Consider the following 40704-nt stretch of genomic DNA (forward strand, 5'->3'; position numbering starts at 1 on the left):
GTGCCTGCGGGTTGAGCGCGCAATCCTGAAAGTGCTTGCGACGGTATCAGGGCTGCTTTTAGGGGCATTGTTTATGGAGTGCATGCTGCAGGCATCGTAATTTGCCTGCCGCATATGGCAGGCTGCGAAACTCACGCATCGCCCCCGACCGCTGAGGAATGCCCTCAGCTTCCATATACAACTATCGGTCCGAAGGCTTGCCGCTTTGGCTTTCCAGCCGATAGCGATGTCCCGGATAAACCAGTCTTGCGGTAGAGACGACGCCGCGTGCCGACCATGTCCGTCTCCAGATCGTAAGGCAGGGTTCGGTCTTCAGGATCGTCAGGAGCTTGCATTCCCAGGCCTGCGGCATGACGGCTTCGACGACATGTTCCGAGCCGCTCAAGGGGGCAACGTCCGAGAGATAGGCATTCGGCGTCATGTTGCTAAAGTCCTGCAGCAGGTAGTCGGGGGCTGCTTGCGGATGGACGTGCCGATCCTCGATCTGCACCGGCACGCCGTTTTCGCTATGCACGATCAGCGAATGGAAAACCGGCGATCCTATGTCGAGCTCCAGCGCGTCGGCAACGTCGGGTGACGCGGCTTCCTGAGCCAACACGATCACCGTTGCCTGATGGGAATGGCCGCGTTCGGCGATCTCCTCGGCGATGTTGCGCACCTCGAACAGGGCCGATGCGCCCTTGCGTTCGGCAACGAAGGAGCCGACGCCCTGGATGCGGACCAGCTCGCCCTCGTTGGCAAGTTCGCGCAGGGCGCGATTGGCGGTCATCTTGCTGACGCCAAGCTCGGTAACCAGTTCGTTTTCGGAGGGGACGCGATGTTTGGGCGGCCACTCGCCGCTATGGATGCGATCGAGTATCATCTGCTTGACGCCGGCATAGAGAGGCGCGGCGTCGTTTTCCGCCAGTTCGCGTTTCATCTCGCCGGAACGCTTCATTGCCTATTCCCTTTGCACGGACTGAATCTGCCTCGAAAGCAACTTTCCCACTTGCATATCATAAATTATCTCATATGGTACCCTATACAACCTCGCAATCAATCCTAAAAATTATTGGGAAAGCGGGCAAGCCGGCGAAGATCGGTAGGAAGTGCTGCAAGGCCTGTTTCAACCTCAGAGGAGCTCTATGCGATGAAATTCAGTGCAATTCTCTTGTCGGGCGTCATGGCTGCCGCCGCCTTTGCGGCACCGGCCGTCGCCAAGGACTGGAAGACGGCGACGATTACCCTGGAAGGTGCCTACGCGCCGTGGAACATGACAAATGCCGACGGAACGCTCGGCGGCTTCGAGCCGGAGCTTGCCAAGGTTCTGTGCGAGCGCGCCAAGATTGACTGCAAGCTGGTCGCCTCCGACTGGGACGGCATGATCCCGGCGCTGAATGCCGGCAAGTTCGATGTGATCATGGACGCTCTGTCGATCACGGACGAGCGCAAGCAGGTCATCGGTTTCACCGTTCCCTACGCCGCGACGCCGGCCGCCTTCGCAGCCGCCAAGGATAGCCCGCTTGCCAAGGCCGCAGGCACCGGCACCACGATCAAGATGACTCCCGGCCAGACCGGCGTCAAAGAAATCGATGTGCTGAAGGAAGCTTTCAAGGGCAAGACGATCGGCATTCAAGCGGCCACCGTCTATGCCAAGTTCATCTATGACAATTTCGGTTCGGTCGCCACGATCCGCGAGTACAAGACCGGCGCCGACCGCGACCTCGACCTGCAGAATGGCCGCATCGATCTCGGCTTCGACGACGCGGTCTATTTCGCAAATGCCTTTGCCAGCGCCAACGACACGCTTGCCTTCACCGGCCCGGAAATCGCCGGCTCCATCTGGGGTGAGGGTGAAGGCCTTGGCATCCGCAAGGCAGATACCGACCTGCGCGACAAGTTCAACGAAGCGATCAAGTCGGCGCTTGCCGACGGTACCATCAAGAAGCTGTCGATGAAGTGGTTCAAGGTCGACGTCAGCCCGAATTGATGAGTCGGTCCTCGGGCCGTCATCATCTGTCTCCGGCTTTGCGGCCGGAGACCGTATGATATCCTGACGCCTGAAACTGCCACGGACAGGGATTGGATCTATGGCAACCTTGCAATTGCTGGGCTTCGGCTCGAACGGGTGGGGAGCGCTGCTGCTTGTCGCCGCCCTGATGACGCTCGCCGTCACGGCGACGGCCTTGGCCATCGGAGCCGTGCTGGGTGCGATCATCGCTTTCGCCAAGCTCTCCGGAAGCCTGGTGCTGAAGACGATCGGCAATATCTACACCACCATCTTCCGCGGCGTTCCCGAGCTTCTGATCATCTATCTGATCTATTTCGGCGGCTCGTCTGCGGTGACGTCGATCGGCAAGTGGCTGGGCTATGATGGCTTTCTTGGCCTGCCGTCCTTTGCCGCCGGTGCCCTTGCTGTCGGCATCATCTCCGGCGCCTATCAGGCCGAAGTGTTTCGCGGTGCCTATCTTGCCATCTCCAAGGGCGAGCTTGAGGCGGCGTCCGCGATCGGCATGCATCGCGGCCTGCGCCTGCGCCGCATCATCATTCCGCAGGTCTTCCGCTTCGCCATTCCCGGCCTCGGCAATGTCTGGCAGCTCAGTCTCAAGGATTCCGCTTTGATCTCGGTGACCGGCCTTGCGGAGCTGATGCGCACCAGTCAGGTGGCCGCCGGTTCTACGCGCCAGTATTTTCTCTTTTTCATCGCCGGCGGTGTGCTCTATCTGATCCTGACCAGCCTGTCGGATCGCATCTTCAACAAGGCCGAACGACGCGCCAATCGCAGCATGTCGGCTGCAACCATCGGCCAGGCTTGAGGAGGACGGCATGGATTTGGACTTCCTTTCAAGCACGATGGTCACCCTGCTCAAAGCAGTGCCGATGACGCTGCTGCTGTTCTTTCTGTCGATTTTTTTTGGAGGCCTTTTGGCGCTTGTCATCGTCGCCATGCGCGTCAGCGGCAATCCGATCCTGTCGGGCTTTGCCAAGGGCTATATTTTCGTGTTTCGCGGCTCTCCGCTGCTGATCCAGATGTTTTTGATCTTCTACGGCTTGGCGCAGTTCTCCGTCATCCGCTATTCGTTCCTGTGGCCCTTCCTGCGCGAGCCCGTCGTCTGTGCGATCCTGTCGTTGGCGCTTTGCACGGCGGGCTATTCGGCCGAGATCTTCCGCGGCGGCATCCGTGCCGTTTCGCCGAAGGAGATCGAGGCGGCACGTTCGATCGGCATGTCCGGCTTCCTGCTCGTTCGCCGCATCATCGCGCCGATCGCTTTCAGGCATGCGCTGCCTGCCTATTCGACCGAGATCGTGCTGATGATGAAGTCGACGGCGCTTGCGAGCCTCGTTACCGTCTGGGAGGTCACGGGAGTCGCCCAGCGCCTGATTTCGCAGACTTACCGCACGATGGAAGTCTTCATCTGTGCCGCGATCATCTATCTCGTGCTGAATTTCATCATTCTGCAGGCTACGGCCCTGCTGGAATATTCTCTCTCCCGCCATCGCCGCGCCATCCCGCCGGCGCTGAAGGCCTAAAGCTTACTGGAGCAGGCAAATCATGCCAGGTGTCACCCGACTTTCCGTCCGCAACATCCGCAAGAGCTTCGGTACGCACGAGGTCCTGCGCGGCATATCGCTCGATGCCCAGGACGGCGATGTGATTTCGCTGCTCGGCGCCTCCGGCTCGGGCAAATCGACCTTCCTTCGCTGTATCAATTTGCTTGAGATCGCCACGGATGGCGAGATCTGGGTGGATGGCGAGCAGATCCGGATGATTCATAAGAACGGCAAAAGCTACCCGGCGAGCCACAAGCAGGTGGATCATATCCGTTCCGAGCTCGGCATGGTCTTCCAGAGCTTCAATCTGTGGTCCCATATGACGATCCTGCAGAATGTGATCGAGGGGCCAATCCATGTTCTGAAGCGTTCCCGCGCCGAATGCATCGTCGAGGCCGAGGCACTTTTGGAAAAGGTCGGCATTGCCGACAAGCGCCACGCCTATCCCGCCCATCTCTCCGGCGGCCAGCAGCAGCGTGCGGCGATTGCCCGCGCTCTTGCCATGAAGCCGAAGGTCATGCTGTTCGACGAGCCGACCTCGGCGCTCGATCCGGAACTCGTCGGCGAAGTGCTGCGCGTCATGCGTTCGCTCGCGGAGGAAGGCATGACGATGCTGGTGGTGACCCACGAAATGAGCTTTGCCCGCAACGTCTCCAATCGCGTCGTCTTCATGAAGGAAGGGCTCGTCGAAAGCAGCGGCACGCCGGACGAAATGTTCGGCGGCGGAGCTTCACCGGCTTTCCGCCAGTTCATCGGCCATTTTGGAAACGGGCAATGACCGTCACCATCGACAAGCCATTGTCCTGGCGCGACGTTGCACGCGTCAGTGCCGGCGAGCTGCTTTCCCTCTCCGAGGCGGCATGGGAACGTGTTGCTCAGGCGTGCCGCATCGTCGAGCGCATCGTCGAAACGGGCGTGCGCGCCTACGGCGTCAACACCGGCGTTGGAGCCCTATCGGATACGGTGGTTGATCGCGCTTCGCAGAGCCGGCTCTCGCGCAATATCATCTTGAGCCATGCCTGCGGCGTCGGCCCGTTTCTGCCGGCGCGGGAGGTGCGTGCCATCATCGCGGCGCAGATTGCCAATTTCGCCCACGGCCATTCCGGCCTGCGACCCGAGATCGTCGCGCATCTGGCTGCGTTTCTCGAACATGACTGCATTCCTGAAGTGCCGTCCAAAGGCTCTGCCGGCTATCTCACGCACAATGCCCATACTGCGCTCGTCCTGATCGGCGAGGGCAGGGCCGTCGTGAAGGGCGTATCGATGAGCGGCGCTCAAGCGCTCGCAGCAATCGGCTTGAGCCCCCTCGTGCTCGGCGCCAAAGAAGGCCTGAGTCTCGTCAACGGCACGGCCTGCGCCACCGGATTGTCGGCGCTTGCAGTCTCCCGTGCCGAGCGTCTGCTCGATTGGGCCGATGCGATTGCCGCCTTGACGCTGGAAGCCGTCGGCTGCCAGATGGCGGCTTTCGACGAAAAGGTACTGGCGCTGCGCCCATCGGCGGGCATCGCCAAGGTCGGGCGCAGTCTGCGCAGCCGCCTGAATGGCAGCGGCCTTGTCGCTGCCGCCCTTGGGCGGCGGACACAGGATGCCCTGAGCCTGCGGTCGGTGCCGCACGCCCATGGCGCGGCGTGGGATGTCTTCGAACAGACCGCCCGCATCGTCGATCAGGAACTGGCTTCCGTGACGGATAATCCGGCCGTTTCGGGCACGCCCGAACAGCCGATGGTCTCTTCCGAAGCGCATGCCGTCGCTCCGGCTCTCGGACAGGCGGCCGACAGTCTGGCGGTCGCGATCGCCCAGATATCGGCGATGAGCGAGCGCCGGATGGATCGCCTCGTCAATCCATTGGTCAGCGGCCTGCCGCCTTTTCTTGCCAGCGATGCCGGCAGCCATTCCGGTTTCATGATCGCGCAATACACGGCTGCGGCGCTGAGCAACGACAACCGACGGCTCGCCGCTCCCGCATCGCTCGATGGCGGCCTGACCTCCGGCCTGCAGGAAGACTTCCTGGCCCATCCGACAGCCGCGGCCAACAAGCTGCTCGCGATTCTCGACAATGCAGAATATATCCTGGCGATCGAGCTCATGGCGGCCGCTCAGGCGCATGATTTCCTTGCTTCGAAGGGCAAGAGGGGGCCGGGAACGGAACGTATCCATGCTGCCGTCCGTTCCTGCGTGCCCCTTTATGGCGACGATCGTCCCTTGAATACGGATATGGAAGCCTTGCGGGCGATGATTGCCAAGGCTGCGCCACCTGCGGAACACGAAACTCCCTGCGGATCCGGCGCTTAAAGGGGGCAATGCGTTGCCGATCGCCTCTTCGCGTTCAAAAAGCACTTAAAGCGGCATGGGATCGCAAGCCTCCGGCCTGGAGCATGATGATCGGTTTCGGACGACATCATGCCCTACTCTATGTCTTCGACTCCAGAGCGGGTCAGATTTTAGGTCGTTTCGACCTATAGCCCTTCCGCTTTTCTTCGAATCACGGAAAGGCTCGATCCCTTTATTTTCAAGCAATTCCGGAGGGGAAACAGCTGCGCACTTTTCCCAGAATTGCTCTAAAATCGTCCGGCTCTAACCGACCGTCATGCGACGCAGCACGTTCGATCGGAAATAGAAGTGCTGAACGAGCGCACCCAGTATGTGAAGAACGACGACGGTCCACAATACCGCCTTGATGGGGCCGCCATGCAGGAAAGCCGCCGTGTCGACGCCGAGATAATAGGCAGCCATTCCCGAGAGCGGCATGGCGAATATCAACGCGTAAAGCAGGACATGCGTCACGTTGGCGACGTAATGCACGATCACCGGCTGGCCGTCCGGCATTGCGGGAGCTTCCGATGAAAATTTGAGTGCGATGCGCACGATGGCGAGCAGCAGGATCGCGATGCCGGCATAGGCGTGAATATTGGCGCTGGCGATGTCTGCCGACGTCGGCGTCTGGCCGTGGCGAACAAGACGCCGCCATGCATTCATCCCATCCGGGAACAAGAGATTGAAGAAGATGAGTATGGCCATGAGCCAGTGAAGGATGCGTTGCGGAACGGAATAGGCGGATTTTGCAGGCATCGTGCCTCCTTAGATTGGAATTGTTCTAAAGGTAGAGCATGATCCTAACGTGAACCTGAACGTGCAGGCCATTGCCTTGGAGATGAGCGTATTATGGATCGGAAGACCGAAGCCGATGCCTGCCAACAAGGATGTGAAGCGCTATGGCGTAGCGGTTCATGCCAAGCCGGGTAATTTCATCCGTCTTGCTGCCTGTCGGCTCGGGTGTCGGAGTCAGCCGATTCGATCCGCATAAGGATAAGCGGCGGCTTCGCTCATGAGGCCGCCGCATGGATTGGTTTACTTGCCGGCTTCCTTGGCCGCGTTTTCGATTACCGCGGCGACCTTTTCCGGCTGCGAAGCGAAGACGGCATGACTTGCCTTGATTTCGGTCACCTCGCTTCCGGCGCGTTTAGCCATGCTGCGTTCGAGTTCCGGATTGATGGAGCGGTCGTCACTGGCAACGACCGCCCAGCTTTTCTTCACCTTCCAGGCGGGATCGCCGACCTTGGCCGTAAAGGCAGCCTTGGAGGCGAAAACCTGCGACTTTCCGAGGAAGTCGGCCTCGTCCCTCGGCAGATCGGCGGCAAAGTCCGCTGCGAAAGTGGCGGGGTCGATATAAAGATACTGGCCGTCCTTCGTTTCGCGGATGTTCATGCTGCCCGCCGGCTTGGAGCTGGCAAGGCCGATCAGGCTTTCGCCCTTGTCGGGCTGGAACGCGGCGACATAGACGAGACCAGCCACATCCGGCCGGTTGCCCGCTTCCGTGATGACCATGCCGCCATAGCTGTGGCCGACAAGCAGGCTCGGTCCGTTCTGGAGATCGAGCACGCGGTTCGTAGCAGCGAGATCGTCGGCAAGCGAGGTAATCGGCTCTTGCACCACAGTGACGTTGAAACCATCCTTTTCAAGGATATCGGCAGTCTTGCGCCATCCCGAACCGTCGGCAAGGGCGCCGCGGACGATGACGATGTTCCTGATTTCGGCTGCCTGGGCAGCATAGGCAAAAGTGCTTGCAGCAAGGCTAAGGGCGGCGATGGAGAGAAAACGGGTCTTCATGGGTGTAACTCCTGTCAGTTGAGGTTCATGCGCGGGGTGAAGAGGGAATTTCAGCCGAAGGTGAAGGCGTAAGCCTGCACCCCGGGATCGAGGAAACGGATCTCGAAGTTGCGTGCGGTGACGTCACTGGACTGGCGGACGAGCTGGTAGAGCTTGGTTGTCGTCACGGTGCCATTGCCGTCGGCGTCGATATCGGAGCCGTGGTTGGCGCCGGGCGCCTTTCCGTCCACGGTCACCTGGAAGCGGACCGGCTTTCCGTCTGCCGAGGGGCCAAGCACCAGGTGCAGGTCGCGGGCGCTGAAGCGGTAAGTGATGCCGCCGCCTGCCTTGTTGAGCGTTGCCTGTTCCGGGCCGACCGTCCAGGTGCCTGCCAGACCCCATTGGTTGAGGCCGGGATTGGCAACGGAATAATCGGCGGCCGTGTCTGCCTTCACGCCTTCGGGGGAGACGAAACCCGTAGCCTGGCTATAGCCGACATAGGTTTCGCCGGAGCGGATATGGCCGAGGTCCGGGCTTGCTTCCGCACCCTTTGCATCAGGAACAACGAGGCTGCTTTCAGCCATATCGCTGCCGGCTTCGCGCAGGAGGTCCTGGATGGCCTGTTCCGTCTGGCGATAATTGCCTTCACCGAAATGCCGGTAGCGGACCTGTCCCTTGGCATCGATCAGATAATGGGCGGGCCAGTAGTTGTTCTCGAAGGCACCCCAGATGCGATAATCGTTATCGATCGCGACCGGATAGTTAATCTGGAAGTCGGCGATCGCCTTCTTGACGTTGTCGACATTTTTCTCGAAGGCGAATTCCGGATCATGGACGCCGATGACGACAAGGCCCTGATCCTTATATTTTTCCGCCCAGGCACGCACATAGGGAATGGTGCGGATGCAGTTGATGCAGGAATAGGTCCAGAAGTCGACGAGGACGACCTTGCCGCGAAGCTCGGCAGACGTCAGCGGCTGCGAATTCAGCCAGGTAACGGCGCCGTCGAGCGAAGGGGCTGAGCCTTCGATCGGAAGGTTGCTGTGGAACGGGCGCGTGGCGTCGGTTGCGACCTTCATGGCGCTGCTGCTGGCAACCTCCGTCTGCGGGGCTGAGCTTTTGGGGTGCAGCTTTTCCAGCAGGGCCTGTTCGAAGGAGCCGGTGCTTGCGTAGGAGAGGCGGGCAAGCAGGCCCGTATCGAGGCCAAATGCGATCGCTGCAACGCCGGCGAGAACGGCGACACCTGCGAACTGCCGGATGCGTTCGCTGACACCGAGGGACTGCTTCATGCGGGCAAAGATCTTGCCGCCGGCAAAGAGGGCGACGGCAAGCGAGGTCGCAGCCCCGGCGCCATAGGCAAGCAGCAGGAATGTCGTCTGCAGATTGGCGCCTTTCAAGGCAGCACCTGTCAGGACAAGACCGAGGATCGGGCCGGCGCAGGGCGCCCAGAGCAGGCCCGTTGCAATGCCGAGCACGAAGGAGCTTCGGACGCTTGCAGTCGTGCGCTGAGCACCGGCGGCATTCAGGAGATTGTTGCCGAGATCGACGACAGGTCGCGAAAGTGCGGTTGCGATGCGCGGCGAAATCAGGCTCAGGCCGAAGAGTCCAAGCAGCACGATCGCTGCAAGACGTCCATATTCATTGGCGCGGATCGCCCAGGCACCGCCGACCGCAGCCAGCGTCGCGACAGCAGCAAAGGTGAGCGCCATGCCCGCCAGCATGGGCAGCGTGCTTCGGACGAAGGGCTGTCCGGCGCGGGCAAAGACGAAGGGGAGGATCGGCAGGATGCACGGACTGAGGATCGTCAGCGCACCGCCGAGATAGGCAATGATGAGAAGCGTCATCGTCTTGTTCCTTTAGAAGCGATTGACCAGCTGCGAACGGCGAGGGGCCGTGCTCAGCAGTGACGCTATCTGCCAGTGACGACGTATCTCGAATGTGTCAGGCGGGATGGGAGAATGTACCGAAACGTCGACGTTCTGGGCTTCGATACATTGCGATACAAACCGGCCGGTTTGGGCGCGATTTCGCAGGTGGCGCAGCTGCCCGATGCGATAGGAGAAAAGGGACCCCCGGATTGTATCAGACTGTATCTGCAGGGCCTGAGGCTACAAAGGAATTCAAAAGGCCGCTGTTTGCGACACATCGGCGATACATGCGGCTGGCTTTCTTAAGCTCATGATCCAATCCACAGGAGAGACAGATGTTCGACGAAATCAACCACAGCCGCCGACGCTTCTTCGGCATTGCCGCAATCGCTGTCGCAGCCGCCGAGTTCGGCTTGCCTGCCATCGCAGGTGCTGAGGAAGCCAAGGCTTCTGCATCGACCCTGCCCGCCGTCAAGGCCGGTGGCCATACTTCCTTCGACGCGTTGAAGCAGGTGAAGGCTGGCGTGCTCAACGTCGGTTACGCAGAAGCCGGCCCCGCCAACGGTCCGGTCGTGCTGCTGCTTCACGGCTGGCCTTACGACATCTACAGCTTCGTGGATGTCGCGCCGCTTTTGGCGGGGGCCGGTTACCGGGTCATCATTCCCTATCTTCGCGGCTACGGCACCACCACCTTCCTTTCGAAGGACACGCCGCGCAACGGCCAGCAGGCAGCGCTCGCCGCCGACATGATCGACCTTCTCGATGCGCTGAAGATCGATAAGGTCGTGGTTGCCGGCTACGATTGGGGCGGACGTACCGCCGATATCATGGCGGCACTTTGGCCCGAGCGCTGCAAGGCGCTGGTTTCAGTCAGCGGCTATCTCATCGGCAGCCAGAAGGTCAACCGCAAGCCGCTGCCGCCGAAGGCGGAGCTTGCCTGGTGGTACCAGTTCTATTTCGCCACCGAGCGCGGCCGTCTCGGCTACCAGGAAAACCGCCAGGATTTCGCAAAGCTGATTTGGCATACCGCCTCGCCGCAATGGGCCTTTGACGACGCCACTTTCGATCGGTCGGCTGCCGCATTCGACAATCCCGACCATGTCGATATCGTCATCCACAATTACCGCTGGCGCCTCGGTCTCGTCGAAGGCGAAGCAAAGTTCGATGCCTATGAAAAGAAGCTCGCCGCCGGGCCGGTGATTTCGATCCCGACGATCACCATGGAGGGCGACGCCAACGGCGCGCCGCATCCGGAGCCTTCGGCCTATCGCGGCAAGTTCTCGGGCAAGTACGAGCATCGCACGATCACAGGCGGTATCGGTCACAATCTGCCGCAGGAAGCGCCGCAGGCTTTCGCCCAGGCTGTGATAGATGTTGATCGCTTCTAGTTCGGCGATAGTGTGCCAGAAGGCGCCGGCGCAAGCGGGCGCCTTCTGGCATTGCCGCATCGATGGGATGAAATATTCGTAGCTTGATGGTTACGATGATGGGTGGGAAATCGAAATGGATCATGTCGACCATATCCTGATCGTGGATGACGATCGGGAAATCCGTGAGCTGGTGTCGAGTTATCTGAAGAAGAACGGGCTGCGGGCGACGACGGCTGCCGATGGCCGCCAGATGCGCAGTTTTCTCGAGGCCAATTCGGTCGATCTGATCGTCCTCGACGTGATGATGCCGGGTGATGACGGCCTGGTGCTGTGTCGCGAGCTTCGTTCCGGAAAACACAAGGCGACACCCATCCTCATGCTGACGGCGCGCAGCGACGAAATGGACCGCGTTCTCGGGCTGGAAATGGGCGCCGACGATTATCTGGCGAAGCCTTTTGCCGCCCGCGAGCTGCTCGCCCGCATCAAGGCCGTCCTCAGGCGCACGCGCATGCTGCCCCCCAATCTGCAGATCAGCGAAGCCGGTCAATTGCTGGTCTTCGGAGACTGGCGGCTCGACACGGTCGGGCGTCATTTGCTCGACAAGGACGGAACGGAAATCACGCTCAGCGGCGCGGAATACCGCCTGCTGCGCGTCTTCATCGATCACCCGCAGCGGGTGCTCAATCGCGACCAGCTCCTGAACCTGACGCAGGGCCGCGACGCCGATCTTTTCGATCGCTCCATCGACCTGCTCGTCAGCCGTCTCCGCCAGCGGCTGGGGGATGACGCGCGGGAGCCGATGTACATCAAGACGGTTCGCAGCGAAGGCTATGTCTTCTCCGTGCCTGTAGAAATTGCGGAGCTTCGCCCATGACCATGGCCGACCTTCCAGGTCGCCGGTCATGGTGGCCGAGCACCTTGCGCGCCCGCATCTCGCTGATCCTGCTGGCCGGGCTCGCGATCGCCTACGGCCTGTCCTTCAGCGTGCTCTATATCGAGCGCTACATGTCGGCAAAGGCGGTCATGCTCGGCACGCTGGAGAGCGATGTTGCAACGTCGATCGCGGTGCTCGATCGGTTGCCGGCCGATGAGAGGGCAAATTTCGTCGATTGGCTCAGCCGCGGCAATTACAATTTCGAACTGGGGACGGGCCTGCCTGGTGTGCCGGATACCTCTGCCCATGGTGCGGAGATCGCCGCCAAGATTGAGGATGCGGTCGGCCACCGCTTTCCCATCCACATGGAAGCAATACCCGGCCCGATCTCGCGACTGCAGGCACATCTCAATCTGAGCGATGGCAGTCCGCTGACGATCGATGTCACGCCCAAGGGCGTCATGCCGATCGCGGCGTGGCTGCCCTATGTCTTCGTCGTCCAGATGCTGTTGATCGTCCTTTGTACCTGGTTTGCCGTGCGACAGACGACGCGTCCGCTCGCCGAGCTTGCTGCTGCGGCCGATGCGCTCGATCCCAACAACAAGAGCCCGGCCTTGAGCGACCGGGGGCCGAGCGAAGTGGCGCATGCGGCCAGGGCCTTCAACGCCATGCGGGACCGAATCGCGCATTATCTCGAAGAGCGTGTGCAGATCCTTGCCGCGATCTCGCATGATCTGCAGACGCCGATCACGCGCATGCGTCTGCGCGCCGATATTGCCGACGATTCGCCCGAGAAGAGCAAGCTCTTACAGGATCTCGGCGAGATCGAGCGTCTGGTACAGGATGGGATCGCCTATGCGCGCAGCGCCCATGGCAATGGCGAGAAGAGTGCACGCATAGATCTGGCCTCTTTCATTGAAAGCATCAGCTACGATTATCAGGACACCGGCAAATCGGTCGAGATTCTCGGCCTGGTTCAGGGTACGGCGACGACGAAGCCGCATGCGCTTCGCCGCATCCTCACCAACTTCATCGACAACGCCTTGAAGTTTGCCGGCGCGGCGGAAATCGCCGTGGAGCGGCGGGACACGGGCCAGGTTGCGATCACCGTTCTGGATCGCGGTCCTGGTATTCCGCAGGATCAAATCGAGGCGGCGATGCAGCCCTTCTTCCGGCTGGAGCAGTCGCGTAACCGCAACACCGGCGGCACCGGGCTCGGCCTCGCAATTGCCCAGCAGCTCGCCCGGACGCTCGGCGGCTCCGTCAGGCTCTATAACCGCGAAGGCGGTGGCCTGGCGGCTGAGGTCGTCATTTCCTGAACGGTCAGAAGATTTTCGAGCGATTTGTAAGCATTTGTATCCGGCTCGTTTGAGCCTACGTTTTGTAACACTTCCGGCGAATCCGGAAACATGCCGGATACGTCGATCCGTCAAAAACAACTCCGTCAACAGACGTTGCCCCACACCACAACACGGAGCGGGCAACGCAACAAAGGAGTGTTCCATGACCAAGATCGACAAGGTTCTCTACACGGGCAAGACCCACACCATCGGCGGCCGGGACGGTTTCGCACGCAGCGACGACAACCGGCTGGATGTCAAGCTTTCGCCTCCCGGCAGCGCCCATGTCGGCACCAACCCCGAACAGCTCTTCGCAGCCGGCTGGTCGGCTTGCTTCATCGGTGCCATGGGCCTGGCTGCGGGCAAGCGCAAGATCAAGCTGCCGGCCGATCTTGCTGTCAATGCTGAAGTGGATCTGGGCATGACGGAAGGTGCTTACTTCCTGCAGGCGCGCCTCACCGTCAGCATGCCCGGCATCGAGCCGGAACTCGCACGCACGCTGGTCGAGGAAGCGCACCAGACCTGCCCTTATTCGAAGGCCACTCGCGGCAACATCGATGTCGAGCTGAAGCTCGCCTGAGAATCACCCGCGCATCGACATTGCGCGCCGCTTCGAAAGGTGCGGCGCGCCGAATCGTTAATTTTTATCGCTTTGAACATCGAGCAAGGCAGCCTTTACTTTGCGCCTGGAGGATCATATGCGTCCCATCATTCTTCTCGTTGTAGGGGCTGCGATTTTCGCCGCTCCATGCGTCTACGACCCCGGCTCGAACGAGCCTTCGGCGCTTGCGAGCATCGCCGTTTTATGGGGCGGTTCTGGCTCCAATGGAGCCCCGTATTAACCGTTTGTTAACCATATCGACGGTACACAGGATCAACGATTTATTCACACAGATGACCAAAGTGCTAACAGACGCTCGTTCGATCCGTATCAAGGGCCGCTCTTTTCTTGCGGTCATGCTTTCGCCGGATCTTCCGCTGGACCAGTGGTTGATCAGGCTTGACGACCTTGCAGCCCGTTCGGCCGGCTTCTTCCTGGGGCGGCCGGTCGTGCTCGATATCACCGACTTGCCGATCGACAAGGCGCAGCTCAAGGAGCTGATATCAGAGCTTTCGGCTCGCAACGTCAGCATCATGGGCATCGAGGGCGGTCGCCCGTCGATCGCCGGGCCTGGCATGCCGCCGATCCTGAAGGGCGGGCGTCCGGCTGCCGATTTCGAAGTCAACGAGACCGAGCCGGTCGTGGAGCGCCGCAACAGCGAACCGAAGCCGGCGGCGCCGGAAATTCGCGCTGTCACGCAGTCGCTGATCATCCGCGAGCCGGTGCGTTCGGGCCAATCGGTGATCTTTCCGGAAGGCGATGTCACCGTCATCGGTTCGGTTGCCTCCGGCGCGGAGGTCATCGCCGGCGGATCGGTCCATATCTATGGCGCCCTGCGCGGCCGCGCCATGGCGGGCTCGATCGGCAACGCCTCGGCGCGAATCTTTTGCCGCAAGCTCGAGGCCGAGCTTTTGGCGATCGATGGCATCTACAAAATGGCGGAAGACATATCACCCGGCCTTAAAGGGCAGGCCGTCCAGCTCTGGCTGGATGGCGAAACGATCATGGCCGAAAAACTAATCTGAGCCGAAGCCGGCCAAAACAGGAGAGCGAGATGGGCAAGGTAATCGTCGTCACATCAGGCAAGGGCGGAGTTGGGAAGACGACTTCGACGGCCGCATTGGGGGCGGCTCTGGCACAGAGAAACGAAAAGGTCGTCGTGGTCGATTTCGACGTCGGCCTGCGCAATCTCGATCTGGTCATGGGAGCGGAACGCCGCGTCGTCTATGACCTCGTCAACGTCATTCACGGCGATGCCAAGCTGCCGCAGGCGCTGATCCGCGACAAGCGGCTGGAGACGCTCTTCCTCCTGCCGGCTTCGCAGACGCGCGACAAGGACAATCTGACGCCCGAGGGTGTCGAGCGCGTCATCAACGAGCTCAAGAATTATTTCGACTGGGTGATCTGCGACAGTCCGGCGGGCATCGAGCGCGGCGCCACCCTTGCCATGCGCCATGCCGACGTTGCCGTCGTCGTCACCAATCCGGAAGTCTCCTCGGTGCGCGATTCCGACCGTATCATCGGCCTGCTCGACTCCAAGACGCTGAAGGCGGAGCGCGGCGAGCGCATGGAAAAGCATCTGCTGCTGACCCGCTTCGACGCGAGCCGCGCCGAACGCGGCGACATGCTGAAGGTCGACGATGTGCTGGAAATCCTCTCCATTCCGCTGCTCGGCATCATTCCGGAAAGCACCGACGTCCTGCGCGCCTCCAACCTCGGCTCTCCGGTTACGCTTGCCGATGCGCGCTGCGCGCCGGCGCTCGCCTATTTCGAAGCTGCGCGCCGTCTTGCCGGCGAGCAGCTGCCGATCACCATCCCCGGCGAAAAGCGGGGTATCTTCGGCAAAATCTTCGCAAGGAGGGCCGCATGAGCATTTTCGGACTGTTCCGCAAGCAGAGATCTGCACCGATGGCGCGCGAGCGTCTGCAGATCCTCCTTGCCCACGAGCGCGCCTCCGTCGGCTCGGATCTCGTATCCGTGCTGAGGGAGGAAATCCTCGCCGTCATCGCCAAGCACGTCCAGGTCGATCGTGACAAGGTGCAAGTGAAGATGGATCGCGACAAGGACGTCTCCATGCTGGAGATCGATGTCGAAATCCCGCGCGATGCAGCCTTGAAGGCCGCCTGACGAAGGTTCGGGCACTGACATGTGTGCGAATGATGCCGCTTGGTGTTCCCTTGTGGCGAAACTTCGAGGTTTTTCGAAGTTTGCCCTTGCAAAAGGCGCGATTCGCGATTATTTGCACGCTATCACCTGTATCGATGGCCTGCCGCGCTGACATTTCTGTGTCGAGCCGGTGTTCGCTGTCCGGGTTAAAAAAGCAAGGGCGCTCCCCAGAAATGGGTAGAGCGCCCTTTGCTTTTGTCGCATTTGCCGCGCTTTTCTTGTTCGCTGCGATATGCCAGTTTGCGTTTATCATGCGGGAGGCGGCTGGTTTGGGCGGATTGAATCGTCGACGGAGCACGGTGTTCAGATGGCTGCTTGCCGGTATCTTCCTCGCGGCGTGCGCAATCGGGGCTCAAGCGGCTGACAAGACGATCTACCTGACGTTTGACGATGGCCCGCTGCCGGGAACGAAGAACATTCTTTCAGTGTTGCGTGAGGAAAACGTTCCCGCCGCCATGTTCATGGTCGGCCTGCATGCGGAGACAAGTCCCTCCGGCCGCGATCTTGTCGCCGAAGCCAAGGCGATGCCATTGGTAACGGTCGGCAATCACAGCTACAGCCACGCCAATAATCGCTACAGACTATATTACTCCAATACGCAGGCTGTGGTGGACGACATGCTGCATGCCAACGAGGTGCTGGGACTGAAGCCGATCGTCAATGCGCGGCTGCCGGGCAGGGACGTCTTTCGGCTTCCGGCGGTATCGAGAGAGGATCTCTCCATCAATGTCGCGCAATGGGAACGGGAGTGGCTGGACTATGAACTCGTCGCCGAAGCGGGCTTCCATCTCTACGGCTGGGATTTCGAATGGGTTCACGGCGGCGACGGCAAGCCGGTTCAATCGGTCGACCATCTGGTCAGCGAGATCGATCATCTCTTCCAGTACGGTCGCTTCACGCAGCGCGGCAAGATGATCCTGCTGATGCACGACGAAATGTTTCAGGACCGGTTCAACGGGCGTGAGAACCTGCAGGCTCTGATCGGCAAGCTTCGTGGGCGCGGCTATGCTTTCGGCGATATCAGGGACTACGCACCGTCGAACCCCTGACACGCCTCAATTTGTTTAAGCCTGTCTCGCCGCGGCCCCGGCTGCAACCGTCAGGATGAAGTCGTCGAGCTCCTGTTCCAGGCTTTCGATAGGCAGGCCGACGAATCGGCCCTCGAGGCTGATGCTGACGACGCCATGCACCGCGCCGAACAGTGTTCTCGCGCGGATGGCGCGCGCCGTCTCCGGCATGTTCGGCTGCAATTCCGCGAGAGGCTCGGCAATGACGCCCATCAGGAACATATGCTCTTCGAGATGCCATTCGGGGCTCGGGCGGTCATCTGGCGGACGATGGTCGAAAAGCGCCTTCCATAGATTGCGATGGGTGACTGCAAAGCGCAGGTAACCGCGCGCGAGATTGCGCAGCCGATCCGTGGGCGTGCGATCCCTGACCTCGGCCAGTGTCAGGGATTTCTCCAGCGCTTTCAGCGTCGCCGAGTTGACGTGAATGACGAGATCGTCGAGATCGGCAAAGACCGTATAGAGACCGCCAAGAGCGCAGCCGACATCCTGCGTGACATCGCGAGCCCTCAGGTTGGAAAGCCCGTCGGCAGCGATGCGATTGCGTGCCGCCTCGATCAGCCGCAGCTTCAGATCCTCGCGCTTTTCCAGGGTTTTTCTCGCCATTTCATTTCCAATCCAATTTTTTTGAACATTGTTCAAACTTTTTTCTTGAACGATGTTCATAGTTCTGGCATATGTCAGTTTGTGAACATCGTTCATAAACGGGAGATGGCAAATGTTCAATTCAATTCTGACGCTCATCCGTGGCAGAGCCCATGATGCGGAGCAGGCGTTCATCGATCGCAATGCCGTGCCTCTGCTTGCACAGCAGATCCGCGACGCGGCCCTCGGTATCCAGTCGGCACGGCGGGCGGTGGCGATTGCCGTTGCTCAAAATGAGCAGGAAAAGAGCCATTACTCTGGGATACTCGCTCGTATCGCCGATCTGGAAACGCGTGCCGTCGCCGCCCTTCAAAAGGGAAGCGACGAGCTTGCCCGGGAAGCGGCAGAGGCGATCGCCCAGCTCGAAGCCGAGCGCGATGCTTCCGAAAAGGCGCAGGCGCAGTTCACCCAGGCGATCGGCAAGCTCAAGGCAACGGTTCGCGCATCGGAAGCGCGGCTTCAGGAATTGCAGCGCGGCGAACGTTTGGCGCGAGCTACCCAGCAGACACAGAAGCTCAATGCCGCCTGCGACGACAATTCCGCTCTGGCAACGCTCGATGATGCCGAAGAGACGCTTACCCGACTTCAGGCCTACCAGAGCCGCTGCGAGATTGCAGCCTCTGTCATGAAGGAAATGGACGCCGCAAGCCGGCAGGCAAGCATTATCGAAAAGCTCGCCCATGCCGGCTGCGGTGCCCCGCTCGGCCCTTCTGCCGACGACGTGCTCGCCCGCCTTCGCCAACACATGAATTCAGCAGCCTGAAACACAATACATCGAACAGATAAGAGAGGATACGATCATGAACGACAGCTTCCAGAAACATTCCCAGGCCTGGGTCAGCTTTTCCTACATCTCTTTTGCCGCCGCCGCATTCATGCTGCTCGTCGGCCTTTACATGATGCCGATCGATCTGTGGGGCAAAGGCTATCTCGCCATGGGCATCCTGATGCTGGTGCAGACGACGGTCAACGTCACCAAGACGGTTCGTGACAATACGGAGGCTGACAAGCTCATCCGCAAAGTAGAGGATGCACGTACGGAGAAGCTTCTGGTTAAGTTCAATCGCGACGGTCAAGACTAATCTTTATTAACGACGTCGCAGAGTTGTATCCGTACTCAACCTTTGCGTAACAACTTTGTGGCGTCCTGTAGGCCAAATGAGGGAAACGCCATGCAAAAGCACCTGATGAGATCGAGGAAGTTCGCGCCGCTGTTCTGGACGCAGTTCCTCACTGCCTTCAATGATAATTTCTTAAAGCAGACTCTGGTTTTCGTCATTCTCGCGCAGATGGCGACAAAAGGTGCAGCCCTGGTCACACTTGCCGGCGGCATCTTCATCGTCCCGTTCCTGCTCTTGTCGGCGATTGCCGGTGAGCTCGCCGACAAATACGACAAGGCCAAGATGGCCGAGCTTCTGAAGCGCTGCGAGCTCTTGGTGGCGGCGATCTCGGTGGTCGGCATCGCCTTCTCCTCGATCTGGATATTGATGCTTGCCCTTTTCGGCTTCGGCGTCATTTCTTCGCTTTTCGGACCAATCAAATACGGCATGCTGCCCGACCACCTGGCAAGCCGGGATCTTCCCAAGGCCAATGCCTGGATCGAGGGCGGCACCTTCATCGCCATCTTGACCGGCACCATGGTCGCAGCCGTCGCCTTCCGCGAGGGCGAAAATGTCTGGATCTTCGGGCCGATGATGATGGGGCTTTCCATCCTATGCTGGTTTGCCGCCCGCATGATTCCCTCGACCGGCTCCAAGGCGCCCGATCTCGTCGTCGACACCAATGTCGTGCGTTCCAGCTACAGGCTGGTCAACGAGCTTCGCGCCGATAGCCGCATCTGGCGTGCCTCGCTGATGAACTGCTGGTTCTGGTTCGTCGGTGCCTTCATCATGTCGATGTTGCCGGTCATGGTCACCGATATTCTCGGCGGTTCGGAAATCGTCGTTCCCGCCTATCTGGCGATCTTTGCCATCTCGGTCGCCATCGGCTCGGCCATTGCCGGATGGATGGCGGCCGGCCGCATCGTGCTTTTGCCGGCGCCCGTCGGCATGCTGATCGTCGCGCTCTTCGGTCTCGATCTCGCCTGGAACCTGTGGGGCCTGCAGTCGGCAAGCCATGCCGAAACCATTCTCGGCTTCTTTGCCGGGCCGAAGACCATCCGCGTTGCCATCGATCTCGCCGGCATGGCGATCGGCGGTGCCTTCCTTGCCGTTCCCACCTTCGCCGCCATGCAGAGCTGGGCGAATGAAGACCGCCGCGCCCGCGTCATCGGCGCTGCGAATGTGCTCTCGGCTCTCTTTATCGCCGTCGGCCTAGCCCTTGTGGCTGTCCTGCAGGCCGTCGGCCTGTCGGTTCCCGTCGTCATCCTCAGTATCTCCGCGCTGAACGTCGCGGTTGCCTGGGCGATGCTGAAAAACCTGCCGACCAATGCCTTCCGCGATCTCATCTCCATCATCTTCCGCGCCTTCATGCGACTTGAGGTCGAAGGCCTGGAAAATATCCGCAAGGCAGGCCCCGCGCCGATCATCGCACTCAACCATGTGAGCCTGCTTGACGGTGCGCTCGCACTTGCCATCACCGAAGAAGAACCCGTCTTTGCGATCGACTATGCCTTCGCGAGGAAATGGTGGGTGCGGCCGCTTTTGACGATGTGCAAGTTCCTGCCGCTCGATCCGACCAAGCCGATGGCGACGCGCTCGCTGATCAAGGTCGTCCAGGAAGGCAGTCCGGTCGGCATCTTCCCCGAGGGTCGCCTGACCGTGACGGGTACGCTGATGAAGGTCTACGACGGTGCCGCCATGGTCGCCGACAAGACGGGAGCTATGATCGTGCCCGTCCGTATCGACGGTTTGGAAAAGAGCTATGCCTCCTATTTGACGTCGAGCCATGTCCGCCGCCGCCTTTTCCCCAAGGTCAAGGTGACGATCCTCGAACCGGTCAAGCTCGACGTTCCCGCGGAACTCAAGGGCAGGAAGCGCCGCATCGCGGCCGGTGCCGCGCTCTATCAGATCATGTCGGCGCTGATGTTCCGCACTGCCGACACGGACAACACTGTGCTTGGCCGCGTCATCGAAAGCGCCCACGAATATGGTGGCAAGAAACTGGCCGTCGAGGATCCGATCGCCGGCAAGCTCTCCTATGCCAAGCTTCTGACCGGCGCTGCGGTGCTCGGCGCGAAGTTCAAGAAGATGTTCCCGAACGAGAAGACGCTCGGTGTCATGCTGCCGAACGCCAATGGTACGGCTGCTACCGTGCTCGGTGTCATGTCGGCGGGCAAGGTGCCGGCCATGCTGAACTTCACGGCGGGGGCGGCGAACATCCTGTCCGCCTGCCGGACGGCCGAAGTCAAGCATGTGCTCTGCTCGCGTGCCTTCATTACGCAGGCCAAGCTTGGCCCGGTGGTCGAGGAGCTTGAAAAGCATGTGGCTTTCGTCTGGCTGGATGAGCTGCGCACGCAGGTCACCTTTCTCGACAAGATGCTCGGTCTCATGCGCAAGTATCGGCCGCTGGTCAGGCGCAGCGCCGACGATCCGGCCGTCATCCTCTTTACCTCCGGTTCGGAAGGGGCGCCGAAGGGCGTGGTGCTGACGAACCGCAATATCCTGTCGAACGCAGCCCAAGCGGCCTCGCGCATCGACTTCCACCCCGGCGACAAGGTGTTCAACATCCTGCCGATGTTTCACTCCTTCGGCCTGACGGCGGGCACGATCCTGCCGCTGGTCTCGGGCGTGCCGGTATTCTTCTATCCGTCGCCGCTGCATTATCGCATCGTGCCGGAGCTGATCTACGTCTCGAACGCAACCATCGTCTTCGGCACGGATACCTTCCTGAACGGCTATGCGCGCACCGCCCATCCTTATGACCTGAGGTCGATCCGCTACATCTTCTCGGGCGCCGAGCCGGTCAAGGCATCGACCCGCGAGGTCTATATGGAGAAATTCGGCTTGCGCATCCTGGAGGGCTACGGCGTCACCGAGGCAGCCCCCGTGATTTCGCTGAACACGCCGATGTACAACCGCACCGGAACGGTCGGCAAGATCATGCCGGGCATGGAATGGAGGCTCGAGCCCGTTCCCGGCATCGACGAGGGCGGCCGGCTTCACATCCGCGGCGCCAACGTCATGGCCGGCTACCTGCGCGCCGACAACCCCGGCGTCCTCGAGGCGTTGCCCGAGGGGTGGCATGACACCGGCGACATCGTAACCATCGACGAGGACGGCTTCGTCAAGATCCGCGGCCGCGCCAAGCGCTTTGCCAAGATCGGCGGCGAGATGATCTCGCTTGCCGCGGTGGAGACCCTTGCCGCGCAGCTTTGGCCGGGTGCTCTCACCGTCGTTTCGGCCGTGCCCGATCCGAAAAAGGGCGAGCGTCTGGTGCTCCTGACCGATGCGCCGGGTGCGACCCGAAGCGATTTCCTGGCATTCGCCAAATCGAAGGGCGCCACCGAAATGATGGTTCCGGCAGAGGTAACAGTCGGCAAGGTGCCGGTTCTCGGCTCCGGCAAGGTCGATTTCGTGACGGCCCGCGCGATGGCTCTTGAAGGTCAGTCGCAGTCCGAGGCAGCGTAAGCTCTCGTCATTCGGCGGTAAGCGGTCGGCGGCAAATTACCGGCCGTTTTTGCCAGTGATGCGTTTGCGGATTGTCTCGGAAAATATGTTGAAGAACGATCTCAAAGTCGCGCCTTTCCTGCCGGGCAAGCAGGTCCGTAGTGATGATTCTTTCGCCAGGTCGGAACATTCGGGCTATTGACGCTGTGCAAGATCTGAACAGCAATGGCGACCGGCAGGATCAATCCTGATCGGGATAGATTTTCGAATTTTGCAGCATATGTGCCGAAGTGGGGCAATGACTTGTGGAATTTAAGCTTATGTTTTCCAATTTCCTTTCGGCCTATGGATTACCGGTCTGAAAGTCGATTTGTTGGCCTGGCTGTCGTACTCACCCCTGACGACAGCCGGGAGTCTCGGAAGCGGCCCACAGTCGCGGCCGGGACTCTCGTCAGAAATGGAGGGCTCCATAGTCGCGATGAGGCCGGAGGCAGACCCGAGAAGGGGCAGGGCTGATCCGAAAGCCGGCGGATACGGATGCCAAATTGCCGCCCGGTCGCCTTGCCGGATGCGCGCTTTGATTGTAGCTTTCTCCTAAGGTCACCGAGCGAAGGGTGGAGATTGCATGGTCATCACACAGAGCGCCTCATCTTTTTTGCCCGATCGCGAAACCTTGCAGGCCATGGGCTTCGATCCGGGGCTTCGACGCAAGTTTGAAGCCGGAATAGAAGCGGGCTTGCTGCGCGATCTGCATGTCGTGCTTGCCGCCCGTTCCGACAACATTTGCCTGGAGTATTATGCTGCCGGCCCCGACGAGAATTGGGGAGCTCCGCTCGGCGACGTCGTTTTTGATGCGGACACGCTGCACGATCTCCGTTCGGTTACCAAGAGCGTGGTGGGTCTCCTCTACGGTATTGCGCTCGACAGGGAATTGGTGCCGCCGCCGGACGCTCCTCTCTATGAGCAATTCCCGGAATACGGCGATCTGGCCAGGGATGCTGCGCGCGCCAAGATCACCGTGGGCCACGCCCTGACGATGACGATGGGAATGGAGTGGGACGAGAAACGTCCCTATACCGACCCGCTGAACAGCGAAATCGCCATGGAGAATGCGCCGGATCGCTATCGATTCGCCCTGGACCGTCCGATGGTTGCCGAGCCTGGAACGCGCTGGATTTATTCCGGTGGCAGCGTCGCGTTGGCCGGGGCCATCATCGAGCGCGGCAGCGGCAAGCGCTTGTCCGATTTCGCGCGGGAAGTTCTCTTCGAGCCGCTCGATATTGCGAGGTTCCATTGGTCGGCCGGGCATGACGGCGTCGCGTCGGCTGCATCCGGGCTGCGCCTCACGGCTCCGGATTTGCTGAAGATCGGCATGCTTCTTCTTCAAAAGGGCGTGTGGAACGGCCGAAGGATCGTGTCCGAAGATTGGATCCGTCAATCGTTTACGCGGGCGATTCCGACCGAGGACGGTTTGGGTTATGGCCGGCTGTGGTTTTGCGGAGATGCGCCGGTGCCGGCGTTTGACCGTCCGAGCCCGTGGTATGCAGGTTTCGGAAATGGTGGGCAAAGACTTTGGCTGATGCCCCATGCTGGAATCGCCGCCGTTATCTACTCCGGCAAGTATAATTCATGGGACGCCTGGATTACGCCCACCCGCGTCTGGCGCGAGATCATTCTTGCCAACTTCCTGAAAGCGTGAAGATGGCGCCTTCAGGATATGCTGAGGGAGGGCCGCAAGGCCTCGATCCGCCGGCCGCATGCGGCCCGATCTTCAAGACCGGGCCGCGCACATCGCTGAAGGGCGGCTTAGCGATAACGCCAGCCACCATGCCACCACGTGCGATGTACCCAATAGCGATGCCCATCCCAGTAACCGCGGCCGGGATAGAAGATGCCATAGGCGGGAACCGCGGGCACGACGACAACAGGCCGTCCGTTCGGGCGGCAATAGCCATAGGGTCCGCGATGCCAGCCGATGCCGCATCCGTCGCGGGCTTCGGCCGGCGAGATGGCTGCAAAGCAAGCGGTCGCGGCAAAAGCCAGCAAAATGATCTTTTTCATGATGTCCTCACTCGTACTTGAAGAGCTTTGAGCTGTTGTCCCTTCAGCACTTAAACGGCCGCGTTCGGCAAATCCGTCGCTGCACATCGATCATTTTGCATTCAGCTGAAAAAAGGCGGGCATTTGCAGCGCACGAGCCTGCTGCCGCAAATAACAGTGCTATGGCGCAGCTCGAGGTCTGCGCGTGACGCAGGACCGGGATCGAGTTTCAAGAGTTTGCGAGGCGGGACTGCGGAGAGCACGCCTTTGCTGCGGGTGCCACTTTCCTGCCGATCATCGGTATGCGCCGTATCAAGGCGCGCAGAATGGCCTGGATCGATTTGTATTGCTCTGCCGGGCGCAGGCGGCCGCTGGAATCATACGTGAAGAGGAGATGCCGCCGGGCAAACGCATGCGCCAGCCACAGCGCAAAGGCGACGCCCACGCCCCAGCCCATCAGCGTGTCGCTCGCCCAATGGGCGCCGACCCATTGACGCGACAGGCAGATCAAGACGCCTACGGGAATGAACAAAGGACGAAGGCGGGGAAAGACAAGGGCAAGCGACATCGCCATGGCTCCGGCGGTTGCTGAATGTCCGGAGGGAAAGGAGGCAAAGTCGGCGTGAAAGGCAAAGGGTCGGAAGGTGAACGCGCCGTCCGTCTGCAGGAGTTCCGGTCGGGCACGGCCGATGATGTTCTTGGCGAGCGAATCGACAATACCGCCGCCGGCGACCGCCAGGAAAACGAATGCCGCTCCGGTGGCGATGAGATCCGCACTCCGGCGCATCGATTTGCGCAACTTTTGCGCAGGCGCGAAGATCGCAAATATCAGCAGCGCACCGCTGAATGAGAGCACCAACAGTCCCGTGCCGAGACTGCTGATCCATTTCGCCGTCCCGCGCAACTGCTGCGGAAACGACTTCATCCAAACGCCCAAGGGATAATCGGCCGTCCACATCACGAGCAATGACAGGGCAAGGAAGATGGCGATGAGGACGATCGGACGCTCGAGAAATGCCCGATTTGCAGGAGGTAGGGCGGCCGGAGTGGTGAAGAAACGGCGAAGGCCGCTGGCCATACGCCTGCGGCCGGTGTGGGCCGAACGCGCCAGCATTTCTTTCATGACCTCTCGGCCTCGCTGCCATGCTTGCATAGCCGATTTTCCGTTGCTGTCGATACAGCTGTCCGTGGAGCCGGCTTCACCAATCGCCTTCCGCTCCGTTTCCCTGGGAAAAGCTGCTACAGCAACACGCTGACAGCCGCCTGAAAGATCGTGATTGGCGTGTCAGGTCGCGCTTACGCGGACAGCGAGCCGAAATGTTCCACATCTATCGGCCGGATTCGTTTCGAAATGTGCCGGCATGGCTGAGAGAGATGCGTGACACTGAAAAAGGCTTTGCCGTCAATGTGTTCGCCACCGAATTCGGCGCCTTCGAGCGAAGGCTGCAGGGAGGATTGCTTCGCCGGCGTTTTTTAGCGACAATTGCGGCAGCGTTCGGTGGGAGGAGCCAAATGCAGGAATATTCCGCGCATGCGGATCAGGTGTATGCGTCGGCGCAATCGGCGGCGGCGAGTTCTTCGGTCGTTGCCTCCTGGCGGCGATGCATGGTCATGCATCGTCTGGCGCCGGAGGACAAGCGTCTGCCGCTGCGCCTCACCGGTCACGAATTTGAAACGGCGCTTGGCCGATCGGAGCGGCTGGTTGCCGAAGCGGCCAGTGAACTGGATCGTCTCTTTCTCGCGGTCGGCAGGGCTGGTTGCTGCCTGCTTCTGACCGATCGTGACGGCATTGCGCTCGAGCGCCGCGGCGCCGCGGGTGACGACAAGGAATTCCGCGATCTCGGCCTATGGATCGGTTCCGTCTGGACCGAGGCGAGCATCGGCACCAACGGCATAGGCACGGCGCTGGCCGACGAGCGGGCCGTGGCGATCTTCCGCGACCAGCACTTCTTCTGTTCCAACATCAATCTCAGCTGCACCACGGCGCCGATCCGCGACCATCGCGGCCAGCTCGCAGGCGCGCTCGATATTTCGAGCTGCCGCGACGATGTGAACGACGGGACCCTGGCGATCCTGTCGCAGACGGTGCGCGATGCCGCGATACGCATCGAGCTCAATCTTTTCCGCAGCGCTTTTGCCGGTGCCCGCTTCGTGATGGTGCCGACGGAGACGGCTTCCACATCCGCACTGCTCGCCGTCGACCGCAATGACCTCGTGCTTGGAGCGACGCGGGCGGCCCGCCTTGCGCTGAAGCTCGACGACCAGCGCATCGCTGCGGGAATTCCTGCTTCCGATATCTTGCGTGAGCAGGGAGCCGGGAATGAGGATCTCCTGGAGGCCGAACGCGCCGCCCTGCTCAGGGCTCTTTCGCGCGCCAACGGCAATGTTTCCCAGGCGGCCGCAGCGCTCGGCATGAGCCGTTCGACGCTGCATCGGAAGATGAACCGGCTCAATCTGCACTAACGCGCCGTCAAATCGCATTCGACCCGGCAGCTGTCGCAGAGTTGCGACACTGTGCGCTGCAGCATGGCAAGCCGCCTCTATCGCCTGCCGCCATATGCACTCAGACTTCTCTTATCGGTTCGCTTAATTGAACCTGCCGACCAAGGGAGGATGGCATGCTGCATCAGAAGATCGTCGAATCTCCGTTTAAACTCAAATATGGCAACTATATCGGCGGCAAGTGGCGCGAGCCGATCGGCGGCAAGTACTTCGACAATCTGACGCCGATCACCGGCGGCAAGATCTGCGAAATACCGCGCTCCGACGAGAAGGACATCAACGCCGCGCTCGATGCCGCGCATGCCGCGAAGGACAAATGGGGGCGGACGTCCACCACCGAGCGTTCCAATATCCTGATGAAGATCGCCCAGCGCATGGAGGACAAGCTGGAAGTGCTGGCGCAGGCGGAAAGCTGGGACAACGGCAAGCCGATCCGCGAAACCATGGCGGCCGACATTCCGCTCGCCATCGATCACTTCCGCTATTTCGCATCCTGCATTCGCGCCCAGGAAGGTTCGATCGGCGAGATCGACCACGACACCGTCGCCTATCATTTCCATGAGCCGCTCGGCGTCGTCGGGCAGATCATTCCCTGGAACTTTCCGATCCTGATGGCGGCCTGGAAGCTGGCACCTGCGCTTGCCGCGGGCAATTGCGTCGTCATCAAGCCGGCGGAACAGACGCCGGCCTCGCTGCTGGTCTGGGCCGAACTCGTCGGCGATCTTCTGCCGCCGGGCGTGCTCAATATCGTCAACGGTTTCGGCCTGGAGGCCGGCAAGCCGCTGGCGACCAGCCCGCGCATCGCCAAGATCGCCTTTACCGGCGAAACGACGACGGGCCGGCTGATCATGCAGTATGCCAGCCAGAACCTTATCCCCGTCACACTCGAACTCGGCGGCAAGTCGCCGAACATCTTCTTTGCCGATGTTGCGGCCGAAGACGACGATTTCTTCGACAAGGCGCTCGAGGGTTTTGCGATGTTCGCCCTCAACCAGGGCGAGGTCTGCACATGCCCGAGCCGCGCGTTGATCCAGGAATCGGTCTATGACCGCTTCATGGAGCGGGCCGTCAAACGTGTCGAAGCCATCAAGCAGGGCAATCCGCTCGATTCCGCGACCATGATCGGTGCCCAGGCATCGAGCGAGCAGATGGAGAAGATCCTCTCCTATCTCGATATCGGCCGGCAGGAAGGAGCCGAAGTGCTGACGGGCGGCGGTCGCGCCGAGCTCGGCGGCGAACTGTCGAGCGGCTATTACGTCAAGCCGACCATCTTCAAGGGTCACAACAAGATGCGTGTCTTCCAGGAGGAAATCTTCGGCCCGGTCGTATCGGTCACGACCTTCAAGGACGAGAAGGACGCGCTCGAAATCGCCAATGATACGCTCTACGGCCTTGGCGCCGGGGTGTGGACCCGCGACGGCAATCGTGCCTATCGCTTCGGCCGCGAGATCCAGGCCGGCCGCGTGTGGACGAATTGCTATCACGCCTATCCCGCCCATGCCGCCTTCGGCGGCTACAAGCAATCGGGCATCGGGCGCGAGACGCACAAGATGATGCTCGATCATTATCAGCAGACCAAGAACATGCTGGTGAGCTACAGTCCCAAAGCGCTCGGCTTCTTCTGAGTTCTCCCAAGGAAGCCGGCGAGGCTCCCGGCGGCGGCCGGGAGCCTTCAAGCATTTTCAGGCGGTGATGGAGGATCGTCATGGGCGACAATGGATCGGAGCCTCGGGTGCTGGCGACCGACAGGGCGCTCGAGCTTATCCGTGAGATTCAGAAGGATCATCCCGATATTCTGTTTCATCAGTCGGGCGGCTGCTGCGATGGCTCTTCGCCGATGTGCTATCCGGCAAACGAGTTCATGATCGGCGACAGCGACGTCAAACTCGGCGAGATCGGCGGCGTGCCGGTCTATATCAGCGCCAGTCAGTTCGAGGCCTGGAAGCATACGCAGCTCATCATCGATGTCGTACCCGGTCGCGGCGGCATGTTCTCGCTCGACAATGGGCGGGAGAAGCGGTTTCTGACCCGCTCGCGCCTCTTCGGCGGCGGCGAGGCTTGTGCTGTCCCAAATCTCAGCCGCTCGCCGGTGCAGTAAGCAGGATCATAAATGGGATGTAGTATTCGCCTAATACCCGCGATCCCGGGTACTTTGATAGGGTGTCGCCGTTGGTTTTGAGGGAGGATGACGATGCCAGCAGCGAAGATATTGATGATCACCGGTGATTTCACCGAGGATTACGAGACCATGGTGCCGTTCCAGACGCTGCTTGCCTGCGGCTATATGGTCCATGCCGTCTGCCCCGGCAAGAATGCCGGCGAGACGGTGGCAACCGCCATCCACGATTTCGAAGGCGATCAGACCTATTCCGAGAAGCGCGGCCATAATTTCGCATTGAATGCGACATTTTCCAGTATCCGCGCCGAGGATTACGATGCGCTCGTCATTCCGGGCGGCCGTGCGCCGGAATATCTGCGCCTCAATCCCGACGTGATCAAGTCGGTCAAGCATTTCTTCGAGGCGGGCAAGCCTGTTGCCGCTATCTGCCATGGTGCGCAATTGCTGGCGGCTGCCGGTGTTCTCAAGGGACGGACCTGCTCGGCCTATCCCGCCTGCCGCCCCGAGGTGGAGCTTGCCGGCGGCATCTATGCCGACATTGCCATCAACGACGCGGTTGCCGACGGCAATCTCGTCACGGCACCAGCCTGGCCCGCGCATCCGTCTTGGCTACGTCAGTTCATGGCAGTACTCGATGCTGCCGCCTTGTCGGAAGAAAACGCCGCCTGAGACCAAAAAGGGGAGACGCGCATGTGCGAATTGTTCGTCAAGGCCGATGCTGGGCTCTGGGAAAGCACCACGCGTTCCCTGCGCATCGATGGCATGGTGACCAGTGTCAGACTGGAAAACTTCTTCTGGTCGAAGCTGGAGGAAATCGCACGGCGCGACGGCATGAACGTGGTGCAGCTCATTACCAAGCTGCACCATGAATCGATCGATGCCGGCCACGATCTCGGCAATTTCACATCGTTCCTGCGGGTCTGCTGCGCGCGCTATCTCGATCTGCAGCTTGCCGGCGATATTTCGAGCGATCTTTCCCAGCCGATCGCCGGTGTCGATGCTCCCGCCATCCTTGGCCGCGAGCGCCTGAAGTATCATTGATCGGCAAACGGGCGTCGCTCATGGAGGCTGCTTTTGCATCCTGCTACGCTCGATAGTCTATCGGCAATAAGTCGAGCTGCCGTCTCCGCCGCCGTCTCCATATAGCTTGGATCGCGATGGAGCAGCACAACGGCAAACGCGCCGTCGAGGAGCAGCATGATCCGGCGCGCGAGCGGCAGGGCATCATTGCCGGCTCCTGCCTCCGTGAAGATCGATCCGAGCCAGCCTTCGACCCGCTTCTTATGGGCGCGCGCCGCAACCAGGGCTGGGTGGCCGGGAAGGTTGATAAGTTCGACCGAGGTGCGCAGAAAGCCGCAGCCCTTCCATTTGGCATTGCGTGCCGATTGCGCCAAATGGCGAAAAATACCGGCAACCTTCTCGGCGATATCGCCCTCCGTTTCCTCGAACCAGCGTTTGAAGAGAGCAAGGTTCGGCTCGTCGCGCGCCTGGAGATGGGCGGCGATCAGGTCATCCTTGCTGCGGAAATGATAGTAGAGCGTGCGCTTGGTGACGCCGGCCTTTTCGGCGATGGCATCGACGCTGACCGTACGGATACCGTCGCGATGAAAAAGCTTTCCGGCGGCCTGAAGAATGCGTTCGCGTGTCGGCGGGGAACGGTCTCTCATAGCCCAATGTATACCGGGTAGTGAATATACACAACGCAGCGGCTGCTCCATCGTGGCGACCATGAGCGAACAGCCAATTCCGTCATCGCCGAAGCCGGGCGGCCTGCCCATTTCCATTCCTTGTCCGGATGGCGTTGTGCTCGGCGGCCATCTCTGGCTGGCGGAAACGCCTTGGCCAGAGGGCAGCGTGATCGTCAATCCGGCGACGGGCGTTCTGGCGCGCTACTATCATCGCTATGCGCATTTTCTGGCGAGGCATGGGTTCGATGTCCTAACCTTCGACTATCGCGGCATCGGCCAGTCGCGCCCGCCTGAGCTGCGAGGCGCGGGCTATCGCTGGCGCGATTGGGGGGAGCGGGATTTCGAGGCCGTGCTTCGGCTGATGAGCGGGCATCGGCGTCACGGACCGCTGATGGTGGTCGGTCATAGCGTTGGCGGCTTCCTGCCGGGGCTGGCCGAACATGCTCCGATGATCGACAGGATGCTGACCGTCGGAGCACAATATGCCTGGTGGGGTGACTATATGCCGAGCAGGCGTGCTGCCCTGTTTTTCAAATGGCATGTCGTCATGCCCGCAGTAACCGCGCTCTGCGGCTATTTTCCGGGCCGCCGGCTTGGCTGGCTGGAGGATCTGCCGAAGGGTGTGGCAAACGAATGGAGCTTTCGCCGCTCCCGGTTCGAGCGCAGCCATCCCAAGGACGAGAGAAAGGAAGTGCTGCGCCGAATGGCTGCGGTCGAGGCGCCGATCCTGGCAATTGCCGTTTCGGATGATGAACTCGGCACGGCGCCAGCGGTCCGGCGCACGCTGAACTATTATGCGGGCGCCCAATCCGTCGTGGTGCAACTGTACCCTGTTGACCTCGGCCGCGACAGGATCGGTCATTTCGGCCTGTTTCACGACAGCCATGCCGCCGGCTTCTGGATCGACACGCTGTCGTGGCTTCGCGACGGCCGCAATCCCTGGCCGGCATCGGTGCTGGACCGGCAAAGCTGAGTGCTCTCCTCGGGGCCGCCGTTTTGCGCCAACCTCATGTTGCATGGGGTGATCGTCTGCGATAGACGCCACTTATCGATCATGAGCGAGATGAAAGCCAGGCGTTCGCCGGCTTTGGAATACTCGGAAAAATTGCAGGACGGAGTTTGGCATGACCAGTCAAAATGACGAATATATCTATGACGAAGTGACCGGCGAATGGCGCCCTGCCGCGGAAATGGCGGCTGCGGCTGCCTCCACCGAGCGTGTCGTTCTCGATGCAAGCGGCAACGTCCTTGCCGACGGCGACTCCGTCACCCTCATCAAGGATCTGAAAGTGAAAGGCGCCAACCAGACATTGAAGCAGGGGACGGTTATCAAGTCGATTCGACTGACCGACAATCCGGAAGAGGTCGATTGCCGTTACGACGGGATCAAGGGATTGGTGCTGCGCACCGAATTCATACGCAAACGGTCTTAACCCTTCAACGTCCTGGCTCTTCGAACCGAGCGTGACCATAGTCCCGCAGGTATCGCCGAGAGGAAAACAGGCTACATTCATTGATAGTGGGCAATGAAGGCGGAGCGGGGCTGAGTGTGCCATGAGCCCAGAGCATGATGCCGAAGTGTGTGATCGGTTTTCGGACAACATCACGCTTTATTTCGTTGATTCGAGGATTCAGATTTTGGTCGGTTCGCCTAAATCATCCGGCTCCAACCGAGCTGCGCCTTGTCGTGTCCTGTTATTTATTATTTGATAATGCGTGAGATATGTTTGTCGTGATCGCCGCACGATTGAGGCAATCGGCGAACGCTCGGAAGCATTGACCGCGAACTCGCTTCCCTGAGGGGATTGCGCGAGAGCCTGCCGGAACCATCCGCATCGCCACGTTGGAGCATGCCGCCGCCACCATTCTCTGGCAGGCTCCGGAAAGGTTCCAGCCTTGCATCGTAGCCGATTGCTTCGATGCAGGCGTCCGGCTCGGCGAGACTTGATCGCTGCCGTTCGTGAGCGGCAGCGCGGACAAAGCGCACCGAAAAGATCGCAAAGGATGATCCGTTAGCGACCGGCCCATTATCCGTATTCAGGAATTGTAAAATCACGAAACCACACTTAATTCCTTTGTTTGACGATCTTAGATTTGAGATAAGATATATGATGGCTTGAGCCGGCCGGGGGACAATCTATGCATCTTGACAGCTATGCGGCACTCGGCCGTTCGGACCTGTGTGTCAGTCCGCTTGCGCTTGGCACAATGACCTTCGATGCCGCCCGGCCTTCCTCTGAAAACAGGCCCGAGGCGATCATGGATCGTTATCTCGATCTCGGTGGAAATTATCTGGATACGGGCAGCGGAGATATGAAAGCGGGCGGCCAGACGGTTGTCGGCAGCTACTTCGCGCACCATCCGGTCAAACGCGACCGGTTCGTTATCGCCGCCAAGTTCGGTGGTGATCGTCATAGCCAGGAATTTGGCCGAAAGGCCATCATGGCAAATGTCGAACGGGCTCTGCGGCGGCTGCGCACCGATTATCTTGATCTGTACTGGCTGAACAATTGGGACATACAGGCGCCTCTGGAAGAGATACTTGCCGCGCTCCACGATCTCATTCGATCGGGGAAGCTGCGCTATTTCGGCATTGCGGATGCGCCTGCGTGGAAGGTGGCGCACGCGCATCTGCTCACCCAATCCAACGGCTGGGCTCCGTTCATCGGTCTGCAGATCGAATATTCCCTGGCGGCACGGCTGTTCGAGATCGAGCTCATCCCTATGGCGCGCGGGCTGGGGCTCGGTGTCGTCGCGCATTCGCCGTTGAGCGGGGGGCTTATCAGCGGACAGTATAAGCGCGCCGGCGCGGCGACGAAAGCGGGCCATACGGCACAACTGGCACAAAGGCCCGACGAACAGGATCTGGAAATCGTCGACGCCTTGTTCCGCGTTGCCGATGAGCTCGGCACGACGACCGCCCGCGTAGCCCTTGCCTGGGCCATCGCGCGCCTGGGAGTTTCGTCAACGGTTATCGGCATTCACACTCTCGAGCAGCTCGATGAGAATATCGGCGCGCTCCAGGTCGAGCTTTCGGCGCAACAGACGGCGACCCTCGACGCGCTGACCATCCCGAACCCTTCGGTCGTCCTGCCGTCGCTTCTGCAGAATGTCGCCCCCCTGAGCTGCGTTGACTGAGCCGTAGCCTTGGGCCGTTTGCGGTATCGCTCGTTCAGCAAAAAATGCGCGAGACGCCGTTATCTATCACTTTCATTAATGTGGACATCTTAGGATGGTGGCTCGGCTGAGCAACCGATGGTCTTTGATGTCCGAAACTGAAAAGCAACGTTATATTCCGGCACTTGACGGTTGGCGCGGAATGGCCATCCTCTTGGTGCTGGCTGGGCATTTCGGTGGTGATCGCTATCTCGCGGTCTTGGATCGGCGGGAGTGGATTTGTTTTTCGTTCTCTCCGGGCGTCTCATGGCCGACATCCTCTTTGTCAGGAACGTGCCCCTTGGAGCGTTCTTCTTCCGGTGGTTCAGTCGAGTCTATCCGACCTTGTTAATATTCGTGTCGGTAAGTGCGGCCGTTTTCTCGCTGACACCGCTGGCACCTGGCGTCGTGGGAGTGCTATCCGCGCTCTCCTTCACGGTGAACTACGTCATAACCGAGAGCGGTACCTTCATCCCGATATTTGATCATATCTGGTCATTATGCGTGGAGGAGCACAGCTACGTCTTGCTTGGCCTGTTCGCCCTTTTGCTTCGTGGCGCGGATAGCAGGTTTATTGGGCTTCTTGTTCTGGCGCTCGGTTTTGCCGCGCTGGCCATCGGCACCCGGCAATACGATGTTTACGAACAGAATCCATTCACCGTTTTCTGGCCGACGCATGTAGCAGCGGCGCCGATACTAATTTCCGCTGCGTTCGCGCTGTTATTCAGCCAACATCGCTCTCCATGGGCTTTGGAATGGCTGGTGCCCTTGGCGTTTTTCTGCGGCCTCGCAATGCGCCTGTTTGCCGATGCCGCTTGGATGTTCTTCGGCCTCAAGACCTTGTTGCTGGCAATTGCCGTGTGCACGATCGAGAGCGTCAAGCACTTCTCGAGAATATTGTTTGAAGGGGATATCATCCGGCAAATCGGGCGGATGTCATTTTCGATCTATCTGTGGCAGCAGCCATTTTACATTCTTGCCCGGCAGGGTCACCTGCCCCAGCTCCCTGCGCTGGCTCTGGCAGTATGCTTCGGGCTGCTGAGCTACTATCTGATCGAGCAGCCGACCCGTACGCGATTGAACGCCTGGCTGGAAAGAGGCAACCGAGAACGGGCCGTTTTAAAAATGGGCTGAACGGGCGCGACCGGCTTCGGCCGCGCCCAATAGCTTTTAGCATCAAGCGATGTCGAACCGGTCAGCGTTCATGACCTTGGTCCAGGCCGAGACGAAGTCCTGGACGAACTTCTGCCCGGCATCGGCCTGACCGTAGACTTCGGCGATGGCGCGCAGTTGCGAGTTGGAACCGAAGACGAGATCGGCGCGCGTTGCCGTCCATTTCACGTCGCCCGTTGCGCGGTCGCGTCCCTCGAAGACGTCCTTCGCATCCGATACGGCCTTCCACTCCGTGCCCATGTCGAGCAAGTTGACGAAGAAATCGTTGGTCAGTGTTTCCGGACGCTTGGTGAAGACGCCGTGCTGGCTCTGGCCGACATTGGCGTTCAGCACACGCAGGCCGCCGATGAGGGCGGTCATTTCCGGCGCCGTCAGCGTCAAAAGCTGCGCCTTGTCGATCAGCAGCTCTTCCGTGGACACGGTGTAGGCCTGCCGCTGGTAGTTGCGGAAGCCATCGACGATCGGCTCGAGGACGGCAAAGGCATCGACATCGGTCTGCTCCTGCGTCGCATCGGTACGGCCCGGAGCAAACGGTACGACCACGTCGTGGCCGGCCTGCCTGGCTGCCTGTTCGATGGCGACCGAGCCACTAAGCACGATCAGGTCGGCAAGCGATACTTTCTTGCCGCCGGTCTGGGCGTCGTTGAACGCCTTCTGGATGCCTTCGAGCGTCTGCAGCACGGAAGCGAGCTGGGCCGGCTGGTTGGCTTCCCAGTCCTTCTGCGGGGCAAGGCGGATGCGTGCGCCGTTCGCACCACCGCGCTTGTCGGAGCCGCGGAAGGTGGAGGCCGAAGCCCAGGCGGTCGAGACCAGCTGCGGGATGGTCAGACCGGAGGCCGCGATCTGGCCCTTGAGTGCGGCAACATCATCGGCATCGATCTGAGCATAGTCTGCATCCGGGACCGGATCCTGCCAGATAAGCTCTTCGCTCGGCACTTCCGGGCCAAGATAACGGGCGCGCGGTCCCATGTCGCGGTGGGTCAGCTTGAACCAGGCGCGGGCAAAGGCATCGGCGAACTCGTCCGGATTTTCGAAGAAGCGACGGGAGATCTTCTCATAGGCCGGATCGAAGCGCAGGGCGAGGTCCGTGGTCAGCATGGACGGAGCATGACGCTTGGACTTGTCGTGCGCATCCGGGATCGAGCCGGCGCCGGCGCCATGCTTCGGCACCCACTGATGCGCGCCGGCCGGGCTCTTCGTCAGCTCCCATTCGTAGCCGAAAAGATTCCAGAAGAAGTTGTTGCTCCACTTGGTCGGCGTCGAGGTCCAGGTGACTTCGAGGCCGCTGCCGATCGCATCGCCGCCCTTGCCGCTGCGGAAGCTGCTCTTCCAGCCGAGACCCTGTTCCTCGATGCCGGCGGCTTCCGGCTCCGGGCCGACATGGGCTGCGTCGCCTGCGCCATGCGTCTTGCCGAAGGTGTGACCGCCGGCGATCAGCGCCACGGTTTCTTCGTCGTTCATCGCCATGCGGGCGAAGGTTTCGCGGATGTCGCGCGCGGCGGCGATCGGATCGGGATTGCCGTTAGGGCCTTCCGGATTGACATAGATGAGGCCCATCTGGACGGCTGCGAGCGGATTTTCCAGATTGCGGTCGCCGGTGTAGCGCTTGTCGCCGAGCCAGGTCTCTTCCGTGCCCCAGTAGATGTCTTCTTCCGGCTCCCAGATGTCCTCGCGGCCGCCGCCGAAGCCGAAGGTTTTGAAGCCCATGGATTCCAGCGCGACGTTGCCCGTCAGGATCATGAGGTCGGCCCAGGAGATGCTGTTGCCGTATTTCTGCTTGATCGGCCACAGCAGGCGGCGGGCCTTGTCGAGGTTGACGTTGTCCGGCCAGCTGTTGAGCGGCGCGAAACGCTGCGTACCGGAGGAGGCGCCGCCGCGGCCGTCGCCGGTGCGGTAGGTGCCGGCGCTGTGCCAGGCCATGCGGATGAAGAGCGGACCGTAGTGGCCGAAGTCGGCCGGCCACCAGTCCTGCGAATCCGTCATCAGCGCGACGAGGTCCTTCTTCACGGCCGCAAGATCGAGCTTCTTGAACTCTTCGGCGTAGTTGAACGTCTTGCCCATCGGGTTCGACAGCGCCGAGTTCTGGTGCAGAACCTTTAGGTTGAGCTGGTTCGGCCACCAGTCCCGGTTCGAGCGGGCCGAAACATTCGTATTTCCATGCGGAAACGGACACTTGCCTGCGTTTTCGACTTTAGTATCCATAGTTCTCTCCCTTACGATGACTTGGTTTGTGGCAACCCGGCGAGGATATCTTGGATCCTCCCGCAAAACGGTCCGGCTTGATGATAGGCATGGCGGCGACATGTCAGACGCATGAAATCTCTCGTAGTTCTGGCCTCGCACGAACGTATCTGCCGAAGCCGGGCTTTGCTGGCCCCAATGACTTCGGGCAGTCCGAGCATCGATGAACTGAACGCAGTCAATGCTCCCAATGTGAGCTTCGTATGACAGGCGGCCGCATCTCATCTTTGCCGCGGCACTATAGCCAAGACAATCGATTAATTTAAGTTGGATTTCCTGATTGGTGCGATAAGGTGAGCTTATGACAAATCTGACGCTCAAACAGCTTCGCTATTTCGAGGCGCTCGCCAGGCAAGGCCATTTCGGACGTGCCGCCGACATATGCGCGATCTCTCAGCCTGCCTTGTCGATGCAGATCAAGGAATTGGAGGAGCAGCTCGGCACCGACCTGTTCGAAAGAGGCGCGCGCCAGGTCCGGTTGACCAATTTCGGGGAAGCGTTCGCCATCCGTGTCCGCGACATCCTGCGCTCCGTCGATGAGCTGGGAGACCTTGCCCGCGCATCGCATAACCAGCCCGTGGGCCGGCTGCGGATCGGCGTCATTCCGACGGTTGCGCCTTACCTGCTGCCGAGCATCATAGGCAATCTCTCTCGCATATATGACGGGCTTGATATCCATGTCCGCGAGACCCTGACGTCGAAACTGGTCGAGGAGTTGCAGGAGGGGAGGCTGGATACGGCCATCGTCGCCCTGCCGATCTCCGAGCCATCCCTGATGGAAGTACCGCTGTTTGCGGAAAATTTCGTGCTGGTGCGGCCGAGCGAGGACGAAGGCAAGCCGGTGCCGAACCGGGAAGCGCTCCGCGAAATGCGGCTGCTGCTGCTGGAAGAAGGGCACTGCTTCCGCGACCAGGCGCTCTCCTTCTGCAACATACAGTCGGCGCTTCCGCGTGAGCTCATGGACGGCAGCTCGCTATCGACGCTGGTGCAGATGGTCAGCGCCGGTATCGGCGTCACACTGATACCGGAGATGGCCGTGGCAGTTGAGACCCGTTCCGCCTCGGTCTCGACGGTGCGCTTCCAAAGTCCCCAGCCATCCAGGACGATCGGCATGATCTGGCGCAGGACGAGCCCTTTGGCCAGGCAGCTCGAGCAAATTTCCGAAGTGGTCCGGGACGCAGCTGACGCAATGCGCGAGCAGCATGATTCGATCTGGCGGGCGCAGGATCTGGATTTTAATGGACGCCTGCAGCAGCCAACAGCCTATCGAAGTTCTCCTGGTGGAAGGTCTGAAGGTCAAACAACCGGCTGACTCCATTGAGCCAAAGGCGATGTCCAATTGCCTTGTTTGCCGATGTAATGCATGAAGACGAACGGCAGCGCGGGCTTCGGTCCTACCTCATCGAAATTATGGTGAGCTCGCAAAAAAACTGGATCACTAGAGTATGTCGATAAGTCTTTTGCTGAGCAGCGCTTCACTCAGAGCTGCGAGTTTCATCGTAACGATTTATGGCGATGTGGTGGAGCCGAGAGGCGGTGCGATCTGGATAGGGAACCTCATAGAAGTCTGCGCAGAGCTGGGCATCAGCGAAACTCTTGTCCGCACCGCGGTTTCCAGATTGGTAGCTGCCGGCCAGCTGACAGGCGAGCGGGAGGGGCGTCGCAGCTACTATCGTCTGACGGAGGCTGCTCAAACCGATTTCGCCGCAGCTGCGCGCCTATTGTTCGGTCCTGCCGATCAATCTCAATGGCGCTTCGTCTATCTGGGTGGGCAATCGATTGAGACCGATGTGCGGCTCCTGGAGCATTCCGGCTATACGCGGTTGGGCGTGCGCTTGATGATCGGAGTACGAACCCATCCGCAATTGTCCGAAGGCAGTGTTGTTTTCACGGCGGATGCTGCCGGCGCCAACTTCGGCCTCCGGGGGCTCGCGGCCGAATACTGGGACCTGTCGAAATACGCCAAAGCTTATCACGAATTCCTCGAGCGGTTCGGGCAATTCTATGAGGCACTTGAATCGGGAGAAAAGCTCACCGCGATCGAGCATCTCGCCGCCCGTCTTTTTCTTGTCCATCAATACCGTATCATTGTGCTGCGCGATCCTCAGCTTCCAGCGGCGGCGCTGCCGGATGATTGGCCGCATGCCGAAGTACGCCGCCTGTTCGCCTCTCTCTACACTCGGTTGTCGGCTAAGGCGGATGACTTCGTCGCCAGGAAATTCCGGACGGCAGACGGACCGCTTCCAGGTCAAACAGCAGCCACCAAACATCGAATGACCGAGCTTCTCGCCATCATATGACGGCCCGTCGCCTTGCAAAAAAGCGAACGAAAGCCTGTCAGCCGAAATGTCACAAAAAATCGGAAATATAGTGTTGAAACGTGACATTAAAATTGGTATTAATTAACCGATCGGTCGGCGAATTGTCCTTCGAGGAGGACCGGGAGAAATTCGTGCCGGAAGCTTGTGTCTGCTGTGGCCTACCGGCGTCATCGCCAGGGCGGTCGCCGTGCCTTGTGGGCGATGTATCTCGGCGTCGGTGAAGGTGTCGCACTTATTCTCGAACGAGCCTGACACGATCGACAGGAGGAAGATCAATGTATGCGCAAATGGTGAAAACCGACGGCACCTGCATCCGTTCCCTCGACGAGATGGAGCCTGAGGAGCGCGCCTTTCAGGAACGCGTCGATGCCGGTCAGAAGATCGAGCCGAAGGAATGGATGCCGGAAGGCTATCGCAAGACGCTGATCCGCCAGATCAGCCAGCACGCCCATTCCGAAATCGTCGGCCAGCTTCCGGAGGGGAACTGGATTACCCGTGCTCCTACGCTGGAGCGCAAGGCGATCCTGCTTGCCAAGGTGCAGGACGAAGCCGGCCACGGCCTCTATCTCTACTGTGCCGCCGAGACGCTCGGCATCAGCCGTGACGAGATGTATGAGCAGCTGCATTCCGGCAATGCCAAATATTCCTCGATCTTCAACTATCCGACGCTCACCTGGGCGGATATCGGCGCGATCGGCTGGCTGGTCGATGGCGCTGCCATCATGAACCAGGTTCCGTTGCAGCGCTGTTCCTATGGTCCCTATTCGCGGGCCATGATCCGCATCTGCAAAGAGGAAAGCTTCCACCAGCGCCAGGGTTTCGACATCCTGATGAAGATGGTGAAGGGCACGCCGGCACAGAAGGCCATGGTGCAGGATGCGCTGAACCGCTGGTGGTGGCCGTCGCTGATGATGTTCGGTCCTTCGGACGATGCCTCCGTGCATTCCGCCCAGTCGATGGCCTGGAAGATCAAGCAGAACTCCAATGACGAGCTGCGGCAGAAATTCGTCGACCAGACCGTTCCGCAGGCCGAATATCTCGGTCTGACCGTCCCCGATCCCATGCTGAAGTGGAACGAGGAAAAGGGCGGCTACGATTTCGGCGAACCGGATTGGGAGGAGTTCGTCAATGTGATCGCCGGCAACGGTCCCTGCAATGCGGAGCGGCTGAATGCCCGCAAACAGGCTTGGAACGATGGCGCATGGTTTCGCGACGGCCTGACGGCTCATGCCGAGAAAGCGGCTGAGCGCCGTGCCGCCGCAAGGATTGCCGCCGAATAAGGCGGCTCGAAAATTCTGGGAGTGAGAAACATGTCCAGCGAATGGCCGCTTTGGGAAGTCTTCATCCGTGGTCAGCACGGTCTCAACCA

The 40704-nt window shown here is 60.3% G+C and carries 37 protein-coding genes and 1 pseudogene; 29 read left to right on the forward strand and 9 right to left on the reverse strand.

The features are described 5' to 3' along the window. Window positions 1-181: 181 nt before the first annotated feature. Window positions 182-937 (reverse strand): histidine utilization transcriptional repressor HutC, encoded by a 756-nt coding sequence (hutC, locus tag Q4Q11_RS14935; protein WP_113215913.1) that lies wholly within the window; start codon window positions 935-937, stop codon window positions 182-184. A gap of 192 nt (window positions 938-1129) precedes the next feature. Here hutC and Q4Q11_RS14940 point away from each other — a divergent pair, with 192 nt between their 5' ends. The 5 genes from Q4Q11_RS14940 to Q4Q11_RS14960 all read left to right on the forward strand — a co-directional run bounded on the left by Q4Q11_RS14940 (window position 1130) and on the right by Q4Q11_RS14960 (window position 5823). After that, a complete protein-coding gene (locus Q4Q11_RS14940; RefSeq protein ID WP_498569983.1) occupies window positions 1130-1969 on the forward strand; it encodes a transporter substrate-binding domain-containing protein in 840 nt (279 codons plus the stop codon). A 100-nt stretch (window positions 1970-2069) separates the two neighbouring features. Next, entirely contained in the window at window positions 2070-2795 is a 726-nt protein-coding gene (locus Q4Q11_RS14945; protein ID WP_113222258.1) for an ABC transporter permease subunit, read from the forward strand. 10 nt (window positions 2796-2805) lie between these two features. Beyond that, a complete protein-coding gene (locus Q4Q11_RS14950) occupies window positions 2806-3510 on the forward strand; it encodes an ABC transporter permease subunit (protein WP_112512839.1) in 705 nt (234 codons plus the stop codon). A gap of 22 nt (window positions 3511-3532) precedes the next feature. Beyond that, window positions 3533-4309, forward strand: a complete 777-nt coding sequence (locus Q4Q11_RS14955) for an ATP-binding cassette domain-containing protein (protein ID WP_112679313.1) — start codon at window positions 3533-3535, stop codon at window positions 4307-4309. Further along, a complete protein-coding gene (locus Q4Q11_RS14960) occupies window positions 4306-5823 on the forward strand; it encodes an HAL/PAL/TAL family ammonia-lyase (RefSeq protein ID WP_498569984.1) in 1518 nt (505 codons plus the stop codon). The genes Q4Q11_RS14955 and Q4Q11_RS14960 overlap by 4 nt, the downstream gene beginning before the upstream one ends. A 282-nt stretch (window positions 5824-6105) precedes the next feature. Here the strand turns inward: Q4Q11_RS14960 and Q4Q11_RS14965 are convergent, their stop codons facing one another. The 3 genes from Q4Q11_RS14965 to Q4Q11_RS14975 form a co-directional block, all read right to left on the reverse strand. Then, window positions 6106-6600, reverse strand: coding sequence for a cytochrome b (locus Q4Q11_RS14965; protein WP_112513285.1), 495 nt, complete (start codon window positions 6598-6600; stop codon window positions 6106-6108). 279 nt (window positions 6601-6879) lie between these two features. Then, a complete protein-coding gene (locus Q4Q11_RS14970) occupies window positions 6880-7638 on the reverse strand; it encodes an alpha/beta fold hydrolase (RefSeq protein ID WP_498569985.1) in 759 nt (252 codons plus the stop codon). 50 nt (window positions 7639-7688) lie between these two features. After that, the gene (locus tag Q4Q11_RS14975; RefSeq protein ID WP_498569986.1) at window positions 7689-9461 is read right to left on the reverse strand and encodes a cytochrome c biogenesis protein DipZ; all 1773 of its coding nucleotides are present in this window, start codon (window positions 9459-9461) and stop codon (window positions 7689-7691) included. A 359-nt stretch (window positions 9462-9820) separates the two neighbouring features. Here Q4Q11_RS14975 and Q4Q11_RS14980 point away from each other — a divergent pair, with 359 nt between their 5' ends. The 8 genes from Q4Q11_RS14980 to Q4Q11_RS15015 all read left to right on the forward strand — a co-directional run bounded on the left by Q4Q11_RS14980 (window position 9821) and on the right by Q4Q11_RS15015 (window position 16885). Then, entirely contained in the window at window positions 9821-10873 is a 1053-nt protein-coding gene (locus Q4Q11_RS14980) for an alpha/beta fold hydrolase (protein ID WP_498569987.1), read from the forward strand. 115 nt (window positions 10874-10988) lie between these two features. Next, window positions 10989-11729 (forward strand): response regulator, encoded by a 741-nt coding sequence (locus Q4Q11_RS14985; protein ID WP_113215906.1) that lies wholly within the window; start codon window positions 10989-10991, stop codon window positions 11727-11729. After that, the gene (locus Q4Q11_RS14990; protein WP_498569988.1) at window positions 11726-13048 is read left to right on the forward strand and encodes a sensor histidine kinase; all 1323 of its coding nucleotides are present in this window, start codon (window positions 11726-11728) and stop codon (window positions 13046-13048) included. Before Q4Q11_RS14985 ends, Q4Q11_RS14990 begins: the two co-directional genes overlap by 4 nt. A gap of 184 nt (window positions 13049-13232) precedes the next feature. After that, window positions 13233-13649 carry an organic hydroperoxide resistance protein gene (locus Q4Q11_RS14995; RefSeq protein ID WP_498569989.1) on the forward strand — a complete coding sequence of 139 codons (417 nt, stop codon included), beginning with the start codon at window positions 13233-13235 and terminating at the stop codon, window positions 13647-13649. 314 nt (window positions 13650-13963) lie between these two features. Then, window positions 13964-14695: a septum site-determining protein MinC gene (minC, locus tag Q4Q11_RS15000; protein ID WP_112508494.1), complete on the forward strand. Its 732-nt coding sequence runs from the start codon at window positions 13964-13966 to the stop codon at window positions 14693-14695. Between the two features lie 29 nt (window positions 14696-14724). After that, the gene (minD, locus tag Q4Q11_RS15005) at window positions 14725-15540 is read left to right on the forward strand and encodes a septum site-determining protein MinD (protein ID WP_112508497.1); all 816 of its coding nucleotides are present in this window, start codon (window positions 14725-14727) and stop codon (window positions 15538-15540) included. Beyond that, complete coding sequence (minE, locus tag Q4Q11_RS15010; protein WP_112344625.1) at window positions 15537-15797, forward strand: cell division topological specificity factor MinE; 261 nt, start codon at window positions 15537-15539, stop codon at window positions 15795-15797. Before minD ends, minE begins: the two co-directional genes overlap by 4 nt. A 338-nt stretch (window positions 15798-16135) precedes the next feature. After that, window positions 16136-16885 carry a polysaccharide deacetylase family protein gene (locus Q4Q11_RS15015; protein ID WP_498569990.1) on the forward strand — a complete coding sequence of 250 codons (750 nt, stop codon included), beginning with the start codon at window positions 16136-16138 and terminating at the stop codon, window positions 16883-16885. Window positions 16886-16900: 15 nt separating this feature from the next. On the opposite strand, the gene Q4Q11_RS15020 is transcribed toward Q4Q11_RS15015, so the two are convergent. Then, a complete protein-coding gene (locus Q4Q11_RS15020) occupies window positions 16901-17509 on the reverse strand; it encodes a TetR-like C-terminal domain-containing protein (protein ID WP_112508499.1) in 609 nt (202 codons plus the stop codon). 112 nt (window positions 17510-17621) lie between these two features. On the opposite strand from Q4Q11_RS15020, the gene Q4Q11_RS15025 reads away from it, so the two are divergent. The 4 genes from Q4Q11_RS15025 (at window position 17622) to Q4Q11_RS15040 (ending at window position 23794) form a co-directional block, all read left to right on the forward strand. Then, window positions 17622-18311 carry a PspA/IM30 family protein gene (locus Q4Q11_RS15025; protein WP_112508502.1) on the forward strand — a complete coding sequence of 230 codons (690 nt, stop codon included), beginning with the start codon at window positions 17622-17624 and terminating at the stop codon, window positions 18309-18311. A gap of 37 nt (window positions 18312-18348) precedes the next feature. After that, window positions 18349-18630, forward strand: a complete 282-nt coding sequence (locus tag Q4Q11_RS15030) for a YiaA/YiaB family inner membrane protein (RefSeq protein WP_112508504.1) — start codon at window positions 18349-18351, stop codon at window positions 18628-18630. A gap of 90 nt (window positions 18631-18720) precedes the next feature. After that, window positions 18721-22116 (forward strand): acyl-[ACP]--phospholipid O-acyltransferase, encoded by a 3396-nt coding sequence (locus tag Q4Q11_RS15035; protein ID WP_498569991.1) that lies wholly within the window; start codon window positions 18721-18723, stop codon window positions 22114-22116. 604 nt (window positions 22117-22720) lie between these two features. Then, a complete protein-coding gene (locus Q4Q11_RS15040; RefSeq protein WP_112508510.1) occupies window positions 22721-23794 on the forward strand; it encodes a serine hydrolase domain-containing protein in 1074 nt (357 codons plus the stop codon). 107 nt (window positions 23795-23901) lie between these two features. Here Q4Q11_RS15040 and Q4Q11_RS15045 read toward each other — a convergent pair whose 3' ends face one another. After that, entirely contained in the window at window positions 23902-24156 is a 255-nt protein-coding gene (locus Q4Q11_RS15045) for a GCG_CRPN prefix-to-repeats domain-containing protein (RefSeq protein ID WP_112508513.1), read from the reverse strand. A gap of 208 nt (window positions 24157-24364) precedes the next feature. Further along, on the reverse strand, window positions 24365-25258 hold the full coding sequence (locus Q4Q11_RS15050; RefSeq protein WP_498569992.1) for a phosphatase PAP2 family protein: 894 nt from the start codon (window positions 25256-25258) through the stop codon (window positions 24365-24367). Between the two features lie 389 nt (window positions 25259-25647). Here Q4Q11_RS15050 and Q4Q11_RS15055 point away from each other — a divergent pair, with 389 nt between their 5' ends. From Q4Q11_RS15055 to Q4Q11_RS15075, 5 genes are all read left to right on the forward strand, one after another. After that, complete coding sequence (locus Q4Q11_RS15055) at window positions 25648-26598, forward strand: sigma-54-dependent Fis family transcriptional regulator (RefSeq protein ID WP_112508597.1); 951 nt, start codon at window positions 25648-25650, stop codon at window positions 26596-26598. Window positions 26599-26753: 155 nt separating this feature from the next. Beyond that, window positions 26754-28262 (forward strand): aldehyde dehydrogenase, encoded by a 1509-nt coding sequence (gene adh, locus Q4Q11_RS15060; RefSeq protein WP_112508519.1) that lies wholly within the window; start codon window positions 26754-26756, stop codon window positions 28260-28262. 80 nt (window positions 28263-28342) lie between these two features. Beyond that, window positions 28343-28735, forward strand: coding sequence for a DUF779 domain-containing protein (locus Q4Q11_RS15065; protein WP_112508520.1), 393 nt, complete (start codon window positions 28343-28345; stop codon window positions 28733-28735). Between the two features lie 93 nt (window positions 28736-28828). After that, window positions 28829-29425, forward strand: a complete 597-nt coding sequence (locus tag Q4Q11_RS15070; RefSeq protein ID WP_112508599.1) for a DJ-1/PfpI family protein — start codon at window positions 28829-28831, stop codon at window positions 29423-29425. 21 nt (window positions 29426-29446) lie between these two features. Next, window positions 29447-29797 carry a ribbon-helix-helix domain-containing protein gene (locus Q4Q11_RS15075; RefSeq protein ID WP_112508522.1) on the forward strand — a complete coding sequence of 117 codons (351 nt, stop codon included), beginning with the start codon at window positions 29447-29449 and terminating at the stop codon, window positions 29795-29797. Here the strand turns inward: Q4Q11_RS15075 and Q4Q11_RS15080 are convergent. Further along, a complete protein-coding gene (locus tag Q4Q11_RS15080) occupies window positions 29791-30423 on the reverse strand; it encodes a TetR/AcrR family transcriptional regulator (protein ID WP_498569993.1) in 633 nt (210 codons plus the stop codon). The two genes, Q4Q11_RS15075 and Q4Q11_RS15080, sit on opposite strands and share 7 nt — an antisense overlap. Window positions 30424-30484: 61 nt before the next feature. Between Q4Q11_RS15080 and Q4Q11_RS15085 the strand changes: the two genes are divergently transcribed. The 4 genes and pseudogenes from Q4Q11_RS15085 (at window position 30485) to Q4Q11_RS15100 (ending at window position 34734) form a co-directional block, all read left to right on the forward strand. Continuing rightward, window positions 30485-31417: an alpha/beta fold hydrolase gene (locus Q4Q11_RS15085; RefSeq protein ID WP_112508527.1), complete on the forward strand. Its 933-nt coding sequence runs from the start codon at window positions 30485-30487 to the stop codon at window positions 31415-31417. A gap of 142 nt (window positions 31418-31559) precedes the next feature. Further along, window positions 31560-31877, forward strand: a pseudogene (locus Q4Q11_RS15090) (zinc ribbon domain-containing protein YjdM); the annotation flags it as partial. A 706-nt stretch (window positions 31878-32583) separates the two neighbouring features. Then, window positions 32584-33582, forward strand: a complete 999-nt coding sequence (locus tag Q4Q11_RS15095) for an aldo/keto reductase (RefSeq protein ID WP_112508533.1) — start codon at window positions 32584-32586, stop codon at window positions 33580-33582. Between the two features lie 258 nt (window positions 33583-33840). Continuing rightward, window positions 33841-34734, forward strand: coding sequence for an acyltransferase family protein (locus Q4Q11_RS15100; protein ID WP_498569994.1), 894 nt, complete (start codon window positions 33841-33843; stop codon window positions 34732-34734). 42 nt (window positions 34735-34776) lie between these two features. Here Q4Q11_RS15100 and katG read toward each other — a convergent pair whose 3' ends face one another. Beyond that, complete coding sequence (gene katG / locus Q4Q11_RS15105; protein ID WP_112508535.1) at window positions 34777-36975, reverse strand: catalase/peroxidase HPI; 2199 nt, start codon at window positions 36973-36975, stop codon at window positions 34777-34779. Between the two features lie 340 nt (window positions 36976-37315). On the opposite strand from katG, the gene Q4Q11_RS15110 reads away from it, so the two are divergent. The 3 genes from Q4Q11_RS15110 (at window position 37316) to paaA (ending at window position 40615) form a co-directional block, all read left to right on the forward strand. Further along, complete coding sequence (locus tag Q4Q11_RS15110) at window positions 37316-38326, forward strand: hydrogen peroxide-inducible genes activator (protein ID WP_112508538.1); 1011 nt, start codon at window positions 37316-37318, stop codon at window positions 38324-38326. A 133-nt stretch (window positions 38327-38459) separates the two neighbouring features. Next, window positions 38460-39314 carry a PaaX family transcriptional regulator C-terminal domain-containing protein gene (locus Q4Q11_RS15115; RefSeq protein ID WP_498569995.1) on the forward strand — a complete coding sequence of 285 codons (855 nt, stop codon included), beginning with the start codon at window positions 38460-38462 and terminating at the stop codon, window positions 39312-39314. A 296-nt stretch (window positions 39315-39610) separates the two neighbouring features. Beyond that, on the forward strand, window positions 39611-40615 hold the full coding sequence (gene paaA, locus Q4Q11_RS15120; RefSeq protein ID WP_498569996.1) for a 1,2-phenylacetyl-CoA epoxidase subunit PaaA: 1005 nt from the start codon (window positions 39611-39613) through the stop codon (window positions 40613-40615). Window positions 40616-40704 lie beyond the last annotated feature (89 nt).

This window comes from Rhizobium sp. UFLA01-1127 (genome assembly GCF_059803845.1).

Excerpts from the sequence above, each read along its gene's own strand:
- hutC (WP_113215913.1), bottom strand. The coding sequence starts at position 937 with ATGAAGCGTTCCGGCGAGATGAAACGCGAACTGGCGGAAAACGACGCC.
- Q4Q11_RS14940 (WP_498569983.1), top strand. The coding sequence starts at position 1,130 with ATGAAATTCAGTGCAATTCTCTTGTCGGGCGTCATGGCTGCCGCCGCC.
- Q4Q11_RS14945 (WP_113222258.1), top strand. The coding sequence starts at position 2,070 with ATGGCAACCTTGCAATTGCTGGGCTTCGGCTCGAACGGGTGGGGAGCG.
- Q4Q11_RS14950 (WP_112512839.1), top strand. The coding sequence starts at position 2,806 with ATGGATTTGGACTTCCTTTCAAGCACGATGGTCACCCTGCTCAAAGCA.
- Q4Q11_RS14955 (WP_112679313.1), top strand. The coding sequence starts at position 3,533 with ATGCCAGGTGTCACCCGACTTTCCGTCCGCAACATCCGCAAGAGCTTC.
- Q4Q11_RS14960 (WP_498569984.1), top strand. The coding sequence starts at position 4,306 with ATGACCGTCACCATCGACAAGCCATTGTCCTGGCGCGACGTTGCACGC.
- Q4Q11_RS14965 (WP_112513285.1), bottom strand. The coding sequence starts at position 6,600 with ATGCCTGCAAAATCCGCCTATTCCGTTCCGCAACGCATCCTTCACTGG.
- Q4Q11_RS14970 (WP_498569985.1), bottom strand. The coding sequence starts at position 7,638 with ATGAAGACCCGTTTTCTCTCCATCGCCGCCCTTAGCCTTGCTGCAAGC.
- Q4Q11_RS14975 (WP_498569986.1), bottom strand. The coding sequence starts at position 9,461 with ATGACGCTTCTCATCATTGCCTATCTCGGCGGTGCGCTGACGATCCTC.
- Q4Q11_RS14980 (WP_498569987.1), top strand. The coding sequence starts at position 9,821 with ATGTTCGACGAAATCAACCACAGCCGCCGACGCTTCTTCGGCATTGCC.
- Q4Q11_RS14985 (WP_113215906.1), top strand. The coding sequence starts at position 10,989 with ATGGATCATGTCGACCATATCCTGATCGTGGATGACGATCGGGAAATC.
- Q4Q11_RS14990 (WP_498569988.1), top strand. The coding sequence starts at position 11,726 with ATGACCATGGCCGACCTTCCAGGTCGCCGGTCATGGTGGCCGAGCACC.
- Q4Q11_RS14995 (WP_498569989.1), top strand. The coding sequence starts at position 13,233 with ATGACCAAGATCGACAAGGTTCTCTACACGGGCAAGACCCACACCATC.
- minC (WP_112508494.1), top strand. The coding sequence starts at position 13,964 with ATGACCAAAGTGCTAACAGACGCTCGTTCGATCCGTATCAAGGGCCGC.
- minD (WP_112508497.1), top strand. The coding sequence starts at position 14,725 with ATGGGCAAGGTAATCGTCGTCACATCAGGCAAGGGCGGAGTTGGGAAG.
- minE (WP_112344625.1), top strand. The coding sequence starts at position 15,537 with ATGAGCATTTTCGGACTGTTCCGCAAGCAGAGATCTGCACCGATGGCG.
- Q4Q11_RS15020 (WP_112508499.1), bottom strand. The coding sequence starts at position 17,509 with ATGGCGAGAAAAACCCTGGAAAAGCGCGAGGATCTGAAGCTGCGGCTG.
- Q4Q11_RS15025 (WP_112508502.1), top strand. The coding sequence starts at position 17,622 with ATGTTCAATTCAATTCTGACGCTCATCCGTGGCAGAGCCCATGATGCG.
- Q4Q11_RS15030 (WP_112508504.1), top strand. The coding sequence starts at position 18,349 with ATGAACGACAGCTTCCAGAAACATTCCCAGGCCTGGGTCAGCTTTTCC.
- Q4Q11_RS15035 (WP_498569991.1), top strand. The coding sequence starts at position 18,721 with ATGCAAAAGCACCTGATGAGATCGAGGAAGTTCGCGCCGCTGTTCTGG.
- Q4Q11_RS15040 (WP_112508510.1), top strand. The coding sequence starts at position 22,721 with ATGGTCATCACACAGAGCGCCTCATCTTTTTTGCCCGATCGCGAAACC.
- Q4Q11_RS15045 (WP_112508513.1), bottom strand. The coding sequence starts at position 24,156 with ATGAAAAAGATCATTTTGCTGGCTTTTGCCGCGACCGCTTGCTTTGCA.
- Q4Q11_RS15050 (WP_498569992.1), bottom strand. The coding sequence starts at position 25,258 with ATGAAAGAAATGCTGGCGCGTTCGGCCCACACCGGCCGCAGGCGTATG.
- Q4Q11_RS15055 (WP_112508597.1), top strand. The coding sequence starts at position 25,648 with ATGCAGGAATATTCCGCGCATGCGGATCAGGTGTATGCGTCGGCGCAA.
- adh (WP_112508519.1), top strand. The coding sequence starts at position 26,754 with ATGCTGCATCAGAAGATCGTCGAATCTCCGTTTAAACTCAAATATGGC.
- Q4Q11_RS15065 (WP_112508520.1), top strand. The coding sequence starts at position 28,343 with ATGGGCGACAATGGATCGGAGCCTCGGGTGCTGGCGACCGACAGGGCG.
- Q4Q11_RS15070 (WP_112508599.1), top strand. The coding sequence starts at position 28,829 with ATGCCAGCAGCGAAGATATTGATGATCACCGGTGATTTCACCGAGGAT.
- Q4Q11_RS15075 (WP_112508522.1), top strand. The coding sequence starts at position 29,447 with ATGTGCGAATTGTTCGTCAAGGCCGATGCTGGGCTCTGGGAAAGCACC.
- Q4Q11_RS15080 (WP_498569993.1), bottom strand. The coding sequence starts at position 30,423 with ATGAGAGACCGTTCCCCGCCGACACGCGAACGCATTCTTCAGGCCGCC.
- Q4Q11_RS15085 (WP_112508527.1), top strand. The coding sequence starts at position 30,485 with ATGAGCGAACAGCCAATTCCGTCATCGCCGAAGCCGGGCGGCCTGCCC.
- Q4Q11_RS15095 (WP_112508533.1), top strand. The coding sequence starts at position 32,584 with ATGCATCTTGACAGCTATGCGGCACTCGGCCGTTCGGACCTGTGTGTC.
- katG (WP_112508535.1), bottom strand. The coding sequence starts at position 36,975 with ATGGATACTAAAGTCGAAAACGCAGGCAAGTGTCCGTTTCCGCATGGA.
- Q4Q11_RS15110 (WP_112508538.1), top strand. The coding sequence starts at position 37,316 with ATGACAAATCTGACGCTCAAACAGCTTCGCTATTTCGAGGCGCTCGCC.
- Q4Q11_RS15115 (WP_498569995.1), top strand. The coding sequence starts at position 38,460 with ATGTCGATAAGTCTTTTGCTGAGCAGCGCTTCACTCAGAGCTGCGAGT.
- paaA (WP_498569996.1), top strand. The coding sequence starts at position 39,611 with ATGTATGCGCAAATGGTGAAAACCGACGGCACCTGCATCCGTTCCCTC.